This window comes from Agromyces binzhouensis (genome assembly GCF_042672355.1).
Lineage (GTDB): Bacteria > Actinomycetota > Actinomycetes > Actinomycetales > Microbacteriaceae > Agromyces > Agromyces binzhouensis.
In genome coordinates this window covers 228,855-285,127 of the sequence record NZ_JBHXVJ010000006.1, presented here as the reverse complement: position 1 = coordinate 285,127, position 56,273 = coordinate 228,855, and the positions used below count along the sequence as shown (strand labels likewise).

The 56,273-nt window shown below is 72.3% G+C and carries 55 protein-coding genes (2 of these 55 cut by a window edge); 38 read left to right on the top strand and 17 right to left on the bottom strand.

Translation table 11 applies throughout. The annotated features are described in order from the left end of the window. Both ACFVHK_RS12580 and ACFVHK_RS12575 read right to left on the bottom strand, forming a co-directional pair. A protein-coding gene (locus ACFVHK_RS12580) for an alpha-amylase family protein (protein ID WP_376929083.1) crosses the window boundary here: on the bottom strand, positions 1–1,233 show its 5' portion. 432 nt of this gene lie to the left of the window's left edge; only the first 1,233 of its 1,665 coding nucleotides appear in the window; its start codon is at positions 1,231–1,233; its stop codon lies off the left edge, out of view. A gap of 4 nt (positions 1,234–1,237) precedes the next feature. Next, a complete protein-coding gene (locus ACFVHK_RS12575) occupies positions 1,238–2,224 on the bottom strand; it encodes a TIGR03885 family FMN-dependent LLM class oxidoreductase (protein ID WP_129234600.1) in 987 nt (328 codons plus the stop codon). Between the two features lie 157 nt (positions 2,225–2,381). On the opposite strand from ACFVHK_RS12575, the gene ftsY reads away from it, so the two are divergent. The 4 genes from ftsY to ACFVHK_RS12555 all read left to right on the top strand — a co-directional run bounded on the left by ftsY (position 2,382) and on the right by ACFVHK_RS12555 (position 6,916). Next, a complete protein-coding gene (ftsY, locus tag ACFVHK_RS12570; protein WP_129234599.1) occupies positions 2,382–3,257 on the top strand; it encodes a signal recognition particle-docking protein FtsY in 876 nt (291 codons plus the stop codon). A 16-nt stretch (positions 3,258–3,273) separates the two neighbouring features. Continuing rightward, entirely contained in the window at positions 3,274–3,762 is a 489-nt protein-coding gene (locus ACFVHK_RS12565; protein ID WP_376929082.1) for a hypothetical protein, read from the top strand. 47 nt (positions 3,763–3,809) lie between these two features. Then, entirely contained in the window at positions 3,810–5,399 is a 1,590-nt protein-coding gene (gene ffh / locus ACFVHK_RS12560; protein WP_376929081.1) for a signal recognition particle protein, read from the top strand. A gap of 83 nt (positions 5,400–5,482) precedes the next feature. Further along, positions 5,483–6,916, top strand: coding sequence for a GH1 family beta-glucosidase (locus ACFVHK_RS12555; protein ID WP_376929080.1), 1,434 nt, complete (start codon positions 5,483–5,485; stop codon positions 6,914–6,916). 13 nt (positions 6,917–6,929) lie between these two features. Here the strand turns inward: ACFVHK_RS12555 and ACFVHK_RS12550 are convergent, their stop codons facing one another. Next, positions 6,930–8,081, bottom strand: coding sequence for a glutamate--cysteine ligase (locus tag ACFVHK_RS12550; RefSeq protein ID WP_376929079.1), 1,152 nt, complete (start codon positions 8,079–8,081; stop codon positions 6,930–6,932). 150 nt (positions 8,082–8,231) lie between these two features. Between ACFVHK_RS12550 and ACFVHK_RS12545 the strand changes: the two genes are divergently transcribed. The 6 genes from ACFVHK_RS12545 to ACFVHK_RS12520 are packed head-to-tail and all read left to right on the top strand — an operon-like array spanning position 8,232 to position 13,635. Next, a complete protein-coding gene (locus ACFVHK_RS12545) occupies positions 8,232–8,894 on the top strand; it encodes a GntR family transcriptional regulator (RefSeq protein ID WP_376929078.1) in 663 nt (220 codons plus the stop codon). Between the two features lie 9 nt (positions 8,895–8,903). After that, entirely contained in the window at positions 8,904–10,061 is a 1,158-nt protein-coding gene (locus ACFVHK_RS12540) for an NAD(P)/FAD-dependent oxidoreductase (RefSeq protein ID WP_376929077.1), read from the top strand. Next, positions 10,058–10,297, top strand: coding sequence for a (2Fe-2S)-binding protein (locus ACFVHK_RS12535; protein WP_376929076.1), 240 nt, complete (start codon positions 10,058–10,060; stop codon positions 10,295–10,297). Before ACFVHK_RS12540 ends, ACFVHK_RS12535 begins: the two co-directional genes overlap by 4 nt. Beyond that, positions 10,294–11,679 carry an FAD-dependent oxidoreductase gene (locus ACFVHK_RS12530; protein ID WP_376929075.1) on the top strand — a complete coding sequence of 462 codons (1,386 nt, stop codon included), beginning with the start codon at positions 10,294–10,296 and terminating at the stop codon, positions 11,677–11,679. Before ACFVHK_RS12535 ends, ACFVHK_RS12530 begins: the two co-directional genes overlap by 4 nt. Positions 11,680–11,719: 40 nt before the next feature. Beyond that, positions 11,720–12,634, top strand: a complete 915-nt coding sequence (locus ACFVHK_RS12525) for a dihydrodipicolinate synthase family protein (protein ID WP_376929074.1) — start codon at positions 11,720–11,722, stop codon at positions 12,632–12,634. Beyond that, entirely contained in the window at positions 12,634–13,635 is a 1,002-nt protein-coding gene (locus tag ACFVHK_RS12520) for a proline racemase family protein (protein WP_376929073.1), read from the top strand. The genes ACFVHK_RS12525 and ACFVHK_RS12520 overlap by 1 nt, the downstream gene beginning before the upstream one ends. A 58-nt stretch (positions 13,636–13,693) precedes the next feature. Here the strand turns inward: ACFVHK_RS12520 and ACFVHK_RS12515 are convergent, their stop codons facing one another. Further along, positions 13,694–14,680: a proline racemase family protein gene (locus ACFVHK_RS12515; protein WP_376929072.1), complete on the bottom strand. Its 987-nt coding sequence runs from the start codon at positions 14,678–14,680 to the stop codon at positions 13,694–13,696. Next, on the bottom strand, positions 14,677–15,615 hold the full coding sequence (locus ACFVHK_RS12510; RefSeq protein WP_376929071.1) for an ornithine cyclodeaminase family protein: 939 nt from the start codon (positions 15,613–15,615) through the stop codon (positions 14,677–14,679). Before ACFVHK_RS12510 ends, ACFVHK_RS12515 begins: the two co-directional genes overlap by 4 nt. Before the next feature lie 260 nt (positions 15,616–15,875). On the opposite strand from ACFVHK_RS12510, the gene rpsP reads away from it, so the two are divergent. The 5 genes from rpsP (at position 15,876) to ACFVHK_RS12485 (ending at position 18,801) form a co-directional block, all read left to right on the top strand. Next, positions 15,876–16,295 (top strand): 30S ribosomal protein S16, encoded by a 420-nt coding sequence (rpsP, locus tag ACFVHK_RS12505; RefSeq protein ID WP_129235696.1) that lies wholly within the window; start codon positions 15,876–15,878, stop codon positions 16,293–16,295. Between the two features lie 3 nt (positions 16,296–16,298). Next, entirely contained in the window at positions 16,299–16,535 is a 237-nt protein-coding gene (locus ACFVHK_RS12500; RefSeq protein ID WP_129235695.1) for an RNA-binding protein, read from the top strand. 1 nt (position 16,536) lies between these two features. Beyond that, positions 16,537–17,178 (top strand): ribosome maturation factor RimM, encoded by a 642-nt coding sequence (rimM, locus tag ACFVHK_RS12495; RefSeq protein WP_376929070.1) that lies wholly within the window; start codon positions 16,537–16,539, stop codon positions 17,176–17,178. A gap of 9 nt (positions 17,179–17,187) precedes the next feature. Beyond that, entirely contained in the window at positions 17,188–17,904 is a 717-nt protein-coding gene (trmD, locus tag ACFVHK_RS12490) for a tRNA (guanosine(37)-N1)-methyltransferase TrmD (RefSeq protein ID WP_129235693.1), read from the top strand. Positions 17,905–18,066: 162 nt separating this feature from the next. Next, complete coding sequence (locus ACFVHK_RS12485) at positions 18,067–18,801, top strand: sirohydrochlorin chelatase (protein ID WP_376929069.1); 735 nt, start codon at positions 18,067–18,069, stop codon at positions 18,799–18,801. 52 nt (positions 18,802–18,853) lie between these two features. On the opposite strand, the gene ACFVHK_RS12480 is transcribed toward ACFVHK_RS12485, so the two are convergent. The 6 genes from ACFVHK_RS12480 to nirB all read right to left on the bottom strand — a co-directional run bounded on the left by ACFVHK_RS12480 (position 18,854) and on the right by nirB (position 28,717). Next, a complete protein-coding gene (locus ACFVHK_RS12480) occupies positions 18,854–20,461 on the bottom strand; it encodes an NAD(P)/FAD-dependent oxidoreductase (RefSeq protein WP_376929068.1) in 1,608 nt (535 codons plus the stop codon). Then, on the bottom strand, positions 20,458–22,554 hold the full coding sequence (locus ACFVHK_RS12475) for a molybdopterin oxidoreductase family protein (RefSeq protein ID WP_376929067.1): 2,097 nt from the start codon (positions 22,552–22,554) through the stop codon (positions 20,458–20,460). The genes ACFVHK_RS12480 and ACFVHK_RS12475 overlap by 4 nt, the downstream gene beginning before the upstream one ends. A gap of 77 nt (positions 22,555–22,631) precedes the next feature. Further along, on the bottom strand, positions 22,632–24,050 hold the full coding sequence (locus ACFVHK_RS12470) for an MFS transporter (protein WP_129234667.1): 1,419 nt from the start codon (positions 24,048–24,050) through the stop codon (positions 22,632–22,634). A gap of 139 nt (positions 24,051–24,189) precedes the next feature. Further along, positions 24,190–25,320: a uroporphyrinogen-III synthase gene (locus tag ACFVHK_RS12465; RefSeq protein WP_129234668.1), complete on the bottom strand. Its 1,131-nt coding sequence runs from the start codon at positions 25,318–25,320 to the stop codon at positions 24,190–24,192. After that, positions 25,317–26,093: a uroporphyrinogen-III C-methyltransferase gene (cobA, locus tag ACFVHK_RS12460; RefSeq protein ID WP_376929066.1), complete on the bottom strand. Its 777-nt coding sequence runs from the start codon at positions 26,091–26,093 to the stop codon at positions 25,317–25,319. Before cobA ends, ACFVHK_RS12465 begins: the two co-directional genes overlap by 4 nt. Next, positions 26,090–28,717 (bottom strand): nitrite reductase large subunit NirB, encoded by a 2,628-nt coding sequence (gene nirB, locus ACFVHK_RS12455; protein ID WP_376929065.1) that lies wholly within the window; start codon positions 28,715–28,717, stop codon positions 26,090–26,092. Before nirB ends, cobA begins: the two co-directional genes overlap by 4 nt. A gap of 203 nt (positions 28,718–28,920) precedes the next feature. Between nirB and nirD the strand changes: the two genes are divergently transcribed. Further along, complete coding sequence (nirD, locus tag ACFVHK_RS12450) at positions 28,921–29,271, top strand: nitrite reductase small subunit NirD (RefSeq protein ID WP_376929064.1); 351 nt, start codon at positions 28,921–28,923, stop codon at positions 29,269–29,271. A gap of 42 nt (positions 29,272–29,313) precedes the next feature. Here the strand turns inward: nirD and map are convergent, their stop codons facing one another. Further along, positions 29,314–30,081, bottom strand: coding sequence for a type I methionyl aminopeptidase (map, locus tag ACFVHK_RS12445; RefSeq protein ID WP_376929063.1), 768 nt, complete (start codon positions 30,079–30,081; stop codon positions 29,314–29,316). An 86-nt stretch (positions 30,082–30,167) separates the two neighbouring features. Here map and ACFVHK_RS12440 point away from each other — a divergent pair, with 86 nt between their 5' ends. The 10 genes from ACFVHK_RS12440 to ACFVHK_RS12395 all read left to right on the top strand — a co-directional run bounded on the left by ACFVHK_RS12440 (position 30,168) and on the right by ACFVHK_RS12395 (position 38,368). Then, complete coding sequence (locus ACFVHK_RS12440) at positions 30,168–30,689, top strand: hypothetical protein (protein ID WP_376929062.1); 522 nt, start codon at positions 30,168–30,170, stop codon at positions 30,687–30,689. Between the two features lie 210 nt (positions 30,690–30,899). Then, positions 30,900–31,247, top strand: coding sequence for a 50S ribosomal protein L19 (rplS, locus tag ACFVHK_RS12435; RefSeq protein WP_376929061.1), 348 nt, complete (start codon positions 30,900–30,902; stop codon positions 31,245–31,247). A 79-nt stretch (positions 31,248–31,326) separates the two neighbouring features. Next, positions 31,327–32,073 (top strand): signal peptidase I, encoded by a 747-nt coding sequence (lepB, locus tag ACFVHK_RS12430; RefSeq protein ID WP_376929060.1) that lies wholly within the window; start codon positions 31,327–31,329, stop codon positions 32,071–32,073. A gap of 1 nt (position 32,074) precedes the next feature. Further along, positions 32,075–32,761, top strand: a complete 687-nt coding sequence (locus ACFVHK_RS12425; protein WP_376929059.1) for a ribonuclease HII — start codon at positions 32,075–32,077, stop codon at positions 32,759–32,761. Between the two features lie 6 nt (positions 32,762–32,767). Continuing rightward, a complete protein-coding gene (locus tag ACFVHK_RS12420; RefSeq protein WP_129234496.1) occupies positions 32,768–33,091 on the top strand; it encodes a DUF2469 family protein in 324 nt (107 codons plus the stop codon). 102 nt (positions 33,092–33,193) lie between these two features. Beyond that, on the top strand, positions 33,194–33,550 hold the full coding sequence (locus ACFVHK_RS12415) for a YraN family protein (RefSeq protein WP_129234497.1): 357 nt from the start codon (positions 33,194–33,196) through the stop codon (positions 33,548–33,550). Continuing rightward, positions 33,550–35,130: a YifB family Mg chelatase-like AAA ATPase gene (locus ACFVHK_RS12410; protein ID WP_376929058.1), complete on the top strand. Its 1,581-nt coding sequence runs from the start codon at positions 33,550–33,552 to the stop codon at positions 35,128–35,130. Before ACFVHK_RS12415 ends, ACFVHK_RS12410 begins: the two co-directional genes overlap by 1 nt. Continuing rightward, complete coding sequence (gene dprA, locus ACFVHK_RS12405) at positions 35,127–36,413, top strand: DNA-processing protein DprA (RefSeq protein ID WP_376929057.1); 1,287 nt, start codon at positions 35,127–35,129, stop codon at positions 36,411–36,413. Before ACFVHK_RS12410 ends, dprA begins: the two co-directional genes overlap by 4 nt. 49 nt (positions 36,414–36,462) lie before the next feature. Then, positions 36,463–37,383: a phosphodiesterase gene (locus ACFVHK_RS12400; protein WP_376929056.1), complete on the top strand. Its 921-nt coding sequence runs from the start codon at positions 36,463–36,465 to the stop codon at positions 37,381–37,383. Positions 37,384–37,441: 58 nt separating this feature from the next. After that, entirely contained in the window at positions 37,442–38,368 is a 927-nt protein-coding gene (locus ACFVHK_RS12395) for a tyrosine recombinase XerC (RefSeq protein WP_376929126.1), read from the top strand. A gap of 16 nt (positions 38,369–38,384) precedes the next feature. On the opposite strand, the gene ACFVHK_RS12390 is transcribed toward ACFVHK_RS12395, so the two are convergent. Further along, positions 38,385–38,957, bottom strand: coding sequence for a peptidoglycan DD-metalloendopeptidase family protein (locus ACFVHK_RS12390; protein WP_376929055.1), 573 nt, complete (start codon positions 38,955–38,957; stop codon positions 38,385–38,387). 282 nt (positions 38,958–39,239) lie between these two features. Here ACFVHK_RS12390 and rpsB point away from each other — a divergent pair, with 282 nt between their 5' ends. From rpsB to ACFVHK_RS12345, 9 genes are all read left to right on the top strand, one after another. Continuing rightward, positions 39,240–40,160, top strand: coding sequence for a 30S ribosomal protein S2 (rpsB, locus tag ACFVHK_RS12385; protein WP_129234788.1), 921 nt, complete (start codon positions 39,240–39,242; stop codon positions 40,158–40,160). Between the two features lie 45 nt (positions 40,161–40,205). Then, the gene (gene tsf, locus ACFVHK_RS12380; RefSeq protein WP_376929054.1) at positions 40,206–41,036 is read left to right on the top strand and encodes a translation elongation factor Ts; all 831 of its coding nucleotides are present in this window, start codon (positions 40,206–40,208) and stop codon (positions 41,034–41,036) included. 161 nt (positions 41,037–41,197) lie between these two features. Continuing rightward, positions 41,198–41,929, top strand: a complete 732-nt coding sequence (gene pyrH, locus ACFVHK_RS12375; RefSeq protein ID WP_376929053.1) for a UMP kinase — start codon at positions 41,198–41,200, stop codon at positions 41,927–41,929. Between the two features lie 30 nt (positions 41,930–41,959). Further along, positions 41,960–42,514 carry a ribosome recycling factor gene (gene frr / locus ACFVHK_RS12370; RefSeq protein ID WP_376929052.1) on the top strand — a complete coding sequence of 185 codons (555 nt, stop codon included), beginning with the start codon at positions 41,960–41,962 and terminating at the stop codon, positions 42,512–42,514. Between the two features lie 8 nt (positions 42,515–42,522). Further along, a complete protein-coding gene (locus ACFVHK_RS12365) occupies positions 42,523–43,506 on the top strand; it encodes a phosphatidate cytidylyltransferase (RefSeq protein WP_376929051.1) in 984 nt (327 codons plus the stop codon). A 41-nt stretch (positions 43,507–43,547) separates the two neighbouring features. Next, positions 43,548–44,102, top strand: a complete 555-nt coding sequence (locus tag ACFVHK_RS12360) for a DivIVA domain-containing protein (RefSeq protein WP_376929050.1) — start codon at positions 43,548–43,550, stop codon at positions 44,100–44,102. A gap of 50 nt (positions 44,103–44,152) precedes the next feature. After that, on the top strand, positions 44,153–44,920 hold the full coding sequence (locus tag ACFVHK_RS12355; RefSeq protein WP_376929049.1) for an aggregation-promoting factor C-terminal-like domain-containing protein: 768 nt from the start codon (positions 44,153–44,155) through the stop codon (positions 44,918–44,920). Positions 44,921–44,964: 44 nt separating this feature from the next. Beyond that, positions 44,965–45,273: a hypothetical protein gene (locus ACFVHK_RS12350; RefSeq protein ID WP_376929048.1), complete on the top strand. Its 309-nt coding sequence runs from the start codon at positions 44,965–44,967 to the stop codon at positions 45,271–45,273. A gap of 11 nt (positions 45,274–45,284) precedes the next feature. After that, positions 45,285–46,022 (top strand): alpha/beta hydrolase, encoded by a 738-nt coding sequence (locus ACFVHK_RS12345; RefSeq protein WP_376929125.1) that lies wholly within the window; start codon positions 45,285–45,287, stop codon positions 46,020–46,022. 49 nt (positions 46,023–46,071) lie between these two features. Here the strand turns inward: ACFVHK_RS12345 and ACFVHK_RS12340 are convergent, their stop codons facing one another. After that, entirely contained in the window at positions 46,072–47,136 is a 1,065-nt protein-coding gene (locus ACFVHK_RS12340) for an AI-2E family transporter (protein ID WP_129235465.1), read from the bottom strand. Between the two features lie 23 nt (positions 47,137–47,159). Beyond that, positions 47,160–48,767, bottom strand: coding sequence for a DivIVA domain-containing protein (locus ACFVHK_RS12335; protein ID WP_376929047.1), 1,608 nt, complete (start codon positions 48,765–48,767; stop codon positions 47,160–47,162). 193 nt (positions 48,768–48,960) lie between these two features. Between ACFVHK_RS12335 and ACFVHK_RS12330 the strand changes: the two genes are divergently transcribed. After that, on the top strand, positions 48,961–50,844 hold the full coding sequence (locus ACFVHK_RS12330) for a hypothetical protein (protein ID WP_376929046.1): 1,884 nt from the start codon (positions 48,961–48,963) through the stop codon (positions 50,842–50,844). After that, positions 50,841–51,803 (top strand): co-chaperone YbbN, encoded by a 963-nt coding sequence (locus ACFVHK_RS12325; protein ID WP_376929045.1) that lies wholly within the window; start codon positions 50,841–50,843, stop codon positions 51,801–51,803. Before ACFVHK_RS12330 ends, ACFVHK_RS12325 begins: the two co-directional genes overlap by 4 nt. Before the next feature lie 16 nt (positions 51,804–51,819). Here ACFVHK_RS12325 and glgB read toward each other — a convergent pair whose 3' ends face one another. Further along, on the bottom strand, positions 51,820–54,027 hold the full coding sequence (gene glgB, locus ACFVHK_RS12320) for a 1,4-alpha-glucan branching protein GlgB (RefSeq protein WP_376929044.1): 2,208 nt from the start codon (positions 54,025–54,027) through the stop codon (positions 51,820–51,822). Beyond that, positions 54,024–56,039 carry a maltotransferase domain-containing protein gene (locus tag ACFVHK_RS12315; RefSeq protein WP_376929043.1) on the bottom strand — a complete coding sequence of 672 codons (2,016 nt, stop codon included), beginning with the start codon at positions 56,037–56,039 and terminating at the stop codon, positions 54,024–54,026. Before ACFVHK_RS12315 ends, glgB begins: the two co-directional genes overlap by 4 nt. A gap of 120 nt (positions 56,040–56,159) precedes the next feature. Here ACFVHK_RS12315 and glgP point away from each other — a divergent pair, with 120 nt between their 5' ends. Next, positions 56,160–56,273, top strand: partial view of an alpha-glucan family phosphorylase gene (glgP, locus tag ACFVHK_RS12310; RefSeq protein ID WP_376929042.1) — the start only. Its footprint extends 2,451 nt past the window's final position; the window shows 114 of its 2,565 coding nt (coding positions 1–114); the start codon lies at positions 56,160–56,162; its stop codon lies off the right edge, out of view.

Genomic DNA, 56,273 nt, shown 5'->3' with positions numbered 1-56,273 from the left:
GGAGAAGCCGCCGTTGCGGCCGCCCGTCCACTGCATGGGCGTGCGCACGGCCTGGCGCTTCTCCTGCTCGCCGTTCTCGCCCATGCCGATCTCCTCGCCGTAGAAGAGCACGGGCGTGCCGGGGAGCGAGAAGAGCAGGCTGTAGGCCATGCGGATGCGGCGCGGATCGCCCTCGAGCATCGTGGGCAGCCGTCGCACGATCCCGCGGCCGTACACGCGCATCCAGTCCTCCGGGGCGAACGCGTCGAAGACCTCCTCGCGCTCGGCGTCGGAGAGCTTGTCGAGCGTGAGCTCGTCGTGGTTGCGCACGAAGTTCGCCCACTGCTTCTCGGGCTCGAGCTGGGGGCGCCGGGCGAGCGTGTCGCGGAGCGGCGTGGCATCCTGCCTCGCGAGCGACAGGTACAGCCGCTGCATCGCCTCGAAGTCGAACTGCAGCGTGAGCTCGGCCGGATCGCCGTCGGCCCCGAAGTACGCGATCTGCTCGTCATACGGCAGGTTGACCTCGCCGAGCAGGATCGAGTCGCTGGCGCGCCGCTGCAGGTACCGGCGGAGGTCGCGCATGAGCTCGTGCGGATCGCCGATGTCCACGCCGTCCGGGGGCTCGATGAGGAAGGGCACCGCGTCGACGCGGAACCCGGAGAACCCGAGCTCCAACCAGAACCCGACGGTCTTCGCGATCTCGTCGCGCACCTCGGGATTGGCGATGTTCAGGTCGGGCTGGTGCCGGTAGAACGAGTGCAGGTAGTACTGCCCCGTTCCCTCGTGCCACTCCCACACGCCCTCCTCCTCGCCCGGGAAGACGCTTTCGGCCGGGTTCGGCGGGATCTCGTCGCGCCACACGTAGAAGTCGCGGTAGGGGGCGTTGCGGCCGCGCTTGGCCGACACGAACCACGGGTGCCGGTCGGACGTGTGGTTCATGACGAGGTCCATGATCACGCGGATGCCGCGGTCCCGCGCCGCACGCGTGAACGCGACCACGTCGCCGAGCGATCCGAGTCGCGGGTCGACGCCGAGGAAGTCGGTGATGTCGTAGCCGTCGTCCTGGTCGGGCGAGGGCTGGAACGGCATGAGCCAGATGCAGGTCACGCCGAGTTCGGCGAGGTGGTCGAGCCGGTTCGCGAGCCCCTCGAAGTCGCCCGTGCCGTCGTCGTTCCAGTCCATGTAGGTCTCGACGTCGAGGCAGTACACGACCGCGGTCTTCCACCACAGGTCGCCTCGGTCGGTCGCGCGCATCGGCTCAGCCCTCGATGCCGGCCGACGGGCCCGCGGCGCGAAGCGCGGGCAGCACGTGCGCGCCGAACGCGTCGATGAACCCCTGCTGCTCCTGCCCGACATGGTGCAGGTAGATGCGGTCGACGCCGAGGTCGGCGATCTCGAGCAGGGCGTCGAGGTGGCGCTGGGTGTCGGAGGTTGCGAGGAGCGTGTCGGCCACGTCCGACGGGTCCGCGTCGGCCGTCCGCTCGTCGAACGCCTCGGGGGTCGCGAGCTCCCACGCGAGGTGCGGCGGAACGAGGCTCTGACGCCACTGGTCGTGCGCGATGGCGAGCGCCTCGTCGTCGGTCGGCGCCCAGCTGAGGTGGACCTGGACGCAGATCGGACCGCGGCCGCCGGCGCCGCGGTACGCGTCGATGAAGTCCCTGAGCGCGTCGCGCTCCTGGTCGACCGTGATCACGCCGTCGGCCCACTCCGCGGTCTCGGCCGCGGTCTCGGTGCTCACCGCGGCGGCGATGAGCGGCGGCGCCTCCTCCGGCCGCGTCCAGAGCCGAGCCTCGTGCACGCTGACCGTGCCCTCATGGGTGACCGTCTCGCCGGCGAGGAGCCGTCGCATCACGTCGATCGTCTCGGCGAGCCGGCGATCGCGCGTGTCCTTGTCGGGCCACGGTTCGCCCGTGATGTGCTCGTTCACCGCCTCGCCGCTGCCGATCGCCGCCCAGAACCGACCGGGGAACATCTCGCCGAGCGTCGCGATCTTCTGCGCTGCGACGGCCGGGTGGTACCGCTGGCCCGGCGCGGTCACGACGCCGAGCGAGAACGAGGTCGCCTGCAGGGCCGCCCCGAGCCACGACCAGGCGTAGCCCGAGTGCCCCTGGCGGACGCTCCACGGCGCCCAGTGGTCGCTGCACATGGCGGCGTCGAAGCCGGCCTGCTCGGCATGCACGACGGCGTCCAGGAGCGCGCTCGGCGGGAGCTGCTCGTGCGACGCGTGGAATCCGACGAGGGGCATGGTGGTCTCCTTCCGCCCAGCCCGATGCTTCCGCGCGAAGCGTGGACGGGCAAGGCCTTGCCGTCGGGGCGCGCGGCCGGTACGCGGGCGCGGGCGAGCGGCATCGGGTCGTCAGGCGCGGCGAGCCGGAGGCATCCGCCCCCGTAGGCTGGGAGGCATGGCAGAACGCGCATCGTGGTCGCTCGGGTCGGCCCTCCGCAACGTGTTCGGCGCGAGGACGATCGACGAGGACACCTGGGACGACCTCGAGTCCGCGCTCATCCGCGCCGACTTCGGTCCGGCGGTGACCGAGGAGATCGTCGATTCGATCAAGGCGCAGGTCGAGCGGTACAAGACCACCGACCCTCGTGACGTGCAGCGGATGCTCCGCGAGACCCTCGAGGAGCGGCTCGCCAAGTACGACCCGACGCTGAAGCTCACCGAGCGCCCCGCGGTCGTGCTCGTCGTCGGCGTCAACGGCGTCGGCAAGACGACCACGATCGGGAAGTTCGCGAAGTTCCTCGGCAACTACGGCCGGAGCGTCGTCGTCGGCGCGGCCGACACGTTCCGCGCGGCGGCGGTCGACCAGCTCGCGACGTGGGCGGAGCGCGCGGGCGCCCAGGTCGTGCGCCCGGAGCGCGAGGGCCAGGACCCGGCCTCCGTCGCCTTCCAGACGGTCGACTACGCCAAGCGCACCGGCACCGAGATGGTCATCATCGACACCGCAGGCCGCCTGCACACCAAGGGCGGGCTCATGGACGAGCTCGGCAAGATCCGGCGCGTCATCGAGAAGCAGGCGCCGATCAGCGAGGTCCTGCTCGTGCTCGACGCGACCACCGGCCAGAACGGGCTCGCGCAGGCCGAGGCGTTCATCCAGCACGGCGGCGTCACGGGCCTCGTGCTGACGAAGCTCGACGGCTCCGCCAAGGGCGGGTTCGTCATCGCGGTGCAGGAGAAGACCGGGCTGCCGATCAAGCTCATCGGGCAGGGCGAGGGGATCGGCGACCTGACGGGCTTCACGCCGCACGTGTTCGCGCAGCAGCTCGTCGGCTGAGAGGGGAGAGAGCGGGATGTCCATGGAGCACGACTACTTCGGACTCGTCGGCGACTACTGGTCGGAGGACGTCGAGTACGGCGACCAGCGCGTGGAGGTCGTCCTCGACGCCGACGCCGACACCGTCGCGCGCACGGCGCTGGACGTCGCGGCCACGCTCGTCGGGGAGATCGAACTCGTCGACGACGAGCTCCGCTCGGCGTTCGTCACGCAGCTGGACTCGAGCTCGTCGCCCGTGATGCGGTTCCTCGCCACGGTCCTCGACCCCGGGCTCGAGCAGGCCGAGGAGGTCGAGGCCGCGATCGGGCGCGACTCGGGCGACCGCCAGATCGACGCGCTCCGCTCGATGTCGCTCCTCCGCGTCGACCTGCGTCCCGACGCCGACGAGCCCGGCGACGCGTTCGCCGAGTTCGAGTACGGCCTCGCACCGGAGGACACGGACGAGCGGCTCGTCGCCTCGATCGACCTCGAGCGCGAGATCGTCGACGTCCGCTTCGAGGGCTGACCCCCTGAGCGGATGCCCCGGAGTCGCCCTCTAGACTTGACGGCATCATGGCTACGTTCGGCACCCTCTCCGACCGTCTCACCGAGACGTTCAAGAACCTCCGCACCAAGGGCAAGCTCACCGCGTCCGATGTCGACGGCACCGTCCGCGAGATCCGGCGCGCCCTCCTCGACGCCGACGTCTCGCTCGACGTCGTCAAGGGCTTCACCGCGACGGTGCGCGAGCGCGCGCTGGGCGACGAGGTCAACCGGGCGCTGAACCCCGCCCAGCAGGTCGTGCAGATCGTCAACGAGGAGCTGGTCGGCATCCTCGGCGGCCAGCAGCGTCGGCTGCAGTTCGCCAAGAACCCGCCGACCGTCATCATGCTCGCGGGCCTCCAGGGCGCGGGAAAGACGACCCTCGCGGGCAAGCTCGCCAAGTGGCTCAAGAAGGACGGCCACACGCCCATGCTCGTGGCCGCCGACCTCCAGCGCCCGAACGCCGTGAACCAGCTCCAGGTCGTGGGCGACCAGGCCGGCGTCACCGTCTTCGCGCCCGAGCCCGGCAACGGCGTGGGCGACCCCGTGCGGGTCGCGAAGGACGCCGTCGCGCAGGCCTCGCGCGCCCAGCACGACGTCGTCATCATCGACACCGCGGGCCGCCTCGGCGTCGACGCCGAGATGATGAAGCAGGCCGCCGACATCCGGAAGGCCACGAACCCCGACGAGGTGCTCTTCGTCATCGACGCCATGATCGGCCAGGACGCCGTCACGACCGCCAAGGCGTTCCAGGACGGCGTCGACTTCACGGGCGTCGTGCTCTCCAAGCTCGACAGCGACGCGCGCGGCGGCGCCGCGCTCTCCGTGGCATCCGTGACCGGGCGGCCGATCATCTTCGCGTCGACCGGCGAGACGCTCGACGACTTCGAGCCGTTCCACCCCGACCGCATGGCGAGCCGCATCCTCGACCTCGGCGACATCCTCACCCTCATCGAGCAGGCCCAGCAGGCCTTCGACGAGGAGGAGGCGCTCAAGGTCGCCGAGAAGATCGCGACCGAGCAGTTCACGCTCGAGGACTTCCTCGCGCAGATGCAGCAGCTCCGCGGCGCGGGCTCGATCAAGAAGATGCTCGGCATGCTGCCCGGCGCCGGCGGCATGAAGCAGCAGCTCGAGAACTTCGACGAGCGCGAGATCGTGCGCACCGAGGCGATCATCCAGTCGATGACTCCGGCCGAGCGTCGCAACCCGAAGCTCCTGAACGGCTCCCGTCGCCTCCGCATCGCGAAGGGCTCCGGCATGACGGTCACCGACGTCAACCAGCTCGTGCAGCGCTTCGAGCAGGCCGCGAAGATGATGAAGACCGTCGCGCGCGGCGGGACGCCGCAGATCCCCGGCATGGGCCCGATCCCGGGCGGCGGCGGATACGGCGGCGGCAAGCGGCAGTCCGCGAAGGGCAAGAAGAAGTCGGGCGGCGGCTCGCGCTCGGGCAACCCCGCCAAGCGCGCCGCCGAGAACGCGGCGATCGCGTCCGGACAGGCGCCCGGTGCGGCATCCGACGCGCCCGCCGGCTCGGGCTTCGGCCTCGGCGGCGGAGCTGGTGCGAAGGGTGCGCCCTCCGAGGAGGAGATGGCGGCCTTGCAGAAGCTGCTCGGCCGCTGATCGGCGTCATCGACGTGCTGGGGCGGAGAGCTCCCGCGTAGTGTTGGACCCGCGGCCCACGCCGCGGACGAGGACGGAGCGACATGACGACCGGCGACCCCGACTACCGCGACTCGGGCCTCGAGTTCGCACCCGACTTCCTGCTCGGATCGGCGACCGCGTCGTACCAGATCGAGGGCGCCGCGACCGAGGGAGGTCGTGGGCCGTCCATCTGGGACACGTTCAGCCACACGCCGGGCAAGGTCTGGAACGGCGACACCGGGGACGTCGCGTGCGACCACTACCACCGGTGGGAGTCCGACCTCGACCTCATGGCCGAACTCGGGCTCGAGGCGTACCGCTTCTCGATCGCGTGGCCGCGCATCCAGCCGACCGGCCGCGGGCCGGCGAACGAGGAGGGGCTGGCGTTCTACGAGCGTCTCGTCGACGGACTGATCGCCCGAGGCATCCGCCCCATCGCGACCCTCTACCACTGGGACCTGCCGCAGGCGCTCGAGGACGAGGGCGGTTGGACCAACCGCGCGACGGCCGAGGCGTTCGCGGACTACGCGCGGATCGTGGGTGAGCGGCTCGGCGACCGCGTCGCCGTGTGGACGACGCTCAACGAGCCGTGGTGCTCGGCCTACCTCGGCTACGGATCGGGTGCGCACGCGCCCGGCCTCCTGGACGGCGCGAAGGCGCTCGCCGCGGTGCACCACCTGAACCTCGCGCACGGACTGGCCGTGTCCGCGCTCCGAGAGGTCGTCACGAACGACCCGGGCTTCTCGATCACGCTCAACCTGCACGTCATCCGCCCCTCGGGCGAGACGGGGCACGAGGCCGCCCGGCGCATCGACGGCCTGGCCAACCGGGTCTTCCTCGGACCGCTCTTCGGCGACGGCTACCCGTCCGACGTCATCGAGGACACCGCAGAGGTCACGGACTGGTCGTTCGTGAAGCCGGGCGACACCGAGCTCATCGCGCAGCCGATCGACCTGCTCGGCGTGAACTACTACTCGACCGTGACCGTGCGGATGTGGGACGGCGTGTCGCCGCGCGTGAACGCGGACGGCCACAAGGACATGGGCGGGACCCCGTGGCCCGGCTCCCAGCACGTCGAGTTCCTCGAGCAGCCGGGACCGTACACGGCGATGGGCTGGAACATCGACCCGTCGGGGCTCGAGGACCTCCTCATCGCGCTCCACGGTGCGTACCCCGAGGTGCCGCTCATGATCACGGAGAACGGGGCCGCCTTCGACGACGTCGTGACGGAGGGACCGGACGGGCCCGAGGTGCGCGACCTCGACCGCATCGACTACCTCCGGCGGCACTTCACGGCCGCGCACCGCGCGATGGCCCGGGGCGTCGACCTCCGCGGCTACCAGGTCTGGTCGCTCATGGACAACTTCGAGTGGGGCTACGGCTACTCCAAGCGGTTCGGCATCGTCCGGGTCGACTACGACACGCTCGAGCGCCTTCCGAAGGCGAGCGCCCGGTGGTTCGCGGAACTCATCCGGACGCGGAGCATCCCCGAGTAGCGGGGCGCATCCGCTATCCGCTCGAGCGCGGCCCCGTGCCCTCGCGGAGCTCGCGCGCGAGGTGCGCGACGACCGCGGTCAGGTCGCCGCCGTGCTCCTCGGCGACCTTGAGCTGGCGCTGGTAGCCGGCACCTTCGTCGATCGTGCGGCGGATCCGCTGGAGCTCGGCCGCGCAGCCGAGGCGCTCCGCGAAGGGTGCGAGCGTGACGAGCAGGTCGCCGAGGGCGTCGGCGACGGGGCGCTCGGCGCCTGCGGCATCCGTGATGATCTCCGCGTGCATGCCGTAGCGCGCGGCGCGCCACTTGTTCTCGCGCACGTACCAGGGCGGCATCGTCGGCAGGGTCTCGCCCTGGTCGATGCGGGTCGACATCCACTCGACCAGGCACTGGATGAGCGCGGCGATCGCGCCGATCTCGTCGGCCGACGACACGCCGTCGCACACGCGGACCTCGACGGTGCCCCAACGCGGCGAGGGGCGGATGTCCCAGCGGACCTCCGTGTGGTCTTCGATGACCCCGGTCCGGATGAGGTCGTCGACGTAGCGTTCGTAGGTCGACCAGTCGGGCAGCTGGTACGGCAGGCCGGCCGTCGGCAGCTGCTGGAACATCAGCGCCCGGTTCGAGGCGTAGCCGGTCTCGACGCCGGCCCAGAAGGGGCTCGAGGCCGACAGCGCCTGCAGGTGCGGCACGAAGGCGAGCAGGCCGTCGAGGATGGGGAGCGCCTTGTCGCGCTCCTCGATGCCGACGTGGACGTGGATGCCCCAGATCATCATGTTGCGGCCCCACCACCGCGTGCGCTCGATGAGCTTGCGGTAGCGGGGCTTGTCGGTGAGCCGCTGGTCGTACCAGCGGCTGAACGGGTGGGAGCCGCTGCACATCAGCTCGTACTCGCCGATCCGGTCGAGCACGGCCCGTACCTCGGCCACCTGCCCGGTGAGGTCGTCGACGGCACCGGCGACGTCGCGGTGCACGCCGCTCACGAGCTCGACGGTGTTCGTGAGGAGCTCCGAGGTGATGAACGGATGCGGCGTCCCGTCGGCATCGCCGAGCTCCGCGAGCACGCGGTCGCCCACCGAGGCGAGCTCACCGGTCGAGCGGTGCACGATCGCGAGCTCCCATTCGATGCCGACCGTCGATCGCTCGGATCGCGCGAACTCGATCCCCATGCGGCACCCCCGTCCCGCGCCAGTGGGCGCACGGCCATCATGACACGGCGGATCGCTCCGGGGTCGGAGTCGCGGGCGCGGGGGAGCCGGCCTACCGTCGCGCCGACGCCATCGCTAGCATGTAATGCATGACATATCACCGGCGTCGCAATGGGTGACGCGTCCCCGCTGCTCGAGGTCGCGAGCCTGCGCGAACAGGTCGAGCGCGCGCTCGCGTCCCGGATCGTCGCCGGCGAGGTCGAACCGGGCGAGGTCCTCACGGTGCCCACGACGGCGGCCGAGTTCGGCGTCAGCGCGACCCCGGTGCGCGAGGCGATGCTCGACCTCGCACGGCGCGGGTTCCTCGCGCCGATGCGCAATCGGGGCTTCCGCGTCACGGAGGTCTCGCTCGACGAGGTGCGCCAGCTCCGCGAGGTGCGTCGCCTGCTCGAGGTGCCGCCGATGCGCGAGCTCGCCGGTCGCGTCCCCGAGGAGGCGGCGGCGCAGCTCGTCGACCTCGCCGGCGAGATCGTCCGCGCGGGCGACGAGGGGCGCTTCCAGGACTACCTCGAGGCCGACACGGCCTTCCACCTCACGCTCCTCGGCCTCACCGGCAACCGGTACCTCGTCGACGTCGTCCGCGAGCTGCGCCAGCAGACGCGGCTGACCGGCCTCGTCGAACTGGCCGAGACCGGCGCGCTGACCGAGTCGGCGCTCGAGCACGTCGAGCTCGTCCGCCTGCTCGTCGACGGACGCGGCGATGCGGCAGCCGACCTGATGTCACGCCACATCGGGCACGTCGGCGGCATCTGGAGCGGCGAGGACGAGGACTGAGGCGCCGGCGTGCGGGTCGTGGTCATCGGGGCGGGCGTCATCGGCGCCGCCTGCGCGCTCGCCCTCGTCGAGCGCGGCGCCGAGGTCGTGGTCGTCGATCGGGTCGGCGTCGCAGGCGAGACCTCCAGCCGGTGCGAGGGCAACCTGCTGGTGAGCGACAAGGCGCCCGGCCCCGAGGCCGACCTCGCGGTCGCCTCGAACGCGATGTGGCGAGCGCTCGCCGAGCGGCTCGACGCCGATCGGCGCGACGGGCGGCCGGCGACGGAGTTCGAGGCGAAGGGCGGGATCGTCGTCGCCTTCCACGGGGGAGAGGCGGCGCTCGAGCGGTTCGCCGCCGCGCAGCGGGCGGCGGGCATCCGCGCCGAGGGGTTGGACGCCGCCGCGCTCGCGGATGCCGAGCCGCACCTGTCGTCCGAGGTCGCGCACGCCGTCCGCTATCCCGATGACGCGCAGGTGCAGCCCTCGAACGCGACGCAGGCGCTGCTCGCGGAGGCGATGCGGCACGGCGCGCGCCTCGTCGTCGCCGAGGTCACCGGGCCGATCGGCGGGGCCGCCCGGCTCGCCGGCGTGCGGACGAGCACGGGTGCGATCCCGGCCGACGTCGTCGTGAACTGCGCGGGGCCGTGGTCCGCGGAGGTCGCCTCGCGACTCGGCGCGCGCCTCGACATCCGCCCGCGGCGCGGCATGATCCTCGTGACGACCCCCATGCCGCAGCGCGTGTTCCACAAGGTCTACGACAGCGACTACGTCGGGGCGGTCGGGTCGGGCGACGCCGCACTGCAGACCTCGACCGTCGTCGAGTCGACGCCCGGCGGAACGGTGCTCATCGGGTCCAGCCGCGAGCGCGTCGGCTTCGACGAGCGGCCGGGCGTCGCCCCGGCGGCGGCGATCGCGGCCAAGGCCGTCCGGCTGTTCCCGTTCCTCGAACGGACGATGCTCCTGCGCAGCTACGTCGGGTTCCGCCCCTACGCGCCCGACCACCTGCCGGTCATCGGCCCCGATCCGGATGTCGCGGGGCTCGTGCACGCGACGGGACACGAGGGTGCGGGCATCGGCCTCGCGCCGGCCACCGCCGAACTCGTCGCGCACGCCGTGCTCGACGCACCGACCGCACTCGATCCGACCCCGTTCCTGCCGAGCAGGGACGGCCTCCGGGAGACCGCATGATCATCACCGTCGACGGCGAGCCCGTCCGGGGCCGGGACGGCCAGACCATCGCCGGCGTGCTCATCGGCGCCGGTCGCATCGCGTGGCGGACCTCGCAGACCGGCGGCCGCGGCGTGTTCTGCGGCATCGGCGTCTGCCACGACTGCCTCGTCACGGTGAACGGCGTCGAGGGCGTGCGTGCGTGCCGCCGCGAGGCCGTCGACGGCGACCGGATCGAACGCGAGGTGCGGCCGTGACGCACGTCGCGATCCTCGGCGGGGGCCCTGCCGGGCTCGCGGCCGCGCAGGGCGCCCTCGCCGCCGGCGCACGGGTGAGCCTGCTCGATGAGGGGGACCGGCTCGGCGGCCAGTTCTGGCGGCATCACGAGCGGCTCACCGACCCGCGCCTCCAGCACGGATGGCACCGGTTCGAGCGCCTTCGCGGTGCACTCGCCGGGGGCGATGCCCGGGTGCACGCCGGGGCGAGCGTGTGGTCCGCGGAGGCGACGGACGGCGGCGTGCGGCTCCGCGCCGTGGTCGGCGCCGCGGACGCCGACGCCCGAACCGCGGTCGACGTCGAGGCCGACGCGGTCGTCCTCGCCACGGGCGCCCACGACCTCGCGCTCCCCGTCCCCGGGTGGACGCTGCCCGGGGTCACCACGGCCGGCGCAGCCCAGGCGCTCGCCAAGCGCGACGGGGTCGCGGTCGGACGCCGCACGGTCGTGAGCGGCGCCGGCCCGTTCCTGCTGCCGGTGGCCGGGTCGCTCGCGCTCGTCGGGTCGGAGGTCGTCGGCGTGTACGAGGCGTCCGGGGTCGCCGCGCTCGCGGCGGGATGGCTGCCGCGGCCGTGGGAGCTCGCCGGCAAGGCCGGGGAGTTCCTCGACCACGCCGGAGGCCTCGTCCGCCGCAGGATCCCGTACCGGACCGGGCGCGCGGTCGTCCGGGTGCTGGGGGAGGGGCGGGTCGAGGGCGTCGTCGTCGCGGCGCTGGACTCCGAGTGGCGCCCGATCGCGGGCACCGAGCGCGAGGTCGCCTGCGATGCGGTCGCGCTCGGCCACGGCTTCACGCCTCGCCTCGAGGCCGCCCTCGCGCTGGGGTGCGCCCTCCGCGACGATCATCGCGGGCGATTCGTCGCGGTGGACGACGCGCAGCGCACGAGCGCCGCCCGGGTGTTCGCGGCGGGCGAGGTCACGGGCATCGCCGGCGCCGATGCCGCGCTCGCCGAGGGCGCGGTGGCCGGCTTCCTCGCCGGCGGTGGCGCGCTCGGCGACCCCCGGCTCCGCGGCCCGATCTCAGCCAGGCGCAGGACGCGCGCGTTCGCGCGGCGCCTCGAGCGCGCGCACGGGCTGCGGCCCGGCTGGACGACGTGGGTGGACGACGCCACGATCGTGTGCCGGTGCGAGGCGGTCACGCGGCGTGCGATCGCGGAGCGGGCCGGCGTGCCCCCGAGGGCGATGCGGCTCGCGACGCGTGCGGGGCTCGGCACATGCCAGGGGCGCTCGTGCGCTCGCGCGGTCGAGGCGATCGTGGCCGAGGCGGGCGGTGCCGCGGCATCCGTCGGGTTCGACCGCCGGCCGGTGCTCGCGCCGGTCCGGATCGGCGAGGTCGCGGCGCTTGCCGCGGCCGATGCCGACACGTAGCATGTGACATATTACTCGACGACTCGGAGGATCGAAGCGGATGACCAGCACCATGGACCTCGGCGGCGTCGTCGTCGCGACCACCCTCGCGTTCCGGGAGGACGACTCCGCCCCGGCCGGGCTCGCGGTCGACTACGACCGGTTCGCCGAGCACGTCGACTTCCTGATGCGGAACGGATGCCGCGGCGTCGGCCCGAACGGATCGCTCGGCGAGTACTCGTCGCTCACCGACGAGGAGCGCCGTCGCGTGATCCGGGTCGCCGTCGAGGCCGTCGACGGGCGCGGCATCGTGGTCGCGGGAGCGCACGGCGTGGGCAGCCACCAGGCGCGCACGTGGGCCGAGTACGCCCGCGAGGACGGCGCCGACGGGGTGCTGCTCCTGCCGCCGACGCTCTACCGGGCCAACGAGACGGAGGTGATCGCGCACTACGAGGAGGTCGCGAAGGTCGGCCTGCCGATCATGGCCTACAACAACCCGTTCGACACCAAGGTGGACCTCGTCCCGTCGCTCGTCGCGAAGCTCGCCGAGATTCCCGAGGTGGTCGCGATCAAGGAGTTCTCCGGCGACGTCCGCCGTGTCTACGAGATCAGGGAGCAGTGCGACATCGACGTCATCGCGGGCGCCGACGACGTGCTGTTCGAGCTCATGGTCAACGGTGCCGTCGGATGGTTCGCCGGGTACCCGAACGCGTTCCCCAAGGAGGCGGTCGAGCTGTACGACCTCTGCGCCGCGGGCGAGTGGCACGAGGCGAAGGCGCTCTACGAGCAGCTCGTCGCGGTGTTCCGCTGGGACTCGCGCACGGAGTTCGTGCAGGCCATCAAGCTCTCCATGGACATCTGCGGGAACTCGTACGGCGGCCCGACCCGCCCGCCGCGCGGTCCGCTCTCGGCGGAGCAGCGTGCGCAGGTCACCGCCGACACCGAGCGGGCGCTGGCCGCCCTGGCGGCCCGCTGATGCGCGCGCGCCGGGTGATCTCGGCCGTCGACTCCCATACCGAGGGGATGCCGACGCGCGTCGTCACGGGCGGGGTCGGCCGGATCCCCGGCGCCACCATGAACGACCGGCGCCTGTACGCCATGGAGCACCTCGACGGGCTCCGCGGCCTGCTGATGAACGAGCCGCGCGGGCACGCGTCCATGTCCGGCGCGCTGCTGCAGCCGCCGGCCCGGGACGACGCCGACTGGGGCGTGGTGTTCATCGAGGCCAGCGGGTTCCTGCCCATGTGCGGGCACGGCACCATCGGGGTCGCGACCGTCCTCGTCGAGACGGGAATGGTCGAGGTGGTCGAGCCGGTCACCGAGATCCGCCTCGACGTCCCGGCGGGCCTCGTCGTCGGGCGGGTCGACGTCGAGGACGGCCGTGCGAGGCGCGTCACGATCGAGAACGTGCCGAGCTTCGTCGAGCGGCTGGACGCGTCGATCGAGGTGCGCGGGCACGGGACCGTGCCCTACTCGATCGCCTTCGGCGGCAACTTCTACGCCCTCGTCGACCTCGACGCGATCGGCCTGCCGTTCGACCGGACCCGCAAGGACGACATCCTCGCGGCCGGGCTCGCGATCATGGAGGCGATCAATGCCGAGGCGCCGCCCCGCCACCCCGAGCTCGAGGGCGCGGATCACGTGCACCACGTCGAGTTCATCGCCCCCGGGTCCGACGCGGTGCGCTCGCGGCACGCGATGGCGATCCATCCGGGATGGTTCGACCGGTCGCCGTGCGGCACCGGCACGTGCGCGCGCATGGCGGAACTCCACGCGCGCGGCGAACTCCGGCTCGACGCGGACTTCGTCAACGAGTCGTTCATCGGGAGCGAGTTCACGGGGCGCCTGCTGCGCGTGACGAGCGTCGGCGGGGTGCCCGCCGTCGTCCCGACGATCACGGGCCGCGCCTGGCTGACCGGGTTCGGCCAGTACGTGCTCGACGACGACGACCCGTTCCCCGAGGGCTTCGTGTTCTGAAGCCGGAGCAGGCCCGGCGGAGCGGACGGGGCAGCGGTCGGCCGTGCGACCCGAGCGCTCAGCGCAGGCTGAACCCGGCCGCGAGGGGATCGTCGGGGTCGAGCTCGAACTCGCAGGCGCCCACCCGGTACGCCTGCCCGGTGATCTCCGGGATGACGCCGCCGGCGCCGCGATCGGCCACGCGACCGTGGAAGCGCGTGCCGATGATCGAGTCGTGCGTGAGCACCTCGTCGTCGGAGAGCGCACCGGTGTGCGCGAGCAGCGCCACGCGCGCCGCGGTGCCGGATCCGCATGGGCTCCGGTCGACCTCGCCGTCGGCGAAGACCGTCACGTTGCGCTGCCACGGTCCCTCGGACGTGCGGCCGAGGTCGTCGACGAGGATGGTCCCGTAGACGCCTGAGAGGCGGTCGTCGGCGAGCTTCGCATCGGGGTGGTCGTCCAGTGCCCACTTGACCTCGCGACCGAGGCGGATGAGCTCGGTCGTGTGCGCCGGGGTCACCTCGAGTCCGAGCGCGGCCGCGGGCAGGGTCGCGTACACGGCGCCGCCGAACACGAGGTCGACGTCGACCTCGCCCCGGCTCGTCGCCAGGCGGATCCCCGTGGCGAGGACGCGCGAGGGGACGTTCCGGAATACGACCCCGGTCGTCCGACCGCCGCGGCGTTGCACGCGCGCCTGCACGCGACCGCTCGGCACGTCGATCGTGACGATCGCCTCGCCGTCGTCGGGTGCCTGCACGCGCCCGGAGCGCACCGCCCACGCGCCGAGCGCCATGGTGCCGTGGCCGCACGCGGTCGAGAATCCGTCCTTGTGCCAGAACAGCACGCCGAAGTCCGCTCCGTCGTCGTCGGGCGGCGTGACGAAGCCGCCGTACATGTCGTCGTGGCCGCGCGGCTCGAGGCAGAGGAACCGGCGAACCGAGTCAGCGCTGCCGGACATGGCCTCGACGCGGCGTTCGGCGACGCTCGCACCCCGGGTGGGGACGTCGAGCACGATGCGGAAGGGCTCGCCCGCCGTGTGCCAGTCCTCGGTCGCCCAGCGCATCATCCGCCCCGTCCGTCCGCGAGGGCGAGCGGCGCCACGGCGAGGTCCTGCCAGCCCATCCCGCAGGTCTTCACGACCCTCGGGCGATCGGATGCCACGGGCGGCCCGTCGAACAGCTCGGAGAACGTGACCAGCGCATCGGCCGCCAGGCGGCCTTCGGAGACGGCGAGGATCACGTCGCCCGCCTCGGCGAGCGCGACGCGCTCCGACTCGACGATCACGTGCGAGCGCGCGAGGAGGTCGCCGGGCAGTTCGCGCGCCGCGGGCTCGTGCGAGCCCACGGCGACGACGGCCGCGTGCCGCGGGACGAGCGCGCCGTCGAACAGGGGCTCGCGCGCCGTCGTCGCGCAGACGACGAGGTCGGCGTCGGCGATGTCCGCGGCCGTGCCCACCGCGACGTCCAGCCCGGTCCCGGCGACGCTCGCCACCGCGCGCCGCGCCCTGCCGGGGTCGCGGCCGACGAACCGGACCCGCTCGATGGGGCGGATGGCGCGCATCGCCTCGACGTGGCGCACGCCCTGCGGCCCGGTGCCGAACACGACGAGCGTCGCGGCGTCCGGCTCGGCCACGACGTCGAGCGCGGCCGCCGAGACCGCCGGCGTGCGCAGGTTCGTGAGCTCGGTGCCGTCGAGCACGGCGACCGGGGCGAGCGTCTCGGCGTCGATCAGGACGTAGAGGGCCTGGATCCGGTCGAGGCCGCGCGCCGGGTTCGCGGGTGCGACGGTCGCGAGCTTCTGGCCGACCCATCGGCCGAGCTCGGAGGGCATGAGCAGGAGCTGTCCCTGCCGCACGTCGACGACGCTCCGCGGCGGATCCGCGTCGGGGTCGTAGCCGCCGCGCAGCACGCGCCGGACGGCGTCGACGGCCGCGCGCATCGGGACGCGCTCGGCGATCGCGGGCCCGTCGATGAGGTCGAGGGATTCGAGGGGGCTCCCCATGCGCCCATCGTAGGGTGGGCCGGATGTCGACGCTCGTCGCGGTCGCGCGCGCAGCGGGGGCCGCTCCGGAACGACGCGCCGGCAGATGTGCGGCTCGGAGGATTCTCGTTTCGGCGCGGAATCTGCAAGAATGGTCAGTCGAGTTCTGTACCGCCCGACCCTCTATCCGGCGCGCAGGACACCCTTTGAGCTTCCGCCGAGTGTGCACCCCACGCTCACGGCTGTCAGTTCGCCTACCTCACAACACATCCAGGAGAATCGTGGCTGTCAAGATCCGCCTCAAGCGGCTCGGCAAGATCCGTGCCCCGTACTACCGCATCGTCGTCGCCGACTCGCGCACCAAGCGCGACGGTCGCGTGATCGAGGAGATCGGCAAGTACCACCCGACCGAGAACCCCTCGTTCATCGAGGTCGACTCGGAGCGCGCGCAGTACTGGCTCGGCGTCGGCGCCCAGCCGACCGAGCAGGTGCTCGCCATCCTCAAGCTGACCGGCGACTGGGGCACGTTCAAGGGCGACAAGAACGCCAAGAACACCGTCCAGACCGCGGCGCCCAAGGCCGAGTACGAGGTCGACACGGCCAAGAAGTCGGTCGTGAAGCCGAAGGCCGAGAAGCCGGCCAAGGCCGAGGAGCCCGCCGAGGCTCCGGCCGCCGACGAGACCGCGTCGGACGAGGCGTAAGCCTTGCTCACTTCCGCGCTCGAGCACCTCGTCAAGGGGATCGTCGATCACCCCGACGAGGTGAAGGTCGTCTCCGCGTCGAGCGCACGCGGCGAGGTCCTCGAGGTGCACGTGCACCCCGAGGACCTCGGCCGCGTCATCGGGCGGGCCGGTCGCACCGCGAAGGCGCTGCGCACGATCGTGGCCGCCCTCGCCGACGGCCGCCGCGTCCGGGTCGACGTCGTCGACACCGACGACTGACGTGGCCGCGGCGAACCGCCCCCAGCAGCTCCGCGTCGGCCGGCTGACGAAGGCGCACGGACTGAAGGGCGCCCTCAAGCTCGAGCTCTACACCGACGACCCCGAGCGTCGATTCGTGCCCGGCGCGGTGTTCTCGCTGCAGGTGCCCGAGGAGTCGCCGTGGCACGGCCGCACGCTCGAGTTCCGCGAGCTGCGCTGGTACAACGGCCAACCGGTCGGGTTCTTCGAGGGCGTCGAGGACCGCACCGCGGCCGAGGGGCTCGCGAAGGCCATCCTCTGGGTCGACCAGCCCGTCGACGAGGAGCCCGAGCCCGACGCGTGGTACGACCACCAGCTCATCGGGCTCGCGGTCGTCCGCGACGGCGAGCGCATCGGCCAGGTGGCGCACGTCGACCACCTGCCCGCCCAGGACCTCCTCATCGTGAAGACGAAGCAGGGCGACGTCATGGTGCCGTTCGTCTCGGCGTTCGTCCCCGAGGTCGACATCGAGGCAGGCACGCTCACGGTGACCCCGCCGCCGGGGCTGTTCGAGGAGCTCCCCGACGAGGCTCCCGACCCCGAGGAGACCGGCGGCACCGACGCATCCGACACCGGCGATGCCGAGGGCGGCGCCGACGGGTCCGACGAGACCCCCTCCGCGTAGGCGGCGACGATGCGCATCGACATCGTCACGATCTTCCCCTCGTTCTTCGACGTGCTCGACCTGTCGCTGCTCGGCAAGGCCCGGCAGACGGGCCTCATCGACGTCGTCACGCACGACCTGCGCGACTTCACCCACGACCGTCACCGCACGGTCGACGACACGCCGTACGGGGGCGGCGCGGGCATGGTCATGAAGCCCGAGCCCTGGGGCGAGGCGCTCGACTCGATCGTCGGCGACGGCGACTCCGAGGCGCTGCTGGTGGTGCCCTCGCCCGCAGGCGAGCCCTTCACGCAGGAGACCGCCCGCGAGCTCGCGGCCGAGTCGCACGTGGTGTTCGCGTGCGGACGCTACGAGGGGATCGACCAGCGCGTCGTCGACCACTACGCGACGCGCATGCGCGTCAGGCCGATCAGCCTCGGCGACTACGTGCTGAACGGGGGCGAGGTGGCCGTCATGGCGATGATCGAGGCCGCCGGCCGCCTCGTCCCCGGCGTCGTCGGCAACCCCGAGAGCCTCGTCGAGGAGTCGCACGAGGACGGCCTGCTCGAGTACCCGAGCTACACCAAGCCCGCCGTCTGGCGCGGGCTCGAGGTGCCCCCGGTGCTGCTGTCCGGCCACCACGGCAGGGTCGCGGAGTGGCGCCACGAGCAGCAGGTCGAGCGCACGCGTCGCGTGCGCCCCGAGCTGCTCGGCGACGGCCCGGCCGACCAGCCGGACGCCCGCTGAACCGCGGTCCCGTCGCGCGCGGCGTGAGGGACTCTTCACGCGCCGGAAACACGTGGGTGTGCTCGGCGAAACACGCCCTGAATACCGTCGGATCGGCGGGTGAGACCGGATTCCGCCGGAAAGTGCGGGCATGAGATGGGTCGGACGAGCGATGCCGGAGACGTGTCCCAGCCGGTCCGTCGCCCGCCGCTCCGTCTCGTCGCCGTCACCCACGGCACCCCCTCCACGGCCAACCGCGAGGCGGTCATCCGGCTGATCGACGGCGTCGCATCCGCCCGCCCCGACCTCGACGTCTCGATCACCTTCGTCGACGCGAGCAACGCCGACATCGGCGCCGCCCTCGAGGCAGCGGCCGAGCCCGATGCGGTCATCGTGCCGCTCGTCCTGTCCGCCGGATTCCACGTGCGCACCGGACTGTCGCTGGGCCTCGACCGCATCGGCGGTTCGGCGCGCCTCGCCGCCGAGCTCGGCCCGGACGAGCGCCTCGTCGACGTGCTCGCCGAGCGGTTGCTCGACGCGGGCCTGGGCGACGGGGACACGGTGCTCCTCGCCGCCGCGGGATCGAACGACCCGCGCGCGGTCCGCGAGTGCTTCGAGACCGCGCGGCGGCTGGGGCAGCGCCTCGGCCGGTCGGTCACCGTCGGGTTCATCGCGGCCGCCATCCCGCGCCTCCCGGACGCGATCGAGATGATCCGCGAGGTGCACCCCGGTTCTCGGATCATCGTCGGACCGTACCTGCTCGCTCCCGGCACGTTCTACGACCAGGCCGTCTCCGCGGGCGCCGACGCGATCGCCGACCCCCTGCTGGTGCCGGCGGCGCCGCCGCCGCCCGCGCTCGTCGACCTCGTCCTCGATCGGTACGCGGCCGTCGAGCAGGAGCAGCGCGAGCACGCCTGAGCCGTTCCCGACGCGACGACGGACGCCGGCGTCCCGGACGTCGCGTGCGAGGTCACGCGGTGAGGCTGGGCGTCCCGTCCGCTTCGGCGGCGCGGGCGAGGACCTCGGCGATGCGCCCGCGGCATCCGCCGCAGCCCGTGCCGGCCCGAGTGTCGCGCCCGACGCATTCGACCGTCGCATTCCCGCACGCCGCCGACTCCTCGATGCGCCCGACGGTGACGCCGTTGCACCAGCACACCGTCGCCTCGGGCGCGAACGCGTCGGCGTTCGCCGACGGGTCGTCGTCGGGACCGTCGAACCGGAGCAGCAGCGACCGATCCGCGGGCAGTTCGGCGCGACGCTCGAAGAGGAGCGTCAGCTCGGCCGCCGTCCGCGGCATGCCGACGCTCGCGAAGCCGGTGAGGATCCCGCCTTCGGTGACCATCTTCACGTAGCGGAGGTGCTCGGGATCCGCCCACTGGGCGACGCGCCGACGCGGCGCGAGTGCGTCGTCGTCCCACGGCTCCACGGAGACGTCGCCGACGGCGACCACGTCGACGTGCTCGGCCTTGAGCATGACGATCGCGTCGCGCTCGGGCGCCAGGGGTGCCCCGGCCTCGCGGTCTCCGGCCTCGGCGGCGAGCGCGGCGGCGAGGTGCTCCGCCTGCCGCCAGCCCGGGCCGATCAGTCCGGACGGGGCGCCCGGCAGGATGCGCCGACCGGCGGTCTCGTGGGTGCGTTCGACGACCTGGGCGCAGTCGCCGATCGCGTAGACGTCAGGGTCGGACCAGCTGCGGAGATCCGGCCCGACGACGACGCCGACGGCGGTGCGGAGCCCGGCGAGCGTGGCGAGCTCGTTCCGCGGGCTCACGCCGCACGAGAGCACGAGGAGGTCGCCGCGGACCTGCTTGCCGTCGGCCGTGACGAGCATGTCGAACCGTCGCGCGCCGTCCGCGTCGGTGCGGAACCCGATCGCCTCGGCCCGGCTGTGCGCGATGACCGTGATGCCCGTGCGACGCAGCGCCGAGCGCAGCACGTGTCCGGCGCCGCGGTCGAGGTTGCGCGGCATGGGATGGGCGCCGTGGTGGACGACGCACACCTGCGCGCCCGCGTGGGCTGCGGCGAGTGCGAGCTCGAGGCCGAGGACGCCGGCTCCGAGCACCACGATGCGGCGACGCGAGCGCACCGCCTCGAGCACTCGTTCGGCGTCCTCGAGGTCGCGGAGCGCGGTGACGCCCGCCGGCAGTTCGTCGTCGCGCGCGACGAGCGTCGACGGGTGACGCTCGAGGTCGGCCAGGTCGCGCCTGGGCCGCTCGACGCCGTCCAGCGTCGGCACGTTCGCACGCGCTCCGGTGGCGAGCACGAGCCGGTCGTAGGGCAGCGCCTCGCCGGTCGAGAGGTGCACGACGTGCGCTGCGCGGTCGACGCGGGTCGCGCGGATGCCGAGGAGCACGGCGACGCCGGCCTCCTCGGCGGCCTCGCGGTCGCCGACGAGCATCGCGTCGAGGTCGGTGTTGCCGACGGCGTACTCGGCGACGAGGACCCGGTTGTACGCCTCGACGGGCTCGCCGGCGACGACGGTGAGCGCGACGGCACCCGCCCGCACGGCGGGCAGCAGCTCCTCGACGAAGCGAGCGCCGACCGGGCCGTAGCCGATGAGGACGATCCGCAGAGGGGTCATGATCCGGCTCCCGCTTCGACGAGGCGCGTGACGCGCACGAGGTTGGCCTTGAACTCGGGCATCGACGAGATCGGGTCGACCGCGTCGGAGGTGAGCAGGTTCGCGGCCTGCTCGTCGCCGTAGTGGAACGGCAGGAACACCGCGTCGGTGCGGATGTCGGTGGTGAGCCGTGCCCGGCATCGCACGGTGCCGCGCCCGTTGGCGACCTCGACGGGCTCGTCGTCGGCGATGCCGAGTCGTGCCGCCGTGGCCGGATGGATCGCGGCCCGTGCCTCGGGCTGGGCATCCAGCAGCTCGGGCACGCGACGCGTCTGCGCCCCGCTCTGGTAGTGCTCGAGCAGCCGCCCGGTGACGAGCGTCACCTCGTCGGACGACGGTGCCGGATGCGCGCCCGCGCGGGGTGCCACGGCCACGAGGCGGGCGAGGCCGTCGTCGTGGTGGAACCGCTCGGCGAAGAGCCGCGGGGTGCCCGCGCCTCCGCGCGGGAACGGCCAGTACGCCTCGACGTCGGAGTCGAGCAGTGCGTAGTCGATGCCGGAGTAGTCGGCGATCCCGCCCTCGGAGGCGAGTCTGAGTTCCTCGAACACGGTCTCGGCGTCGGTGTCGAAGCGCGCGGCCGACCCGAGCCGTCGGGCGAGCTCGTGCAGGATCCAGAGCTCGTCGCGCGCGCCGGCCGGGGGCGCGAGCGCCCGGCGACGACGGATGACGCGTCCCTCGAGGTTGGTCATGGTGCCCTCCTCCTCGGCCCACTGGAGGACCGGGAGGACGACGTCGGCGAGGGCCGCGGTCTCCGACAGCACGAAGTCGCAGACGACGAGCAGGTCGAGGCGCTCGATGCCGCGTCGGACGTCCGCGACGTTGGGCGAGGAGACGACGAGGTTGGAGCCGTGCACGAGCAGTGCCCGGACGCCGTCGGGCCGGCCGAGCGAGCCGAGCAGCTCGATCGCCGGGAGGCCGGGGCCCGGGATCTCCGCGGCGTCCACGCCCCAGACGCGGGCGACGTGGGCCCGAGCGGCGGGGTCGGTGATCTTCCGGTAGCCCGGCAGCTGGTCGCACTTCTGGCCGTGCTCGCGCCCGCCCTGGCCGTTGCCCTGCCCCGTGAGCGTGCCGTATCCGCTGCCGGGGCGACCGGGCAGTCCGAGGAGCAGCGCGAGGTTGATCGCCGCGGTCGCGGTGTCGGTCCCGTCGACGTGCTGCTCCACGCCGCGACCGGTGAGGATGAACGTCGGGCCGCCGGCGGCGAGCCGGCGAGCGATCGCGCGGACGGTCGCCGCGGGCACGCCCGTCACCGATTGGACGCGCTCGGGCCACCACTGGGCGACGCTCCGACGCAGCGCGGCGAACCCGCTCGTGCGGGCGGCGACGTAGTCCTCGTCGACGAGCCGCTCGGCGATCACGACGTGCGCGAGGCCGAGGAGCAGCATGAGGTCGGTGCCGGGCGCGGGCTGGACGTGCAGCCCCTGCCCGTCGTCGGTGAGCCGCGCGGTCGCCGTGCGCCGCGGGTCGACCACGATGAGCCCGCCCGCCGCCTGCGCTCCCGCGAGGTGGCCGATGAACGGCGGCATGGTCTCGGCGACGTTGGTGCCGAGCAGGAGGATCGTCGTGCCGTCGTCCAGGTCCGCGAGCGGGAAGGGCAGGCCGCGGTCGACGCCGAAGGCGCGGTTGCCGGCGGCGGCGGCCGACGACATGCAGTAGCGGCCGTTGTAGTCGATGCGGCTCGTGCCGAGTGCGAGCCGGGCGAACTTGCCGAGGAGGTAGGCCTTCTCGTTCGTGAGGCCTCCGCCGCCGAAGACGCCGACGGCGTCGGCGCCGTGCTCCGAACGGATGCCGCGGAGCCGCTCGGCCACGAGGTCGAGGGCCGCATCCCACGTGGTCTCGCGCAGCGAGCCGTCCGGTTCGCGCACGAGCGGCGCGGTCAGGCGGGACGGTGCGGCCAGGAGCTCGGCGGAGGTCCACCCCTTCTTGCAGAGCCCGCCGCGGTTGGTGGGGAAGTCGCGGCCCGCGACCGCGATCGGCGCGGTCGCGTCATCCGTCGCCGTCAGCGTCATCGCGCACTGGAGGGCGCAGTAGGGGCAGTGGGTCCCGGCTCCCATGTCGTCCTCCTGGAGTGCGTGTCGTCGCGGTGGTGGGGGGAGCGGGCCGGGCGGTGAGGTCGCCCGGCCCGCCCCGGTCAGATCCGGTGTCCGGAGCGCTTCGCGAGGGTCAGGTAGACGCCTGCGGTGATGGCGAGCATCACCGCGTACGCCCACACGAACCAGCTGAGCCCCGTCGTGTAGTCGCCGAACGTGGTCTTCGAGAAGCCGAGCAGCTGCGGGATCACGAACCCGCCGTACGCGCCGACCGACGAGATGATGCCGAGCGCCGCCGCCGCCTTCCGCTGCGAGCTCACGTCGCCGGCCGACTCGTGCGCGTTGTGCGCGCCGGCGCGGAGGGCGAACACCGTCGGGATCATCCGGTAGGTCGAGCCGTTGCCGACGCCGGACGCGGTGAACAGCACCAGGAAGAGGCCGAGGAAGAGCCAGAAGTTGCCGAGCGGGAGCGTCCAGACCACCGCGAGGGCCCCGAGCGCCATCACGGCGAACGCCGCGATCGTGATCTGCGTGCCGCCGAACCGGTCGGCGAGGCGGCCGCCGTAGGGCCGGGCGAGCGAGCCGACGAGCGCGCCCATGAACGCGAGCGACAGGGTCGCCGAGCCGACGTGGAACGCCGAGAAGTCGGGGAACTGGTCGGCGATGAGCTTCGGGAAGACGCCCGCGAACCCGATGAACGAGCCGAACGTGCCGATGTAGAGCACGGCCAGGATCCACAGGTGCGGCTCCCGCAGTGCCGCGAGCGAGGCCGCGACATCCGCCTTCGCGTTCGAGAGGTTGTCCATCCGGAGCGCGGCGCCGACCATCGCGATGAGGATGAACGGCACCCAGATCCAGCCCGCGAGGGGCAGGTTCAGCGTGACGGCCGCGCCGATGGTGATCGCGATGGGCACCACGAACTGCGCGACGGACGCGCCGAGGTTGCCGCCCGCGGCGTTCAGGCCGAGCGCCCACCCCTTCTCGCGCTGCGGGAAGAAGTAGGTGATGTTCGCCATGGAGCTCGCGAAGTTGCCGCCGCCGAAGCCGGCGAGCGCCGCGATCGCGAGCATCACGCCGAACGGGGTCTCGGGGTTGGCGACCGCGACGGCGAGGCCGATCGCCGGGATGAGCAGGAGCGCCGCGGACACGATCGTCCAGTTGCGCCCGCCGAAGCGGGGGACCATGAACGTGTACGGGATGCGGAGGGTCGCCCCGACGAGTGCCGGGATCGAGATGAGCCAGAAGATCTGGCCGGTCTCGAAGGCGAAGCCCGCGGCCGGGAGCGAGACGACCACGATCGACCAGAGCTGCCAGACGACGAAGCCCAGGAACTCGGCGAAGATCGACCAGCGGAGGTTGCGAGCGGCGATCCGCCGGCCCTCGCGCTCCCACTGGACGGGATTCTCGGGGTCCCAGCCGTCGATCCAACGGCCGGGCCGGACGGTGAGGGCGCCCGCGGCGGGGGGCGCGGTGACGGCGGCGGGGGCCGCGGGCGGCGGAGCGGAGAGGGTCTCGGTCATCGGTGCCTCCGGGGGGTGTCGGTCTCGTGTCGAGCTGGTGAGGCGACGCTATCCGCGGCGTGTTTCCCCGACCGGCGCGGGTGGTGAACTTCGTGTTCCCACCTGCTCACCCGCACCCGAGGCCGATGTGAGGTCATGGTCAGACGTCGATCCGGTAGCCGCGCTTGACCACGGTCGAGATGAGTCCGGGCACGGCGAGGGTCTGCCGGAGGCGGCTCAGCGCGACCTCGAGCGCGTGCTCGTCGGCCGTGCCGGGCATGCCCGCCGCGAGGCGCTCGCGCGCGACGACGGACCCCCGGGCCTGGACGAGCGGTCGCAGGATCGAGAGGGCGACGGGCGGCAGCGCCACGCGGCGTCCACGAACCTCGACGACCGAGCCTCGCAGCGCGACCGGGCCGTGCTGCGTCTCCAGGCGGATGACGCGCGTGTCCTCGAGGTGCTCGCACACCTGGCGGATCATCGCGCCCATCCGGAACCGGTCGGGCTGGAGGGGCGTGACACCCGCCGCGACCAGGGGGGCCGACGTCACCGGCCCGACGGTCGCGGCGACCACCGGGCCGCGCATCGCGTCCACCAGGTCGTCGTACCTGCCGCGCGCCTCGGCCGCCATGAGCAGGGCGTGCACGGCGGGCGCGCTCGTGAACGTGATGCAGTCGAGGCCCCCCGTGCAGGCGGCCTCGATCAGGCGGTCGACGCGCTCGTCCGTGAGGTCCGGGTCGATCCAGCGGTACGGCTCCACGGTGAGCACGCGATCGTGCACGTCGCGCAGGCGGTCGAGCGCCTCGGGCGGCAGGTAGCCGTGCAACTGCACCGCCACGGTGAGGCCCGGCGGATGCGTCGCCAGGACCTCGTCGATCAGCGACTCGGTGGTCTCCTCGGCGCTCATGCCGACGTCGTCGAGGCCGGCCGCGCGGATCCCGCCGCGCGCCTTCGGGCCGCGGACGAGGATCGCGGTGCGCCCGAGCGCGCACAGGAGCTCGTCGCCGAGCCCCGCGGCATCCGCCACCTCGAACCAGCGCCGCACGCCGTACGCCGTGGTCGCGAGGAGCACGTCCGGTCGCGCATCGATGATCGCGCGCGTGTCGGCGATGACCGGCTCGTCGGAGCTCGCGTTCGCCATGCGGATCGTCGGCGCGTGCACCACCTGCGCGCCACGGCGGACGAAGGCGTCGATGAGGTCTGCCGATCGGCGGTCGCTCGTCACGCCGATCCGGAACCCCTCGAGCTGGTCGGGCCGGAACCCGATCGTCGACTCGACCTGGTCGGTCACGTCGCCACCGCCGCGAGTCCCGTCGCGCGCTCCATGAGCTCCGCCGCCGTGCGGTCGCCGTCGTGCGCGAGCCGAACGACCTCGCCGACGACGATGACCGCGGGCGAGGCGACGCCGGCGAGCCCGGCGGCCGAGACGATCCCCGACAGGTCTGCGATGGTCGTGCGCTGGTCGCACCGGAACCCGCGCTCGACGATCGCGACCGGCATCGAGCCGCGCATGCCGTGACGGGCGAGCCCGGCCGCGAGCTGCGGCAGCGTGTTCACGCCCATGAGCACGACGATCGTCCCGCCGAGGCCCGCGAGGTGACGGAGCTCGTCGTCGCTGAGCGGTGCGTGCCCCGAGACGACGGTGAAGAGTCGGCTGGTCCCGCGGTGGGTGAGGGGGATGCCTGCGGCACCCGGCACCGCGACCGCGCTCGTCACGCCCGGCAGCACCTCGACGGGAACGCCCGCCCGATGGCACGCGAGCACCTCCTCGCCGCCGCGCCCGAACACGTACGGGTCGCCGCCCTTCAGCCGGACGACGTGCCGCCCCGCGCGGGCGTGGGCGACGAGGAGCGCCTCGATCTCCTCCTGGGGCAGCGCGTGGTGGCCGGGCCGCTTGCCGACGTCGACCAGTTCGGCGTCGGGCGCGAGCTCGGCCAGGCGCGCGTGCGGCGCGAGGCGGTCGTAGAGCACGACGTCGGCGGAACCCAGCGCCCGGACGGCCCCGACGGTGAGGAGGTCCTCCCGCCCGGGGCCGCCGCCGACGAGCGTCACGCGGCCGGTCATGCGTCGTCCCCGCGCACCGGGATGGTCGGTCCGGCGACGAGCACCGCCTCGCCGCGTGCGATCTCGTCCGGCCGCGCGGGCCGCAACTGGCCGCGCTCCTCGACGCGCGCGAGGCCCGAGACGACCGCGCTCCGGGGGTCGTCGGGGTCCGGGGCGTTCACGAACGGGCGGAACCTGCGCAGCCGTTCGGGGTCGGCGAGCGTCGCCGCCCACTCGTCCTCGTACGTGTCGACGTGCGCGGCCATCGCCGCCTCGAGCTCGTCGGCGAGTCCGAGCGAGTCGTGCACCACGACGTCGCGGACGTGGTCGAGGCCGCCGTCGAGGTCCTCCATCCAGCGTGCGGTGCGCTGCAGCCGGTCGGCGGTGCGGATGTAGTACATCATGTAGCGGTCGATGTAGCGGATGAGCGTCTCGTCGTCGAGGTCGCTCGCGAGCAGCTGCGCGTGCGCCGGCTGGAAGCCGCCGTTGCCGCCGACGTAGAGATTCCAGCCCTGGTCGGTCGCGATCACGCCGACGTCCTTGCCGCGCGCCTCGGCGCACTCGCGCGCGCAGCCGGAGACGCCGAACTTCAGCTTGTGCGGCGACCGCAGGCCGCGGTAGCGGAGCTCGAGGCGGATCGCCATCGCGACCGAGTCCTGGACCCCGTAGCGGCACCACGTGGAGCCGACGCAGCTCTTCACGTTCCGCAGCGCCTTGCCGTACGCCTGGCCGGACTCGAAGCCGGCCTCGACGAGCCGCTTCCAGATCTCGGGGAGCTGGTCGAGGCGCGCTCCGAACAGGTCGATGCGCTGGCCGCCCGTGATCTTCGTGTAGAGGCCGAAGTCGGTCGCGACCTGCGCGATCACGGCGAGCTTCTGCGGCGTGATCTCGCCGGCCGGGATCCGCGGCACGACCGAGTAGGTGCCGTCCTTCTGCATGTTCGCCATGGCGCGGTCGTTGGTGTCCTGCAGGCCGCCGCGGCCGCCGTCGAGGATGTACGAGCCGTGCTGTGCGGCGAGCACCGAGGCGACCACGGGCTTGCAGACGTCGCAGCCGCGCCCGCTGCCGAGTCGGCCGATGATCTCCTCGAACGAGGTCAGTCCGAGCACGCGGACGGACTCGAAGATCTCCTGCCGGGAGATCGGGAAGTGCTCGCACAGTGCGCGCGAGACGGTCCGGCCCGACTTCCTCAGCTCTCCCTCGAGCAGCTTCTTCACGAGCGGCACGCACGACCCGCACTGGGTGCCGGCGCGCGTGCAGGCCTTCAGCGGGCCGAGCTCCGCACAGCCCGCCTCGTGCTCGCCGTGCGGTCCGTTCACGGCGTCGCGGATCGTGCCTGCGGCGACGTTGTTGCACGCGCAGACGAGGGCGGATGCCGGCAGCTCGTCGCCGGCGGGCGCCTCCATGCCGGACGCCGACAGATACGCCGCCGGCTCGCCCGACAGCTCGGTGCCGAGCAGGGGCCGCAGCGACGCGTACGGCGAGGCGTCGCCGACGAAGACGCCGCCGAGCAGCGTCTTGGCGTCGTCGGTCATCACGAGCTTCTGGTACATGCCGCGCGCCGGGTCGGCGTAGACGATCTCGAGCGCCTGTCCGGTTCGCGCAAGCGCGTCGCCGAAGCTGGCCACGTCGACGCCCGACAGCTTCAGCTTCGTCGCATCGTCGATGGTCGTGAACTCGGCCGCGCCGCCCAGCAGGCGGTCGGCGACGACCTCGGCCATCGCATTGGCCGGAGCCACGAGCCCGGTGCAGCGCCCCTCGAAGCTCGCGACCTCGCCGATCGCCCAGACGTTCGGGGCGGATGCCGCGCACGCCGTGTCGATCGCGACGCCCCCGCGCGGACCGAGCTCGAGCCCCATCGCCCGAGCCAGCTCGTCGCGCGGCGTGATCCCGATCGCGAACACGACGAGATCGGCGTCGACGCGGCGGTCGTCGGTGAGCTCCACCCCCACGACGCCGCCGCTGCCGGTGAGCACCTTCGCGGGGCGGACCCCGAGGTGCAGGTCGATGCCCTGTGCGGCGATGATGCGCCCGAGCGCGCGCCCGGCGCCCTCGTCGAGCTGCGCCGACATGAGCCATGATCCGGAGTGGACGATCGCGGCGTCCGCGCCGAGCTTCGCGAGGCCGCCCGCGGCCTCGAGCCCGAGCAGTCCGCCGCCGGCGACGACGACCCGCGGCGCCCGGCCCAGGCGGGCCGCGAGCTCGCGGGTCTCGGCGACCAGGGCGTCCACGTCGTCGATCGTCCGGTATACGCGGATGTGCTCGCTGCCCGGGATCGACGGGACCGGGGCGCTGGAGCCGGTCGCGAGCACGAGGTCGTCGAAGCGCAGCTCGATGCCGTTCGCGGTCGTCGCGATGCCGGACGCGGTGTCCACCTCGGTGACCCGCTCGCCGGTGATGAGGCGCACCGTGCCCTCGGCCCACGGGGCGGCGGGCAGCGCGAGGTCGGCGGTGGAATCGGCCAGGCGGGTGCTGAGCGCGACCCGGTCGTACGGAGCGTGCGGCTCGTCGGCGACGACGGTGACGCGCAGCGACCGTCCGCCGTCGCGGGCGTGCAGGCTGTCGGCCAGTCGGTGCGCGGCCGGGCCGCCGCCGACGACGAGCACGTCGCGGGCGGCGACGGCGTCGATCTCGGTGTCGTTCATGGCTCCTCCGGTCCTGGGTTGACTGGGGAGCGTACGGCGGCACGGTTTCGCCCCTGTTTCGGAGCCGTAACGCAACCGCTCGGAGACCTTGCATGACTCCGTGCGTCGTGTGAGGGGGGTTTCACCCGAGCGAAACACCGCCGGCGCGGCCGGTGAAACATCACCCCCGTAGCGTCGTCGTCACCGAGGAGAGGAAGCCGCAGATGACGTCGACCATCGAACGCACGACCAGCTGGATGGCCGCGTGCGCGGTCGCCGATCTCGAGCCCGGCTGGGGCGAGGTCGCGCTCCTGGGCGACCGAATGGTGGCGATCGTGCGCGTCGACCGCGAGGAGGTCTACGCGGTGGACCACCACGACCCGCACACCGGCGCACCCGTCATGGCCCGCGGCATCGTCGGCTCCCGCGGCGAGCGCCCGACCATCGCCTCGCCACTGCACAAGGAGGTCTACGACCTCGGCACCGGAGAGTGCTTCACCGACCCCGCGCTGGGGCTCCGCACCTACCGGACGCGGGTCGTCGGGGGGATGCTCCAGGTGGAGTTCGACGCCTGAGTCCGCCGCGCAGGACGGCGTCGCGGCGGACGCCGGGGGCGATCAGCCGCGCTGCGTGAGGACGATCGGGTCGCCGTCGGTGATCGCGACCGTGTGCTCGGAGTGCGCGCCGCGCGAGCCGTCGACGCTGCGCAGCGTCCAGCCGTCGGGGTCGGTGAAGATGCGGTCGGTGCGGTGCAGGAACCACGGCTCGATCGCGACCACGAGGCCGGGCTTCAGCGGCAGGCCGCGGCCGGGACGGCCGTTGTTCGGGATGTGCGGGTCGCCGTGCATCGTGCGGCCGACGCCGTGCCCGCCGAAGTCGGTGTTGATCGAGAGCCCCTCGCCCTTCGCGACGTCCGCGATCGCGCGCGAGATGTCGCCGATGCGGTTGCCGGGGCGGGCGGCGGCGATGCCGGCGTCGAGCGCGCGCCGCGTCGTGTCGATGAGGCGCAGGTCCTCCTCGCGCGGGGTGCCCACGACGATCGAGACGGCGGAGTCCGCGACCCATCCGTCGACCGACGCGGCGAAGTCGAGGCTGAGCAGGTCGCCGTCCTTCAGCCGGTAGTCGTGGGGGAGGCCGTGCAGCACGGCGTCGTTCACCGACGTGCAGATCACCTTGCCGAACGGGCTGGCGCCGAACGACGGGTGGTAGTCGATGTAGCAGCTCTCGGCGCCGGCCTTCCGGATCATCTCGTGCGCGAGCGCGTCGAGCTCCAGCAGGTTCACGCCGACGGCCGCGGCCTTCGACGTCGCCTCCAGCACGCTGGCCACGAAGCGGCCCGCGGGGCGCATCTCGTCGATCTCGGCGGGGGTCCTCAGTTCGATCACGCTCATCCTCTCCGCACCCCATTCTGACGGCTCCGCCCTGAGTGAACACCCGGCCCTCCGCGACCCGGTCGAAGTACGCTGGGCGCATGCTCATCCGACGCGGGTTCTACCGGTGGCAGTTCGCCGCCGCGATCGTGCTCCCGGTGTGGCTGCTCATCGGCTACGCGATCTTCGGCTCGAGCGGCTGGGGCGTGCTCGGGCTCATGTTCGCCACCCCGGTCGCGTTCGTGATGCTCGGCGTCGTCGCCCTGCTCGTCGCCGCGCGACCCGACGTGCGCCGCGAGAAGGCGGTGGCCTGGTCCGACGTCGCGGTGCTCGGCGCGTGGCACGTGCTCATCATCGCCGCGGGGTTCTACGGTCCGACCGGCATCACCTTCGCGGTGCTCGCGATGGTCGGCGGCATCGCCGCCTTCTGGTACGCGATCTGGCGACTCCTCCGCGACGGCGCGCGTCGCGTGCGCGCCACGATGGACGAGTACGAGCGACTGGTCGCCGAGGGATCGACCCCGCAGGGAGTCGGCGGCGACGCGCGGCGCGCACCGGCCGACGACGCCGGCGAGGTCATCGTGATCCGCGAGGAGCGGCGCTGGGAAGAGCGGCGGGGCTGACCCCGAGGCTCCGGCGGCGCGCCGCCGCGAGGCATCCGTCCAGCGATTTTGGTCGGGAACGACCCGATCTGGCAGAATGGTTGTTTGTGCCGTCGCATGGCTCTGCCTCCGGGGAGCCCGCACGCCGCGAGTGATCGCGCGAACGGCACCGAACTCTTCTACCAATCAGATCCGCGTTCGACCGGTGGCGGGCGCAGAGAGCGAACCATCATGCACATCCTCGACCACGTCGACGCCGCGAGCCTCCGCACGGACGTCCCGGACTTCCGTCCGGGCGACACCGTCAAGGTGCACGTCAACATCATCGAAGGCACCCGCTCGCGCATCCAGGTCTTCCAGGGCGTCGTCATCGGCCGCTCGGGCGAGGGCGTGCGCGAGACCTTCACCGTCCGCAAGATCAGCTTCCAGGTGGGCGTCGAGCGCAAGTTCCCGGTCCACTCGCCGGTGATCGACCACATCGAGGTCGTCACCCGCGGTGACGTCCGTCGCGCCAAGCTCTACTACCTGCGCGAGCTCCGCGGCAAGAAGGCGAAGATCAAGGAGAAGCGCGACAACTGATCGGCCGCGCGCCGTTCCGTACGCGTCATCCGCTCGAGCTCCTCGCCCCTAGACTGGGGCGGGGAGCTCGAGCCGTTTCATGACTGAAGACACACGTACTGAGCGCGACGAACGCGCCACCTCCGGGGCGCCGTCGCGTCGCCGGAGCGCACTGCTGTTCCTCCGCGACCTGGTGGTGATCTTCCTGGTCGCCGTGCTCGTCTCGTTCCTCATCAAGACGTTCCTGATCCGGTCGTTCTTCATCCCGTCGCAGTCGATGGAGGAGACGCTGATGCAGGACGACCGCATCATCGTCAACCAGCTCGTGCCCGAGGTCACGCCCATCGAGCGCGGCGACGTCGTCGTGTTCAAGGACCCGGGCGGATGGCTGCCCGCTCGTTCCGAGGAGGCGCGGCCGCCGCTCGTCGCGGTCGTCGACGGTTTCCTCGCGTTCGTCGGACTCTCCGCGCCGGATTCGAACGACCACCTCGTCAAGCGCGTCGTCGGCCTTCCGGGCGACCAGGTCGCGTGCTGCAACGCGCTCGGCCAGATGACCGTCAACGGCGTGCCGCTCGACGAGCCCTACGTCGCGCTGCCGCCCGGCGAGACGAAGGTCTCGCGCGACGACTTCGACGTGACCGTCCCCGACGACGCCCTCTGGGTCATGGGCGACAACCGCTACAACTCCAAGGACTCCCGCTACAACACCGGGACGCCGCTCGAGGGCTTCGTGCCGATCGAGAACGTCGTCGGTCGCGCCGTCGTGGTGAGCTGGCCGATCTCGAACTGGGCCTGGCTCGACAACTACCCCGCGGTGTTCTCGGGCGTCGACGAGGGGACCGGCTGACGTGCCTCCCGCCGGGGTGCCGACGCTGAGGTTCGAGCGCGACCTGCTGGCCGGGGGAGCACCCGTGGTGCTCGCGTGCGACGAGGTCGGTCGCGGGGCCCTCGCCGGCCCGGTGACCGTCGGACTGGTCGCCATCGACGCGACGGTGAAGCGGATGCCGGCGGGCCTGCGCGACTCGAAGCTCCTGCCCGAGCCGAAGCGCGAACTGCTCGCACCGCGCGCCGCGACGTGGGTGCTCGCGTCGGCGGTCGGGGAGGCGAGCGCCGACGAGATCGATCGCCTCGGGATCATGGCGTGCCTCGGCCTCGCGGGGGCGCGTGCATTCGCCGCGCTCGGCATCGACCGGGGCGTGGTCGCGGGCGCCCCGCTGGTCCTCGACGGCAACTACGACTGGCTCAGCCAGTCGATCGAGCACCGGGCGCAGGTCATCACGCGCATCAAGGCCGACCGCGACTGCGCGTCGGTCTCCGCGGCATCCGTCATCGCCAAGGTGCATCGTGACCGGGGCATGCGCAGGGCGCATGACGAGACGCCGCTCTACCACTGGCACGAGAACAAGGGGTACTCGAGCGCCGCCCACTTCGCCGCGATCGCCGAGCACGGGCCGAGCGCGTTGCACCGGCACACGTGGCTGCACGACCGGACGCCCGAACCGGCGCCGTCGCTGTTCGACCTCGAAGTAGGATGATGCACGATGGATGAGGACGAGTTCGACGACTACGACCGTGAAGTGGAGCTCGCGCTGTACCGCGAGTACCGCGACATCGTGACCCAGTTCAAGTACGTGGTCGAGACCGAGCGGCGCTTCTACCTCGCGAACGAGGTCGAACTGGTGCGCCGCGACACCGAGCACGATTTCTACTTCGAGCTCACGATGAAGGACGTCTGGGTCTGGGACGTCTACCGCGCCGACCGCTTCGTGAAGTCGGTCCGCGTGCTGACCTTCAAGGACGTCAACGTGGAGGAGCTCGCGACCCGCGAGTTCGAGCTCCCGAAGGACCTCGCGCTCGAGGAGTAGCCCGATCGCGAGCCGTCCTCCACGGGCGGCGGATCGACGGGACCCGCCACGGAACGGCGTCGGGGCGGGGGCGGATCGGCGCGCGACCGCGACGCTGGGCCCATGGCCCACAACATCGAACTCGGCCGGCGTGGCGAACAGGTCGCAGCCGACCACCTCGTGGCGCGCGGCATGCGCGTCGTCGACCGCAACTGGCGCTGCGCGCACGGCGAACTCGACCTCGTGCTGCACGACGGCGACTGCACCGTCTTCGCCGAGGTGAAGACCCGCACCGGGCCGTCGTTCGGACACCCGTTCGAGGCGATCACCCCGCTCAAGCTCGCGCGGCTCCGACGGCTCGCGATCGCCTGGTGCGAGGCGCACGACCGGCCGACCGCACGCATCCGCATCGACGCCGTCGCGGTGCACGCGCCGGCGTCGGGGCCCGCGATCGTCGAGCACCTCGAGGGGATCGGCTGATGGCGGTCGCACGGACGCGCGCGATCGCGCTCGTCGGTCTCTCCGGTTCGGTCGTCGAGGTGGAGGCCGACCTCTCCAGCCAGCTCCCGGCGTTCGTCATCATCGGCCTGCCCGACACCGCGCTCGGCGAGGCCCGTGAGCGGGTGCGCTCGGCCGCGGGGAATGCGGGATGCCCCCTCCCGGCACGACGCCTGACCGTCAACCTCTCGCCGGCATCCCTGCCCAAGCACGGGTCGGCCTTCGACCTCGCGATCGCGCTGTCCTGCCTGGCCGCGGCCGGCACCGTCGACGCGGATTCCGTCGCGCGCGTCGTCCACCTCGGCGAGCTCGGACTCGACGGGCGACTCCGCCCGACGCACGGGATCCTCCCGGCCGTGCTCGCCGCCGCCCGGGCGGGCCACGAGCGGGTGATGGTGCCTTCGGCGAACGCCGCCGAGGCTCGGCTCGTCCCCGGGATCGAGGTGGTCCCCGTCGCGACGCTCCGCGAGGCGGTCGAGCGTCACGGCGGTGACCCCGGGATCGAAGCCGCCCGTATCGGTGCGACCGTCGACGAGGGCGAGGTGCCCGCAATCCCGGCCCTCACGGAGGCACCCGAGGGCGATCTCGCGGACGTGATCGGCGGCGACGAGCCGATCCAGGCACTCCTCATCGCAGCGGCCGGCGGTCATCACCTGCTGCTCGCCGGCCCGCCGGGCGCGGGCAAGACCATGCTCGCCTCCCGGCTGCCCGGAATCCTGCCCGACCTCTCGCCCGAGGCGGCGCTCGAGGTCGCGTCGCTCCGCTCGCTCGCCGGTCACCCGATCGGCGAGACGCTGTCGGTCCGACCGCCGTTCGAGGCGCCGCACCACACGGCGAGCGCTGCGGCCATGGTCGGCGGAGGGAGTCGGGGCATACGCCCGGGCGCAGCCGCGCGGGCGTCGCACGGCGTGCTCTTCCTCGACGAGGCGCCCGAGTTCCCGGCCAGCGTCCTCGACGCGCTCCGACAGCCGCTCGAATCGGGCCGGATCAGCATCCACCGGGCGAACGCGGTCGCGACCTTCCCCGCCCGATTCCAGCTCGTGCTCGCGGCCAACCCGTGCCCGTGCGGCGGCGGCGACTCGCCCGACGAGGGCTGCGCGTGCCCGCCCGCGACGAAGCGCCGGTACTTCGCTCGCATCTCGGGGCCGTTGCTCGATCGCGTCGACCTCAGGCTGTTCGTGCATCGCGTCACCCCGTCGCGGTTGAACATGGAGCGCGATCGCGCGGACGATCCCGGGACGGTTCCGGTGATGACCTCCGAGGAGGCGCGCCGAATCGTCGTGCGGGCTCGCGACGCCGCGGCCCGGCGTCTCGCGGGGACGTCGTGGCGCACCAACGCCGAGATGCCCGGGCCGTGGCTCCGCGGCGACGGCGGCCTGCATCCCGGATCGGTCGCGACCAGAGCACTCGACCGCTCGCTCGAGCGCGGCAGCATCACGATGCGCGGCTACGACCGCGTGCTCAAGGTGGCCTGGACGATCGCCGATCTCGAGGAGGCGGAGCGCCCGAACGCCGAGCACGTCGGGCGCGCGCTCGCGATGCGGCTGGGGACGGCGGCATGAGCGGCGACGTCCTGGGTGCGCTCGCCGGGAACCTCGCCGACGCGATCGGCGCGGTCAGGCCTCGGTCGGATGGAGGGGCCGCAGCGTCGATCGACGTCGAGGAGGCGGTCGCGACCGCCCTGCTCGGCTTCGTCTCCGAGCCCGGCGACGGCGTGCTCGGCCGGCTCGTCGGCGCACTCGGCGCCCGTCCCGTCGCGACCGGCCTGCTCGGCGGTCGTTCCGGAGCCGAGTTCGCCGAACAGGCAGCCGCCCACGATCCCAGCGGCCTCGACGGACCGAGTGCACGCGAACTCACCGCCGGACTCGCGCGCTGGCGGCCGCGCCTCGACGAGGCGGCGTTCATCCGATCGGTCGCGCAGGCCGCGCGCGTGCGCGCACGCCTCCTGCTCAGCGGCGATGCCGCGTGGCCGGACGCGGTCGGCGATCTCGGTGCGCACGCGCCGCTGGCGCTGTGGGTGCGCGGTCGGCCGGCGGCGCTCACCGAGTCCCCGTCCGTCGCCCTCGTCGGCGCGCGAGCCGCGACGGGGTACGGCGAGCACGTTGCGATCGAGGCGTCGGCCGGGCTCGTCGACCGCGGGTTCGCCGTCGTCTCGGGCGGTGCGTACGGCATCGACGGAACGGCGCACCGGTCGGCACTCGCCGCCGGGGGGACCACGGTCGCCTTCCTCGCGGGCGGCGTCGACCGCTTCTATCCGGCCGGTCACGAGACGCTCCTCGGCCGAGTCGTCGAGACCGGCGCGGTCGTCTCCGAGCTCGCGTGCGGCGCAGCACCGACGCGTTGGCGGTTCCTCCAGCGGAACAGGTTGATCGCGGCCGCAGCCGGGGCGACGGTCGTGCTCGAAGCGGGCATGCGATCCGGGTCGCTGAACACGGCGGGTCACGCGGCCGCGCTCGGCCGCCCGCTCGGCGCCGTGCCCGGACCGGTCACGAGCCCGGCGTCGGCGGGTTGCCATCGGCTGCTCCGCGAGTTCGATGCGGTCTGCGTGACGGATGCCGCGCAGATGGCGGAGCTCGTCATGGACGCCGGCGTCGGACTCGCGGACGGCCACGGCGCCGCGGTCGACGGCTCCGCGCCCGGAGCGCAGGTCGCGCTCGAGGGGCTGACCTCGGCCGAACGGCGGGTGCTCGATGCCCTCGCGGTCCGGCGCGCACGCACCATCGCCGAGCTCGTCCGATCGACCGGGCTGGCTCCGGGGGCCGTCATGGGTGCGCTCGGCGCGATGGACGCCACGGGCCTCGCGGCCCGGTCCGGCGAGGGTTGGGTTCGCCGACCCCCCGATTGAGGCTCGGCTTCACGCGGACGGTGGTTCTAGGCTGGCCGCGGAGGCAGACATGGATCATCCTCGGCTCGGCAGGTACCCCGCGGCACGACACGTGATCGCGCACCTCAGTGACACGCATCTCCTCGAGGGCGGTGCGCGACTCGGCGGGCGCGCCGACACCGTCACCCAGCTCGAACGCGCGTCGGAGCAGATCGCGCGCATGGCGGGCGGCCTCGACGCGATCCTCGTGAGCGGGGACATCGCCGACCTCGGCGAGGACGACGCCTATCGTCGCGTCCGTGCCGCGCTCGACCCCGTCGCCGCGGCGACCGGCGCCCGCCTGATCTGGGTGATGGGCAACCACGACGAACGCGCTCCCTTCCGACGGGTGCTGCTCGACGACGACAGCGGGGACGAGAGCCCGGTGAACCAGGTGATCGACATCGACGGACTGCGCATCGTCACCGTCGATTCGAGCGTGCCCGGCTACCACCACGGCATCCTCGAAGCCGAGACGCTGGACTGGCTCGACGCCGTGCTCGCGGAACCCGCACCGAACGGGACGATCGTCGCGCTGCACCACGCCCCCATCGCGACCCCCCTGGCGCTGATGGACGTCCTCGAGCTCCGACGTCAGGACGAGTTCGCCGAGGTCCTCCGGGACCGCGATGTCCGCGCCATCCTCGGCGGGCACCTCCACTATCCGACGCAGGGCACCTTCGCCGGCATCCCCGTCTCCGTGGCCGGTTCGCTCGCCTACACGATGGATCTCTCCGCGCCCGCGCGGCACCTCGTCGGCATCGACGGGGGCAGGTCCTTCTCGCTCGTGCACTGCTTCGACGACGCCGTCGTCACCTCGGTGGTCCCCGTCGGGACGTTCGGCGAGATCACCAGCTTCGGCGAGCAGTTCCTCGCCGAGGTCGAAGCCCTCGACGAGGAAGGGCGGCTCGACCGCTTCTCGCGGAAGCGGGAATGGGTGACGGATGGCTGATCCGGCGGAGGGCGGCCCGTCGGGCACCCGGACGCACAGCTCCGTCCGCCCGACGGGCATGGACGACGCCGTCGACGCGTACCTCGGGCATGTTCGCCTCGAGCGCGGCTACTCGGAGCACACGGTCGCCGCCTACGCATCCGATCTCGCAGACCTGACGCGATTCGCGGAGGCGCGTTCCGTGACCGGCGTCGACGGCGTCGACCTCGACCTGCTGCGCGACTGGCTGTGGGAGGCCACCGAGCGCGGCCTCGCCCGCGCCACCGTGGCGCGCCGCGCGGCATCCGCCCGGGGGCTCTGCGCCTGGCTCGAACGCACCGGAGCGCTCCCCGCCGACCCGGCCGCCCGACTGCGCGCTCCGCGCGCCAAGCGCACCCTGCCGCGCGTCGTCGGGGCTCCCGCCGTCGCCGCCCTGCTCGACGGACTCCAGGCGCGCGCCGCGACGGGCGAGCCGGTGCCCGTTCGCGACCTCGCGGTGATCGAGCTGCTCTACGCATGCGGCCTCCGCGTCTCCGAGCTGGTCGGGCTCGACATCGACGACATCGATCGCGGGAACCGCACCGTGCGCGTCACGGGCAAGGGGTCGAAGGAGCGCGTCGTCCCGTACGGCGCACCCGCCGCCGCCGCGCTGGACCGCTACCTCGCCTCGGGGCGGCCGGCACTCCTCGCCGCACCGTCCTCCGACGGCGGAGCGACCGCCCGCGCCGGGCGGGCGGTGTTCGTCGGCGTCCGCGGCGGGCGTCTCGGCGTCCGGAGCGTGCACCGCCTCGTCGCGGGCCTGCTCGAGGAGCTGCCGGGCTCCGGTCCCGCAGGACCCCACGCGTTCCGGCACAGCGCCGCAACGCACCTGCTCGACGGCGGTGCCGACCTCCGCGCCGTCCAGGAGTTCCTCGGGCACGCGAGCCTCGGCACGACGCAGATCTACACCCACGTCTCGGCCGAGCGGCTCAAGCAGACGTATCGCACGGCGCACCCGCGGGCCTAGCGTTCGGCGCCTCGCGTCACCCGGCCATGGGGAGGAGCACCGCACGCGGTACACCGCCGAACCAGAGGAGGGGCGAGACGTACTCGCCGTGCACCCGCACGCCGAGATGGACGCATCGGTCGTCGCAGTGACCGCCGGTCGCCACGATCGCCACAGGATCGCCGGCGCGCACCGCTGCACCGGCCGCCACGCCGGCTGCGACCGGCTCGATCGAGCTGACGACGCCTCCGCCGTGATCGATCGAGAGCACGCCCCGCCCGGCGACCGGGCCGGCGTACGACACGACGCCGTTCGCCGGCGCCACGACCGGGTCGCCCGGCAGGGCCGCGACGTCGATCCCGCGGTGCCCAGCCGAGTACGGCGTCGGAGGGGCTCGGAACGGAGCGACGACGACGACCGGCGGTCCGACCGGCCAGGTCCAGCGGTCTGCCGGCCCGGGGACGGTGGCCGCGGCGCGCGCGGTCGGGACCGTCGTCGCGACCGTCGATGCGGACGCGGAGCCGGGCGCCGCCAGGACGAGGACGAGGGCGGCGAGCAGTCCGGCGACGCTCGCTGCGACGGCGGTGCCGGGAACGGGGGAGAGGCGCATGCGTCGACCGTCTCGTGGCCGCATGCGGTCGTCGGCCGCGCGCCCCGCGCCGGTGCGCGGAGGCCGTCGGAAGCCCAGTGGTGAGGAGGGGTCGCCGAGCCGCGCCGTGATAACATGACCGGAGCGCCTCGCCTGTCGGGGCGACTACGCGTGCCCATTCGGCCACCGACTCCACTCAGTCCCGCTCGCAGCTGTCGAAGCTTGAGCCGGCGGAGCCGTGCCGGGCACCAGGGCTTCCGACCGCCGGTCGGAGCGTCAACTGAGAACAGAAGGAGTACGGCCATGGCCGTCGTCACCATTCGCCAGCTGCTCGACAGCGGCGTGCACTTCGGGCACCAGACCCGCCGTTGGAACCCGAAGATGAAGCGGTTCATCTTCACCGAGCGTTCCGGCATCTACATCATCGACCTCCAGCAGTCGCTGGCCTACATCGACAAGGCGTACGACTTCGTCAAGGAGACGGTCGCCCACGGCGGCACCATCCTCTTCGTCGGCACCAAGAAGCAGGCGCAGGAGTCGATCGCCGAGCAGGCGACCCGCGTCGGCCAGCCGTACGTCAACCAGCGTTGGCTCGGCGGCCTCCTCACCAACTTCTCGACGGTCTCCAAGCGCCTCGCGCGCATGAAGGAGCTCGAGGAGCTGGACTTCGAGGGCACGACCTCGGGCTTCACCAAGAAGGAGCTCCTCCTCAAGAAGCGCGAGCTCGACAAGCTGCACAAGTCGCTCGGCGGCATCCGCAACCTCTCGAAGACGCCGTCGGCGCTCTGGGTCGTGGACACCAAGAAGGAGCACCTCGCGATCGACGAGGCCAAGAAGCTCGGCATCCCCGTCATCGGCATCCTCGACACCAACTGCGACCCCGACGAGGTCCAGTACCCGATCCCGGGCAACGACGACGCGATCCGCTCGGTGAGCCTGCTCACCCGCATCATCGCCGACGCGGCCGCCGAGGGTCTCATCCAGCGCCACCAGAAGCCCGAAGAGGGCGAAGAGGCCGAGCCGCTCGCCGAGTGGGAGCAGGAGCTCCTCAAGGCCGGTTCTGAGACCACCCCGGAGCAGGCCTCCGCCGAGACCGAGAAGGTCGCGGAGTCGGAGTCCGAGGCGAAGGCCGAGGCCGCGGAGGTCGTCGACGAGGCGGCGACCGAGGTCGCCGCGACCGAGTCCGAGGCCGACGCCACGGCCGCCGCTGCTGCCGCCGAGTAACGCGGCACCCCCACCCACTCCGAAACGACAGGGAGTCCATTCCACATGGCCAACGTCAGCATCGCCGACATCAAGGCGCTCCGCGAGCAGCTCGGGACCGGCATGACCGACACCAAGAACGCGCTCGTCGAGGCCGACGGCGACATCGAGAAGGCGACGGAGATCCTCCGTCTGAAGGGCGCCAAGGGCAACGCCAAGCGCGCCGACCGCTCGACCTCCGAGGGCCTCGTGGCCGCCGCCGAGAACGGCGACGGCACCGCGACCCTCATCGAGCTCGCCTGCGAGACCGACTTCGTCGCCAAGGGCGACAAGTTCGTCGGCCTCGCCGACCGCGTGCTCGCGGCCGTCGCCGCGAGCCGTGCCGAGACCGTCGAGGCCGCCCTGGCCGCGCCGGCCGAGGCCGGGACCGTCGGCGAGCTCATCGACGGCGAGGCCGCGATCCTCGGTGAGAAGGTCGAGCTCCGCCGCGTCCGCCTCGTCAAGGGCGAGCACTTCTCGATCTACCTCCACAAGACCTCGAAGGACCTGCCCCCGCAGGTCGGCGTGGTCCTCGGCTACGCGGGCGACGACGCGGAGACTGCGCGCTCGATCGCACAGCACATCTCGTTCGCCGCGCCGGAGTACCTCACCCGTGAGGACGTCCCGGCCGAGGCCGTCGAGAAGGAGCGCGCACTCGTCGAGCAGATCACGCGCGAGGAGGGCAAGCCCGAGGCCGCCCTCCCGAAGATCGTCGAGGGTCGCCTCGGCGCGTTCTTCAAGCAGGTCGCGCTGCTCGAGCAGGACTACGCCAAGGACAACAAGCTGTCCGTCGGCAAGGTCGTGCAGGACGCCGGCGTGACCGTGAGCGACTTCGCTCGCTTCAAGGTCGGCGCGTAACACGTGACAGGGGAGTCCGGACCGCATCCCGCGGTCCGGGCTCCTTTGCTGTGTCCGGATGCCGCGGCGACGCGCATCGGCCGCGGCGCGGTCCCGCCTGCACTGCGGCGCGGGCCCGGAACCACTAGTTTTGACTCCCAGAGGGGAAGGATCGGTCGGGGATGACGGAACACACGCGCAGGGTGCTGCTCAAGCTGTCGGGCGAGGCGTTCGGCGGCGGCGCACTCGGAGTCAACCCCGATGTCGTCAGTTCGCTGGCGCGCGAGATCGCCGATGCCGCTCGCACGGTCGAGGTCGCGATCGTCGTCGGCGGCGGCAACTTCTTCCGCGGCGCCGAGTTGAGCCAGCGCGGCATGGATCGTGGACGCGCCGACTACATGGGCATGCTCGGCACCGTGATGAACTCGCTCGCCCTCCAGGACTTCCTCGAGCAGGCGGGGGCCGAGACGCGGGTCCAGTCCGCGATCTCGATGACGCAGGTCGCCGAGCCCTACATCCCCCGGCGAGCCGAGCGGCACCTCGAGAAGGGTCGGGTCGTCATCTTCGGCGCCGGCGCAGGACTGCCGTACTTCTCCACCGACACCGTCGCCGCGCAGCGCGCACTGGAGATCGGCGCCGAGGTCGTGCTCGTCGCGAAGAACGGCGTCGACGGGGTCTACTCCGACGACCCGCGCACGAATCCCGACGCCCACAAGATCGACCGGATCAGCTACCAGGAGGCGCTGCAGCGCGGCCTCAAGGTCGTCGACTCGACCGCGTTCAGCCTCTGCATGGACAACGGCATGCCGATGCAGGTCTTCGGCATGGAGCCTGCGGGCAACGTGACGACGGCGATCCTCGGCGCCGACCTCGGCACCATCGTGAGCAACGGCGAGCCGACCGCCGATCGATAGACTGTCCCGAGCCCGAGAGAAGGAGTCCCCGTGATCGCGGATGTACTGTCCGAAGCAAGTGCACGCATGCAGAAGGCCGTGGAGGTCGCCAAGGACGACTTCGCCTCCGTCCGCACCGGCCGCGCCAACCCGCAGCTCTTCCAGAAGATCATGGTGAGCTACTACGGCACGCCGACGCCGCTCGCCCAGCTCGCCTCGCTCGCGAACCCCGAGGCGCGCACGCTCGTCGTGACGCCCTACGACAAGTCCGCGATGAAGGACATCGAGCAGGCCATCCGCGACACGCCGAACCTCGGTGCGAACCCGTCGAACGACGGCAACATCATCCGCGTCACCCTCCCCGAGCTGACCGAGGAGCGCCGCAAGGAGTTCGTCAAGATCGTGCGTTCGAAGGCCGAGGACGCGCGGGTGTCGGTCCGCAACATCCGTCGCAAGGCGAAGGACGACCTCGAGGCGCTCAAGGGCGAGGTCGGCGACGACGAGGTGGGACGCGGCGAGAAGGAACTCGAGCACGTCACCAAGGCCCACGTCGACCAGATCGACGAGGCGCTGAAGCGCAAGGAAGCCGAACTCCTCGAGGTCTGAGGCACACCATGACGGGCGTCCCTGATGGGGAACGGTCGGACGCCGACGACCAGCGGCATTCGACGCGCGACGAGCTCCGCGCGCAGATGCATGCGCGACGGGTGGATCTCGAGCGCCAGTTCGAGGCGTCGCGGGCGCAGTTCGACGAGGCTCAGGAGCGCATCAACGCCCGCACCGGGAGGAACCTGCTGCTCGCCATCCTGATCGGCCTCGCGTTCGGCGGCACGCTGCTGCTCAGCCTCCTGGTGTTCAAGGAGCTGTTCATGGTGTTCGCGGTCGTCCTGGCCGGATTCTCCAGCTCCGAGCTCGCAGCCGCGTTGAAGCACGGCGGGTACCGGGTCCCGCGCATCCCGACGGTGGCGGCGGCGGTCGTGACCGTGCCCGTCGCGTACTACGGCGGGCCCGCCGGGCAGCTCGCAGCGGTCCTCATCGGGATGGCGCTCGTCGTGCTCTGGCGACTCGCGCAGCAGGCTTCGGCGAGCGTCCGTGCCGAGACGTCGGGACTCGCGCGCGACCTCGGCGCCGGGATCTTCGTGCAGGGGTACGTCACCTTCCTCGCCACGTTCGCGGTCGTGCTCACCGCCGCCGACGGCGGCCAGTGGTGGACCTTGGCCTTCATCATCACCGCCGTCGCCGCCGACACCGGCGCGTACGCCTCCGGCCTCGCCTTCGGCAGGCACCCGATGGCTCCCGTCATCAGCCCGAAGAAGACGTGGGAGGGATTCGCCGGGGGCGCGCTCGCGAGCCTGATCGCGGGCGTCCTGCTCGCACTCTTCATGCTCGGGCAACCCTGGTGGTTCGGCCTGGTCTTCGGCGCGGCGATCTTCCTGACGGCGACCCTGGGCGACCTCGCCGAGTCGCTCATCAAGCGCGACCTCGGCATCAAGGACATGAGCTCGTGGCTGCCCGGGCACGGCGGGTTCCTCGATCGACTCGACTCGATCCTGCCGTCCGCGGCGGTCGCATTCGTCGCGTTCCAGATCTTCGCCTGACCGTGCGCGAGGAACGGGTGCTCGTGCGCGATACTGGTGCGGTGGATGCCACGTTCCCCCGGGCCCGCAGGAATCAGCTGGGCTACAAGACCACCGAGGTCGAGGACTTCCTCCAACGCGCCCGCCGCGCCTACGACGGCCGGCCCGAGGCCGAAGACCAGGGTCTCGATGCCGAGCGCATCCGCCTGACCGCGTTCTCGATGCAGAAGGGCGGCTACTCGACCTCGCACGTCGATGCGGCCATGGAGCGCCTGGAGGACGCCTTCGCGTTCCGCGAGCGGCAGATCGCCTCGCGGCTGCACGGCGACGAGGCGTGGCTCGCCGAGGCGCGCACCACGGCCCAGGTGGTCGCGAACCGACTCGCGCGGCCCGAGGGCGTCCGATTCGACCGTGTCAGCTGGCTCGCCGTCGGCTACGACGTGCGAGAGGTGGACGCGTTCGCCGATCGACTCACCCGGTACTTCCGGGACGGGTGGCCGATCGCGATCGACGACGTGCGCGCGGTCGTCTTCTCCGCCCAGCGCGGCGGCTATCGCGAGGCGCAGGTCGACCTGGTCCTCGATGCCGTCGTCGACGTGATGCTCGCGGTCCGGTGAGCGGCTCGGGGTTCGACCGGGGGGACTCCCTCCGTTACACTCATCCAATCGTGGGCAGGCATACGGATGAGTACGACGACATGCCGATGGATGCCGTCCGCGAGCGCTGGGCACGTGCCGACGCCGCTGCCGAGGTGCGATCCCGCCGGCCGCACCAGACCGAGCGCCGGGTGCGGCCCGCATCGCCGGTCGAGACGGCCATGGCCACCAAGCCGGCGCAGCGAGCGAGCGTGACGGGTCCCGTCAAGCAGGCGGCGACCGTGGTGTTCGCGTTCGCGGCATCCGTCGGCTTCCTGCTCGTCAACGTCGTCGACCCCTACTCGGGCGCGACGGCGACCTCGACCTACGTCCCGGTCGACCGCTTCGGGGGCGAATCCACGCAGGAGGTCGAGCTCGCCGACGGGTACTCCTCGCTCGCGGTGGCATCCGAGGGGTACGTCGTCGAGGCGAAGCCCGACGAGCCCGAGCCGCCTGCGGCCTCCGCGGGCTGGGCGCCGCCTGCGGTGGTCCCCGATCCGGGCAGCGCGCAGGCCTACGGCGCGCAGGCGGTCGCCGCGCGCGGCTGGCCGACGGCCGAGTTCGACTGCCTCGTCGCGCTGTGGAACAAGGAATCCGGATGGCGCGTGAACGCCTACAACGCCTCGAGCGGGGCCTACGGCATCCCCCAGGCACTCCCGGGGTCGAAGATGGCGACCGCCGGAGCCGACTGGGCGACGAACCCTGCCACGCAGATCGAATGGGGCCTCGGCTACATCCAGGCTCGTTACGGCACCCCCTGCGGCGCGTGGGCGCACTCGCAGAGCGTCGGCTGGTACTGACCGCTCGCCCCGCCCGAATCCGCCCCCGACCGTAGACTGGACCGATGGCCCGCTCGCACCGCTCCCGTGGTCGCGCCGCGAAGGCGCGTGAGCCGCACCCCGAGCTCGATGTCGCGCGCATGACGGCCGGCTGGCGCCGCACCGAGGTTCGTGCCGGGCGCGAATGGAACGTGCAGCCCGTGTCGGAGGCGCAGGCGGTGAAGGCCTACCTCTGCCCGGGCTGCGGGCTCGAGATCGACCCCGGTGTCGCGCACCTCGTCACCTGGCGTGCCGACGGAGTGCTGGGCGACGCGGCCGACCTGGCCTCGCGCCGACACTGGCACACCCACTGCTGGAGGATCGGACCCCTGTGACCGACGACACCATGACCGAGATCCGCGCCGGAGCCCTGCTGCCGGCGCATCGCGAGGAGATCGAACTGCGCACCGACGACGGGCTCCGCCTCGTCGGGGAGCTCGCGACGCCGCTCGACCGGGCGCCCGTGGCGACCCTCGTGACGCTGCATCCGCTGCCCACCGCGGGCGGCTTCATGGACTCGCACATCCTGCGCAAGGCCGCGGCCCGCCTGCCCGCGCTCGCGGGTCTCGCGGTGCTCCGCTTCAACACGCGCGGCACCAGTTCGGTCCGTGGCACGAGCGAGGGCGAGTTCGGCCACGGCGTCAGCGAGCGAGCGGATGTCGCGGCCGCGATGCGCTTCGTCGCCGAGCGCGGGCTGCCGAACCCGTGGCTCGTCGGGTGGTCGTTCGGGACCGAGCTCGCGCTGAAGTACGGCCTCGAGCACGGCATCGCCGGCGCGATCCTGCTCTCGCCGCCGCTGCATCGCACGAGCGACGAGGAGCTCGCGCGCTGGCGTTCGGCGCCGGTCCCCGTCGTCGCGCTGATCCCCGAGCACGACGATTTCCTCAAGCCGGCAGAGGCGGCCGAGCGCTTCGCCGGCCTGCCGAACCTGACGCGCATCGACGTCGAGGGCGGCAAGCACCTGTGGGTGGGGGAGTCCCAGACGCGGCGCGTGCTGGAGGAGATCGTGCGCGCCGTGAACCCTGCGGCGTCCCCGTTGCCGACGCAATGGCCCGCGGCATCCGTTTCGACACCCGATGCCTGACGCGGAGCGCCGCGACGCGGTGACGACGCCTCGGGCGGGCTGAGCCGCCTCAGCGCTCGTTCTGGCGCGGGATCACGACCTGCTTGATGATGAGCAGGATCGCTGCGGCGATGGGGATCGCCACGAGCGCCCCGAGGATGCCGAGCAGCGCGCCGCCCGCGAGTGCGGCGACCACCACGAGCGCCCCCGGCACCTTCACCGCGCGGCTCATGATGCGCGGAGAGAGCACGTACGCCTCGAGCTGCATGTAGATCAGGTAGTAGATGGCGGCGACGAGCGCCGTGAGCGGAGAGCCGAGGCCCGGGATCAGGCAGAGCAGCACGATGATCACCGATCCCGTGAGCGTGCCGACGAGCGGGACCAGCGAGAACAGGAACGCGATGAAGGCGAGCACCGCGGGGAAGGGCGCGCGGATGATCGAGAGGAACGTGAAGCTCAGGAACCCGTTGACGGCCGCGAGCGAGACCTGCCCGATGACGTATCGTCCGACGGACTGGGTGATCTGCTCGGTCAGGTCGGCGAACCGTGCGCGGCGCGACGCGGGGATGAGCTGGTACGTCGCCCGCTTCATCGCGTCGAGCGACGCGGTGAAGTAGATCGTGAGGACCGCGACGACGATGACGGCGAACACTCCGCCCCCGATCGCGATCGCGACCGCCCACACGCCGCCGAGCAGCTCGCTTAATCGGTTCGGGTTGGTGAAGAAGTCGGTGAGCGCCGCCCCCGCCTGTTCGCTGATCTCCTCGATCAGCAGCAGCGGGAACTGCTCCTGCAGCCAGGCGATCCAGTCGACGCGGTTGATCTGCGCGATGATCGCCGGGATCTGCACGACCAGCTCGGCGACCTGGTCGACGATGATCGGGATCACCGCGATGAGCAACGCGGCGACGACCGCCGCGACTCCTGCGATGACGAGCAGGATGGCGGCCCAACGCGGAAGCCCCCGGCGCTCGAGCCCGCTCACGGCGGGCTCGAGGCCGAGGGCCAGGAACAGTGCTGCTCCGATGTAGGTGAGGATCGTCGACAGGCTCGACACGGCGGACAGGATCACGAGACCCGTGCCGACGCCGAGCGTGCCGACGAGCGCGATGCGGAACGCGTTCTGGATCTTCAAATCCCGCGCTCCCTCGTCTCGTGTTACTTGTTCGCCACCTGCTCTGCCTGCGTCAGTACGCCGCGGAGGCTCTCGAAGTACCCGGCGACGGCGTCTCGCTCGATCCTAATCTGGGCGAGGCGATCCTCGGCGTCCGCCACGAGGGCGCGCGTGCGCTCCTCGGCGTCGGCGATGAGCTTGCGTGCCTGGGAGTGCGCCGCGGCGACGCGCTCGCGCGCCTCCTCGTCGGCCTTGTCGCGGGCGTCCGCGATCTCGGTCCGCGCCTCGGTCTCGAGGCGCTCGGCCTCAGCGCGCGCCTCCGCGGTGCGGGCGATCGCCTCGGCGAGCTCGGCGTTGGAGTCCTCGAGGAACTTCTTCGTCTGCTCGGCGGCCTCCTGCTGCGCCGTGAGCAGCTCCTGCTCGGCCTCGTCGCGCTTGGTGGCGAGCTCGGCCTCGAGGTCCATGCGGGCGCGTTCGATCTCGCGACGCATCCGGTCGACCTCGTGCGTGGTCTTCTTCTTCATCGAGGTCAGCTGGTTGTCGAGGTCGATCCGGGCCTGCTCCGCCTCGGCCTCGAAGTCGGCGCGGGCCTGCTCCTGCTCGAGAGCGAGGTCGGCGCGCATCTGCTCGAGCTCCGCGGCGTGCTTGGCGCGAATGCGGTCCAGCTCGTGCTGCAGCTTGAGGCGCGCGGTCTCGGTCTCGCGCTCGAGGTCGACGCCGACCTGCTCGCGCTCCTGCGCGAGCTTGCTCCGTTCCGCCTCGAGCTCCCGGTCGAGGTCGGTTCGCGCCTGCTCGAGCTCGTGCTCGAGCGCGGCGCGACGCTCCTCGATCTCCGCGTCGAGCGCGGCGCGGGCCTCGGAGGAATCGCGCTCGAGGTCGATGCGGGCCTGCTCGGTCTCCTTCGCGAGGTCGATGCGGGCCTGCTCGGTCTCCTTGGCGAGTTCCGCACGCTTCTGGTCGAGCTCGACCGCGACCTCGGCGCGGGTCTGCTCCGTCTCCTCCTGGAGGCCGGCCGCGGCGGCGCGCGCCTCGTTCGCCTCGGTGTTGGCGGCGACGAGCATCTCGGCGGCCTTGCGCTCGGCCTCGGCGACGACCGCCGCCGCCTCGCGCTTCGCGGTCGCCCGGACCTCGGCGGCCTCGGTCGACGCGGTGCCCCGGATCGACGCGGCGTCGCGGTTGGCGTCGTCGCGCACCTGCTCGCTCGACTCGTGCGCGCGGGCGACCATGTCGTCGGCCTCGGCGCGCGCGTTCTCGAGCAGGCGGTTGGCCTGCGCGCGCGCCTCGCTGAGCGTGCGCTCGGCGAGCTCGTGCGCGTCGGAGCGCATGAGGTGCGACTCGTCCTCCGCAGCGCGGCGAAGCTTCTCGGCGTCGATGTCGGCCTGCGCGATGAGGCGGGTCGACTGCTCCTCGGCGACGCGGAGCGTGTTCTCGAGCTTCGTGCCGAGGCCGGAGAACGTCGGGCTGCCGACCTCCTCGAGCTCGGCGGTCAGTTCCTCGATGCGCGCGAGGAGCCGCTTGTTCTCCTTCTGCGCGTCACTGGACGCGTTGTTCGCCGAGATGATCTCGCGGCGGAGCTGGTTGATGCTGCGGTCGACCTCGTCCTTGTCGTATCCGCGGAACACCTGCGTGAACTCGGTCTCTTCGACGGCCAATTCTTCCTCCGGGGTCCGTGTCCCGCGTTGTGGGGGGTTGTGGGGGCGCGCGGGTCGCCTCCGATCATACGGCCAGGAGCCCGACCGCTGGGGGCCCATGTCATCCAGTCACCGGTTAGGAGACTCCCAGACACCGTCGGTAGTGTGGGGTGTCTTTGTCGGATGCCGCCCCCGCGGCCTGGAGGTTAACCGAGTGCGCTTCGTCCTCGCCATTCTGGCGTTCGCTGCTGCCGCCGTGCTGGTCGGCTTCGGCATCGCCCAACGGACCGTCTTCCTCGAGCCGGACAGGGTCTCGCTCGGGACGGTGGTCGAGAACCAGGCCAGTTACACGGTCCTCACGCCCGAGGCCCTCGCCGCGAACCCGGGGAAGCAGACCATCACGGTCTCGGGCGGCGGAGCCGTCTACCTCGCGTACGGGCGCACCGACGACGTCCTCGGCTGGATCGGCGAGGACCCCTACGTCTCGGTCGGGTACGACGGCGAGGCCGGAGAGCTCACCAGCGAGGTGATCGTCGCGCAGCCCGTCGACGACTCCACGCCCGCGACCCCCGCGACCGAGGAGCCCGAGGTCGACGAGGAGTCCGAGGACGCCGAGGCGGAGCCCGACCCCACCGCGTCGCCGGCGGGCAGCGACCTGTGGCTCGACGAGTTCACCGGCGACCGCACGCTGACCACCACGGTCGACGTGCCCGAGGGGATCACGGTCCTGATCTCGTCCGACGGGACGGCCCCGGCGCCCGGTCGCATCGTCGTCGCGTGGCCGCTCGACAACGCCACACCGTGGGCCGGGCCGCTCATCGCCGGAGGTGCCCTCCTGTTCCTCGTCGGCATCGTCCTCGTGATCTCCGGCGTCTTCGCCCACCGCCGTTCCCGCGGGCCGCGCCGCAACCTCCCCAAGGGGCCGAAGGGCAAGCTGATGCGCGCACCCCGGCCGCCGCGGACGCAGCGTGCCGCGCTGGGTTCCGGCGGCTCGGGCCGGTCGACCGGCCGCGCGCGGCGCATCGCGCTCCTGCCGGTGCTCCTGGTTCCGGCCATCGCGCTGTCCGCGTGCTCGGCGGACTACTGGCCCGACCTGACGTCGGCTCCCGAGACGACGGCGCCGGCCACCCCGGTCGAGACCGCCGCCGAGGGAGAGGAGGCCGAGCCGACCGAACCCGCGGCCCCCGAGGTCGTTCCGGCCGTGACGGTGCCCCAGATGGAGCGCATCATGCGGCGCATCGCCGTCTTCACGACAGAGGTCGATGCCGACGCCGACTCGCAGCGGCTCGCCGAGCGGTTCACCGGCCCCGCCCTCGAGGCGAGGAATGCGAACTACGCGATCCGCAAGTCGCTGCCCGACCACGCATCGCTGCCCGCGATCCCCGCCTCGCCGCTGACGCTCACCCTGCCGCAGCAGGTGACGGGCTGGCCGAGGACCGTGCTCACCATCGCGAAGAACAACGACGACGAGACGATCGCGCCGACGGCCCTCGTCCTCCGCCAGGAGTCGCCGCGCGAGAACTACAAGGTCCTGTACGCGACGGCGCTCGTGCCCGACGCGGACGTGCCCGAGGTCGCCCCGGCATCCATCGGCGCACCGCCGATCAACCCCGAGTTCAAGGGCCTCATCATGCCGACGGGGCAGGTCGCCCCGGCCTATGCCGACGTCCTGCTGAAGGGCGACGAGTCGGAGTCCGCGCAGTTCTTCGACCCGGAGGGCGACGTCATCCGCCAGCAGCTCGGCGTCGAGGGTCAGAAGGCCATCGCCGACGACCTGCCCGACACGGCCGACGTGGCATTCTCGAACGCGCCCGGCGACAGTCCCACGGTCGCGCTCGCCACGAACGACTCCGGCGCCCTGGTGACCGTCTCGATCACGCAGACCGAGAAGGTCACGCCGAACGACGGCGGCACGATCGGCTTCAAGGAGGGTCAGCCCGGCGCAGCGCTCTCCGGCTTCGACGAGAAGAGCGCCAAGGGTGTGGAGCGCGAGATCGGCATCCAGCTCATGTTCTACGTGCCCGCGGTCGGATCCGACGAGCAGATCCGCCTGCTGGGCTGGTCCGAATCCCTGATCGGCGCATCGGAGGTCAAGTGACGAACGCGTTCCCACCCCACGAGCCCGCGAGCCTGCGCGGCGCGGTCGACCTGTCCTCGCTCGTCCACCGCGATGAGCGACCGGCGACGGGTGCCCCCGGCGCCGCTCCTGCACCAGGAGGCCCGGGCGGCTACGTCGCGGCCGTCGACGACCAGAGCTTCGGCCAGGTGCTCGAGCTCTCGCGCTCGGTCCCGGTCGTCCTCGCCCTGTGGGCGTCGTGGAGCGAGCAGTCCACCCAGCTCGTCGCGGCCCTCGAGCGACTCGTGAACGCCCGCGAGGGCCGTCTCGTGCTCGCGCCCGCCGACGCGGACCGGAGCCCGCAGCTCGTCCAGGCGCTGCAGGCGCAGGCGATCCCCGCGGTCGTCGCGCTCGTCGCCGGGCAGCCGGTGCCGCTGTTCCAGGGCGTGCAGCCCGACGAGGTCATCGACCAGGTGTTCGACCAGCTCCTCGAGGTCGCCGAACGCAACGGCGTGACCGGCCGGGTGCCGGGCGCCGAGGGCGAGGGCGACGGCGAGGGCGGAGCAGAGGAGCCCGTCGAGGAACCGCTGCCGCCGCTGCACCAGGAGGCGTTCGACGCGATCAGCCGTGGCGACTACGCGGCGGCGGCATCCGCCTACCGCACGGCGATCACGCAGGACCCGCGCGACGACCTCGCGGTCGCCGGACTCGCACAGGCGAACCTGCTCGGGCGCCTGCAGGGAAAGACGCTCGACGAGATCCGGAACCGCGCGGCGACCACGCCGGACGACCTCGACGCCCAGCTCGACGTCGCCGACCTCGACCTCTCCGGCGGCCACGTCGATGACGCGTTCGCGCGGCTGCTCGACCTGTTCCCGACGCTCGACGCCGACGGGAAGAACCGGGTGCGCGAGCGCCTGCTCGAGCAGTTCCAGGTGGTCGGGGTCGAGGACCCGCGCGTCGGCGCGGCACGGCGCCGGCTCGCGATGCTGCTCTACTAGCCGACTCCCGCAGCGGTCACCCCTCGGGCGTGAACCAGAGGGCGCCGAGCGGAGGCAGCGTGAAGACGGCCGAGGCAGGCTTGCCCGCCCACGGCTCGTCGGTCGCATCGACCCCGCCCATGTTGCCGACCCCCGAGCCGCCGAACTCCGCGGCATCCGTGTTCAGCACCTCGCGCCAGCGGCCCGCGAACGGCAGGCCGAGCCGTACCCCGTCATGGGGGTTCCCGGCGAAGTTCACGATGCACAGGAGCGGCCGACGGTCGCGGTCGTACCTGAGGAACGCGATCACGTTCATCTCGGCGGCACCGCCCTCGACCCAGTCGAAGCCCGCCGAGTCGTCGTCGAGCTGCCAGAGGGCGGGCGTCTCGGCGTAGGTGCGGTTCAGCCGGCCGACGAGCTCGGCGAGCTGGCGGTGGCTCGGCTGGTCGAGGATCCACCAGTCGAGGCCGCGTTCCTCGCTCCACTCCGAGAGCTGACCGAACTCCTGCCCCATGAACAGCAGCTGCTTGCCGGGGTGCGCCCACATGTACGCCAGGTAGGCGCGCGTGTTCGCGAGCTGCTGCCAGTGGTCGCCGGGCATCTTGCGCACGAGGGATCCCTTGCCGTGCACGACCTCGTCGTGGCTGATCGGCAGGATGAAGTGCTCGCTGAACGCGTAGAGGAACGAGAACGTGAGCTCGCCGTGGTGGTGCGAGCGGTACATCGGGTCGCGCTGGATGTACTGCAGGGTGTCGTGCATCCAGCCCATGTTCCACTTGTAGCCGAAGCCGAGGCCGCCCGACGAGGTCGTGGCGGTCACGCCCGGCCAGCTCGTCGACTCCTCGGCGATCATGACGATGCCCGGGTTGCGCTTGTAGGCCGTCGCGGTCGCCTCCTGCAGGAAGCCGATCGCCTCCAGGTGCTCGCGACCGCCGTACCAGTTCGGCATCCACTCGCCCTCCTCGCGCGAGTAGTCGAGGTAGAGCATGGATGCCACGGCATCGACCCGCAGGCCGTCGATGTGCATCTCCTCCAGCCAGAACAGCGCGTTCGCGACGAGGAAGTTGCGCACGCGCGGGTTGCCGTAGTCGAAGACGAGCGTGCCCCAGTCCTTCTGCTCTCCGCGGCGCGGGTCGGCGTGCTCGTAGAGCGGTTCGCCGTCGAACCGGGCCAGCGCCCATTCGTCCTTCGGGAAGTGGCCGGGGACCCAGTCCATGATCACGCCGATGCCCGCCTGGTGCAGCCGGTCGATGAGGTACTTCAGGTCGTCGGGAGAGCCGAACCTGCTGGTGATCGCGAAGTAGCCCGTGACCTGGTACCCCCACGAGCCGCCGAACGGATGCTCCGCGAGGGGCATGAACTCGACGTGCGTGTAGCCGAGCCACTGCAGGTACTCGATGAGCTCGTCGGCGACGTCGCGGTAGCCCTTGCCGGGCCGCCACGAGCCGAGGTGCAGCTCGTAGATGCTCATGGGCAGCTCGTGCGGATTGCGGTGCCCGCGCTGCGACATCCACTCGTCGTCGGCCCAGTCGTGGTGGCTCGCATCGACGACCGATGCGGTCGCGGGGGCGACCTCGGCGCGCCGGGCCATCGGGTCGGCCTTCATGATCCACGCGCCGGAGGGGGCGAGCACCTCGAACTTGTACGACGCGCCGGGCTCGACGTCGGGCACGAACAGCTCCCAGATGCCGCTCGAGCCCATGTTCCGCATCGAGTGCCCGATGCCGTCCCAGCGGTTGAAGTCGCCGACCACGCGGACCGCGCTGGCCCGTGGGGCCCAGACCGTGAACGAGACGCCGCGCAGCGGTCCCGTGATCGACGGGAACTCGCGGTGGTGGGCGCCGAGCACGCGCCAGAGCTCCTCGTGCCGCCCCTCCTCGATGAGGTGCAGGTCGAGCTCGCCGATGGTGGGCGCGTACCGGTAGGGGTCGTCGGCGGTCCACTCGGTGCCGTCGTCGTACCGCGCGCGCACGCGGTACCCGGTCGGGCCGAACGCGCCGGCGCCCGCCCACACGCCGTGCCCGACGTGGCCGAGCGGCAGCTCGGTCCCGTCGTCGAGCACTGCGACGACGGACGCGGCGAGCGGTCGCCGCGCGCGGATGACGGTGCGCGCGCCGCCCTCGCCGGGGGCCTGGAAGCCGTGCTGGCCGAGGACCTGGTGCGGATCGTGGTACCGGCCCTCCGCGACGGCGAGCAGCAGCTCGTCGGGCACGGGCGGGGCCTGGACTGGCGTGGTGTCGGTCATTCGGCGCCTCGAATCACTCGGAGGATGTGCACCGGCTGCGTGAAGGCATCCAGTCGGACGTAGTTGTGCTCGCTCCACTCCCAGCGATCGCCGGTCACGAGGTCCTCGACGCCGAACGTCTCGCCGGCAGGCAGGTCGATCGCCGCCAGGTCGAGGTGGACGGTGGTCTCCCGCACCGAATGCGGGTCGACGTTCGCCACGACGAGGATCGTGTCGTGGTCGTCGGGCCGGCGGCCCTCGATGAACCGGCCCTCGAGGTGCTTGGAGTAGACGAGGACCGAGTCGTCGTCGCTGTAGTGGAAGCGGATGTTCCGGAGCTGCGCGAGCGCGGGGTGATCGGCCCGGATGCGGTTGAGGATCCCGAGGTAGAGCGCGAGCGAGGCGCCCTCGGCCTCGGCCTTGGCGAAGTCGCGCGGCTTGAACTCGTACTTCTCGTTGTCGATGGCCTCCTCGGCGCCGGGCCGGGCGACGGACTCGAACAGCTCGAATCCGGCGTAGACGCCCCACGTGGGCGCCGCGGTCGCGGCGATCGTGGCGCGCACGGTGAACGCCGCAGGACCGCCGAACTGGAGGTACTCGGTCAGGATGTCGGGGGTGTTCACGAACAGGTTGGGCCGCATGAAGTCGGCGGTCTCCTGCGACACGCTCGTCAGGAACTCCTCGAGCTCGGCCTTGGTGTTGCGCCACGTGAAGTAGGAGTACGACTGCTGGAAGCCGACCATCGCGAGCGCCTGCATCATGGCCGGCCGCGTGAACGCCTCGGCGAGGAAGACGACGTCGGGATCGGTCGCGTTGATGTCGCCGATGAGCCGCTCCCAGAACATCAGCGGCTTGGTGTGCGGGTTGTCGACGCGGAAGATGCGCACGCCCTGCTTCATCCAGTGCCGCACGATGCGCGTCACCTCGTCGACGAGCCCCTCGAAGTCGTCGTCGAAGTTGACCGGATAGATGTCCTGGTACTTCTTCGGCGGGTTCTCGGCGTACGCGATCGTGCCGTCGGGCAGCGTCGTGAACCACTCGGGGTGCTCGGTCACCCACGGATGGTCGGGCGACGCCTGCAGCGCCAGGTCGAGCGCGATCTCGATGCCGAGCGCGGCGGCCCGGCGCACGAACGCGCGGAAGTCGGCGAGCGATCCCAGCTCGGGGTGGACCGTGTCGTGGCCGCCGGTGGCGGCGCCGATCGCCCACGGCGAGCCGGGGTCGAACGGTCCGGGCGTGAGCGTGTTGTTCGGTCCCTTGCGGAACGCGAAGCCGATCGGATGGATCGGCGGCAGGTAGACCACGTCGAAGCCCATGGCCGCGACGCCGTCGAGTCGTCGCTGCGCCGTGCGGAAGGTGCCCGACTTCCACGAGCCGTCCTTCTTCAGCTGCCGCGCACCCTCGGAACGCGGGAAGAACTCGTACCACGACCCGACTCCGGCGCGTCGCCGCTCGACGAGGATCTCGCGCTCCTCGGAGTCGGTCGCGAAGCGGGAGAGCGGGCGGGAGCGGAACTCCTCGAGCAGCGGGTCCTCGAGCAGGGCGCGGCGGGCGGATGCGTCGGCGTCCGCGTCGCGCAGCGTCGCCGCGTACGCGCGCAGGCGCTTGCGCACCGCGGCGGGACGTTCCGCCTCCTTCGCGGCGCGTTCGGCCAGTCGCGCGCCGATCTCGTACATCAGCTCGACGTCGACGCCCGCGTCGATCTTCAGCTCGGCGTCGTGCACCCACGTGCCGATCTCGTCGCCGAAGCCCGTCACGTGCCAGTGCCAGGTGCCGAGTTCGTCCAGGCGGGCGCGCGCCTCCCAGCCGTCGGTGCCCGGCGCGAGCGGCGACATCCGGTGCCGCGTCTCGACGCCGGACGGGCTCGTCAGTACGAGCATCGCCCCGACGAGGTCGTGCCCCTCGCGGAAGACCGTGGCGCGGAACGGGACCACCTCCCCGGAGAACGCCTTCGGATTCCATCGCGGATCGGGCAAGGAGGGCGTGAGCCGGGTCACGGGGATCCGGCCGGCTCGAACTGCACGGTTCGTCACGTTCCGACCGTAGCGCGGATGGGGTGCGACCGATACCGGGTTGCAGGGTGCTGCGCGACTCGGCGGTGTCGCGGAATCCGTTCATATTCAGGACACACGGCGCTGCGTAGGGTGGACCCCGTGAAGCCCATCCGCAAGTTCACCGTCCGCGCCGTCGTCCCGCCGCAGCTCGCCGCGCTCGAAGAGCTCGCCGCGAACCTGCGCTGGTCGTGGCACGAGCCGACCCGGCGCCTG

Bases quoted from the DNA above. Each gene is read 5' to 3' on its own strand.
- ACFVHK_RS12390 (WP_376929055.1), bottom strand. From the start codon at position 38,957: ATGCGCCTCTCCCCCGTTCCCGGCACCGCCGTCGCAGCGAGCGTCGCC.
- nirD (WP_376929064.1), top strand. From the start codon at position 28,921: ATGACGTCGACCATCGAACGCACGACCAGCTGGATGGCCGCGTGCGCG.
- glgB (WP_376929044.1), bottom strand. From the start codon at position 54,027: ATGACCGACACCACGCCAGTCCAGGCCCCGCCCGTGCCCGACGAGCTG.
- ACFVHK_RS12575 (WP_129234600.1), bottom strand. From the start codon at position 2,224: ATGCCCCTCGTCGGATTCCACGCGTCGCACGAGCAGCTCCCGCCGAGC.
- trmD (WP_129235693.1), top strand. From the start codon at position 17,188: ATGCGCATCGACATCGTCACGATCTTCCCCTCGTTCTTCGACGTGCTC.
- ACFVHK_RS12525 (WP_376929074.1), top strand. From the start codon at position 11,720: ATGACCAGCACCATGGACCTCGGCGGCGTCGTCGTCGCGACCACCCTC.
- ACFVHK_RS12395 (WP_376929126.1), top strand. From the start codon at position 37,442: ATGGACGACGCCGTCGACGCGTACCTCGGGCATGTTCGCCTCGAGCGC.
- ACFVHK_RS12535 (WP_376929076.1), top strand. From the start codon at position 10,058: ATGATCATCACCGTCGACGGCGAGCCCGTCCGGGGCCGGGACGGCCAG.
- ACFVHK_RS12415 (WP_129234497.1), top strand. From the start codon at position 33,194: ATGGCCCACAACATCGAACTCGGCCGGCGTGGCGAACAGGTCGCAGCC.
- rplS (WP_376929061.1), top strand. From the start codon at position 30,900: ATGCACATCCTCGACCACGTCGACGCCGCGAGCCTCCGCACGGACGTC.
- rpsB (WP_129234788.1), top strand. From the start codon at position 39,240: ATGGCCGTCGTCACCATTCGCCAGCTGCTCGACAGCGGCGTGCACTTC.
- tsf (WP_376929054.1), top strand. From the start codon at position 40,206: ATGGCCAACGTCAGCATCGCCGACATCAAGGCGCTCCGCGAGCAGCTC.
- ACFVHK_RS12520 (WP_376929073.1), top strand. From the start codon at position 12,634: ATGCGCGCGCGCCGGGTGATCTCGGCCGTCGACTCCCATACCGAGGGG.
- dprA (WP_376929057.1), top strand. From the start codon at position 35,127: ATGAGCGGCGACGTCCTGGGTGCGCTCGCCGGGAACCTCGCCGACGCG.
- ACFVHK_RS12510 (WP_376929071.1), bottom strand. From the start codon at position 15,615: ATGGGGAGCCCCCTCGAATCCCTCGACCTCATCGACGGGCCCGCGATC.
- ffh (WP_376929081.1), top strand. From the start codon at position 3,810: ATGGCTACGTTCGGCACCCTCTCCGACCGTCTCACCGAGACGTTCAAG.
- ACFVHK_RS12420 (WP_129234496.1), top strand. From the start codon at position 32,768: ATGGATGAGGACGAGTTCGACGACTACGACCGTGAAGTGGAGCTCGCG.
- ACFVHK_RS12480 (WP_376929068.1), bottom strand. From the start codon at position 20,461: ATGACCCCTCTGCGGATCGTCCTCATCGGCTACGGCCCGGTCGGCGCT.
- ACFVHK_RS12545 (WP_376929078.1), top strand. From the start codon at position 8,232: ATGGGTGACGCGTCCCCGCTGCTCGAGGTCGCGAGCCTGCGCGAACAG.
- ACFVHK_RS12350 (WP_376929048.1), top strand. From the start codon at position 44,965: ATGGCCCGCTCGCACCGCTCCCGTGGTCGCGCCGCGAAGGCGCGTGAG.
- ACFVHK_RS12550 (WP_376929079.1), bottom strand. From the start codon at position 8,081: ATGGGGATCGAGTTCGCGCGATCCGAGCGATCGACGGTCGGCATCGAA.
- ACFVHK_RS12555 (WP_376929080.1), top strand. From the start codon at position 5,483: ATGACGACCGGCGACCCCGACTACCGCGACTCGGGCCTCGAGTTCGCA.
- ACFVHK_RS12565 (WP_376929082.1), top strand. From the start codon at position 3,274: ATGTCCATGGAGCACGACTACTTCGGACTCGTCGGCGACTACTGGTCG.
- ACFVHK_RS12475 (WP_376929067.1), bottom strand. From the start codon at position 22,554: ATGGGAGCCGGGACCCACTGCCCCTACTGCGCCCTCCAGTGCGCGATG.
- ACFVHK_RS12365 (WP_376929051.1), top strand. From the start codon at position 42,523: ATGACGGGCGTCCCTGATGGGGAACGGTCGGACGCCGACGACCAGCGG.
- ftsY (WP_129234599.1), top strand. From the start codon at position 2,382: ATGGCAGAACGCGCATCGTGGTCGCTCGGGTCGGCCCTCCGCAACGTG.
- ACFVHK_RS12400 (WP_376929056.1), top strand. From the start codon at position 36,463: ATGGATCATCCTCGGCTCGGCAGGTACCCCGCGGCACGACACGTGATC.
- pyrH (WP_376929053.1), top strand. From the start codon at position 41,198: ATGACGGAACACACGCGCAGGGTGCTGCTCAAGCTGTCGGGCGAGGCG.
- ACFVHK_RS12410 (WP_376929058.1), top strand. From the start codon at position 33,550: ATGGCGGTCGCACGGACGCGCGCGATCGCGCTCGTCGGTCTCTCCGGT.
- ACFVHK_RS12515 (WP_376929072.1), bottom strand. From the start codon at position 14,680: ATGATGCGCTGGGCGACCGAGGACTGGCACACGGCGGGCGAGCCCTTC.
- ACFVHK_RS12345 (WP_376929125.1), top strand. From the start codon at position 45,285: ATGACCGAGATCCGCGCCGGAGCCCTGCTGCCGGCGCATCGCGAGGAG.
- cobA (WP_376929066.1), bottom strand. From the start codon at position 26,093: ATGACCGGCCGCGTGACGCTCGTCGGCGGCGGCCCCGGGCGGGAGGAC.
- nirB (WP_376929065.1), bottom strand. From the start codon at position 28,717: ATGAACGACACCGAGATCGACGCCGTCGCCGCCCGCGACGTGCTCGTC.
- lepB (WP_376929060.1), top strand. From the start codon at position 31,327: ATGACTGAAGACACACGTACTGAGCGCGACGAACGCGCCACCTCCGGG.
- ACFVHK_RS12440 (WP_376929062.1), top strand. From the start codon at position 30,168: ATGCTCATCCGACGCGGGTTCTACCGGTGGCAGTTCGCCGCCGCGATC.
- ACFVHK_RS12470 (WP_129234667.1), bottom strand. From the start codon at position 24,050: ATGACCGAGACCCTCTCCGCTCCGCCGCCCGCGGCCCCCGCCGCCGTC.